This is a genomic window from Leptolyngbya sp. NK1-12 (assembly GCF_032598965.1).
Lineage (GTDB): Bacteria > Cyanobacteriota > Cyanobacteriia > Elainellales > Elainellaceae > Elainella.
On sequence record NZ_CP053586.1, the window covers coordinates 4248119 to 4305545 of the forward strand.

Below are 57427 nucleotides of genomic sequence, written 5' to 3' on the forward strand. Positions count from 1 at the left end.
ATCGACAGGAACACGCAGCCGTTGTGGCAGTTTTCCTAACCAACATAATTTTCCAAATCCCAGCTTAGGGTGTCCACTTAAGCAAAATAACCGCGAAATTACGGGAAATTTCGGAGAGACCTAACTACTAGGGCTTAAAGAAATCTAATAATTCCCGGTTGACGGTTTGAGGCACTTCCTGTTGGATCCAATGACCGCAGTGACGCAAAAGCTTGAGATTGAAGGAAGCAGAGACCAGCCGGTCCATGCGCTCGGTTAATTTTTGGCTAAAGAGAAAATCCTCTTCGCCCCAAAGCACTAAAGTGGGAACAGTAATCGGCGTGGGCGAGTGCCCCCAATTAGCCAACCAGGTTTGAGGTGAAAGGAACTGGCGGTAATAATTCAGCACTGCCGATAGGACACCAGGTTTTTCTAATGCTGCCTGGTAAATCTCCGTATCTTTGGTGGTAAAGGCACCTTTGCGAATAGCCTGCCCCTGAAATAAACCTTTGACAATACCCGGCAGATTTTGGCGAATCAACCATTCGGGCAGGGCAGGAACTTGCAAGGCCAGTAAATACCAGCTGCGGCGCAACTGATCCACATTGCCGATCATCTCCTGCATCAACTGCTGCGGATGGGGAGCATTGAGGATAACAAGGCGATCGAGCAGATGGGGAAATTTGTGAGCGAGGTGCCAAGCAATGGTACCGCCCCAATCGTGCCCAACAATATGGGCCTGAGTATAGCCGAGACGTTCGATTAAACCGCGAATGTCACCGCTGAGGGTATCTAGGTCGTAGCCAGTTGCAGGTTTATCAGAGTCGTTGTAGCCCCGCAAATCAGGCACCACGACTTTAAAGTGCTTTGCCAAGGCCGGAATTTGATGACGCCAGGAATACCAAAACTCAGGGAAGCCATGCAAAAGCACAACCAGTTCACCTTCCCCCTGAGTTACGCAGTGCAAGCGAATGTTGTTCGTTTCAATGAAGTGATGTTGCCAACCAAGACTAGTTGCAGTCATAGAATGATGTGAGAGTTGCCAGAAAATGTAGAGCCTACAGACAGTAATTGCGAAACTAGCAATTTTAGTGAAGCGAGGTCGTTTTGCGGCGCTGCTAAAACTGCATTGCTTAGACTTCGAAGCTTCAACGTCAAGATACCCAGCTACCGGATGCGATTCGTCCTATTGCACCCTAATTAACCAGCATAGCTAGATTTGGTGAACTCTAGCGTAGAGTCATTTTATATCCCTCATTCCTTTAAAATATGTAAAGGTTTTTTAGAATTGGGTTTGGACATGCGCGTTGCGATCGTTGGGGCAGGATTGGCTGGGTTGGCTGCGGCTGTAGAACTGGCAGACGCAGGACATGCGGTTGAAATTTACGAAGCTCGTTCATTTGTGGGCGGCAAAGTAGGAAGCTGGATTGATGCAGATGGGAACCATATCGAGATGGGTCTGCATGTCTTCTTCAACAACTACTACAACCTGTTTGCTCTGCTGAAGAAAGTGGGCGCGTTTGAATTTCTCTTGCCCAAGGAGCATGTACATACCTTTATTAATAAAGGCGGCGACATCGGCAAGCTCGACTTTCGCTTTCTGTTTGGGGCACCGTTCCACGGTTTGAAGGCATTTTTCACCACCGAACAGCTGACGGTTGTAGACAAGCTACAAAATGCGCTGGCGTTAGGGACTAGCCCAATTGTGCCGGGTTTGGTTAACTATGACCTGGCTATGAAATGGATCCGGTCGCTGGATCGAATTAGCTTCGCCGACTGGTTTCGCAGTCACGGTGGCTCTCAGCGCAGCCTAGAGCGGATGTGGGATCCAATTGCCTTGGCGTTGGGCTTCATCGACACTGAGCAGATCTCGGCTCGCTGTATGCTGACTATTTTTATGATGTTTGCTGCTAAAACCGAAGCCTCGCGGCTCAACCTATTGGCCGGTTCACCAAACGAGTATATTCATAAGCCCATCTTGGACTATATTCAGGCTCGCGGTGCTCAAATTCATACCCGTCGCCAAACCCGGCAAATTTTGTTTGAAGAGCAGAACGGACAGGCACAGGTTACCGGCCTCGTGATTGCTAACGGCGACACGGAAGAAACCGTTACGGCCGATGTTTATCTGGCTGCCTGCGATATACCAGGCATTCAACGACTGCTGCCCCAGGAATGGCGTAAATGGCGCGAGTTTGACAATATTTACAAGCTGGAAGCCGTCCCGGTCGTGACGGTGCAACTCCGGTTTGACGGTTGGGTCACCGAAATGCAGGATGCTACCGCACGGCAGCAGCTCGACCATGCTGCCGGGATTGATAACCTGCTCTATAGCGCCGATGCCGATTTTTCCTGCTTTGCCGATCTGGCCCTCACCAGTCCCAAAGATTACTACCGCGAGGGACAGGGGTCGCTGATGCAGGTAGTCCTGACTCCGGGCGATCCGTTTATCAAAATGAGTAACGAAGAAATTGCCCAACATGCCCTGCAGCAGCTTCATGATCTCTTTCCCTCGTCGCGTGAACTCACGATGACCTGGTTCAATGTGGTCAAGTTGGCTCAGTCGCTTTATCGAGAAAACCCCGGTATGGATGTCTATCGTCCACCGCAAAAAACGCCTGTTCCCAACTTCTTCTTGGCAGGCAGCTACACGCAGCAAGACTATATCGATAGCATGGAAGGGGCAACCATCTCCGGTATGCAGGCCGCTGCTGCAATTCTGGAACCGACTGGGTACAAAGTTAAAGGAGCTGGGCTGTTTAAGTACTGAGTTTGAGTGGTCTGCCACCAAGCCTTAGGGATCAGGAGAAATCAATGGGCTTTTACTCCGAAAAAATTCTGCCCTATTTGCTGGACTGGTCGCTCTCTGACCCCAAAATTGCTGCATACCGCCGCTCGTTGCTAGCAGAAGTACAAGGCGAAGTGCTGGAGGTCGGCTTTGGCACAGGTTTGAATCTAGCCTACTATCCAGAGCAGGTTGAGAAAATTATTACGGTTGATCCCAATCCTGGCGTTCATGCTCTGGCTCAGAAGCGAATTCAATCCTCGCCCATTGCCGTCGAGCACTGTTTGTTGGGCAGTGAACATTTGCCGATGGCCGATCACAGCTTTGATAGCATCGTTAGCACCTTTACGCTTTGCAGTATTCCTGGCGTCGAGCAAGCGCTGCAAGAAATTCACCGGGTGCTGAAGCCAGGTGGGCGGTTCTTCTTTGTAGAACATGGCTTGAGCAAGGAACCCAATATTCAGGTTTGGCAAAATCGCCTGACGCCGCTGCAGAAAATCATCGCAGACGGCTGCCACTTCAACCGCAACATCCGTCAACTGGTTGAGAATCAGTTCTCCACAGTGACTATAGAAGAATTCTATGCAGAGGGATTGCCCAAACTCGCTGGTTACCTTTACAGAGGCATTGCAACCAAGGCTGCCTAGGTCTTAACCCTTGACTCAACTCCTGTCTATCGAACGCAGAAGGACGAAAATCGCAACGGTTGAAAAACTCGATACATCACTCACAATAAAGAGAGCGCTCAAATAGAGTAATCTGCTCAAGTTGCCTTCAGCAAAACGACCTGCTATCTGTTCTCCATACCCCTAATCCTCCTTATGTCCGACTGGCTTGAACACACTGTACAAATTGAAGTTGAAACCCCCATCAACGTTGTTTGGGATCTTTGGTCGGATTTAGAACAAATGCCGAAATGGATGAAGTGGATCGAGTCAGTGAAAGTGGTTGAGAACGATCCAGATCTATCGCGGTGGAAGTTGGCATCTGGTGGGTTTGAATTTAGCTGGTTATCGCGGGTTACTCGAGTAGTTACCCATCAAATCATTCAGTGGGAATCGGTCGATGGTTTACCCAACCGGGGCGCAATTCGCTTCTACGACCGAGGCGACCACAGCATTGTGAAGATGACGGTTGCTTATGCAATCCCAGGCATTTTAGGCAAGCTGATGGATAATCTATTTCTGGGCCGGATTGTAGAGTCTACGCTTAATGCCGACTTGCAGCGATTCCGCGAGCTGGCGGTAAAAACGAATCAACCCTGAGGTTGGGGTCAGATGTCAACCGTTGCGTCAGAGGCCGTCACACCAGAACTTCACCTATTTCAGTGCATAACTGCTCTGGTACTCGATCAGCTCTAACTCGTTCCCGTCCGGGTCATATAGGTAGGCCCGGAATCGAGTTTCTGGAGCATCATCCATCAAGCTGTATTCAATGCCATGGTTATCGAGCGCGGCCTGCATCGCTCCACCGTCTTGAATCACAAAGCCAACATGGTTGATGCCAATACTGTAGTAAGACTGGTGGGTTCTGGGCGTTTGGCTTGCCTCCTGCATGAGGGAGAGATAAAACCGGTCGTTGCCCAAGTGGAGCCACCCTGCACCTTCGGCTCGCACGTACCAATCGGGGAATAGAGTTTGGTAAAACTGCCGCGTCACGTTGATATCACGACAGGAAAGGTTGATGTGCTCAAATCGTTGGAAATTCATAAATCCTCCAAAATTGCCATAGCCTGGAACCTAACTCACTGAAGCTAAACTTTCTAAAGTTTTTTCTATCAAAACTCTAGTCAAAATCAGTTGATTTGACCATAGAGATTCATACTCATTACGAGTATGAGTTACTGCAGGTGAGCGAGAGTACCCACAGGGGGAATGTCGAAGCTGGAGCGGTTTTCCAGAATGGTGGCATTGAGTTCCAAATCGTCACCTACAGGAGAAGACAGGAATGGATGCAATTCTTTACTGGAATGATGTCGCCCTAGAAGCCGTTGCCCGCGACCATACTGGCTCACCCGCCCCCTTAGAGCAAGGCGGACCCACTCGCACCGCTCGCGCTCTGGCAATTGTGCATTTGGCAATGTATGACGCGTTTAACAGCATCACCGGCTCCTACACGCCCTATTTGCCCAACTTACCTATGCCCACACCGGGAGCCTCGGTCAATGCTGCGCTTGGAGCCGCTGCTCTCACCACCCTCAGCCAGCTCTACCCCAGTCAATACCCTCGGTTTTTGCAAGCTCATCAAGCGTTCTTGGCAGGATTAACCGATGGAGCTGTGGCTATCACCGAGGGGCGGGAACAGGGGCAGCAAGTCGCAGAAGCTTTGTTGACCTTACGGCAAACGGACGGCTCATCGAACAGCGTGCCTTATGTATCAAGCCCCGATCCCGGCAGGCATCGTCCTGATCCACTCAATCCAGCTCAAGGCTATTTGACACCGCACTGGGGCCAGGTGAAACCATTTGGTATCACCTCTGCTGAAGATTTCGTCGCCGACCCATTCCCGCCGCTAGATAGTGCTCGCTATGCCCAAGACTTTAATGATGTGAAGGAAAAAGGGGCGTTGACTGGCGGTACCCGCACCCCCGAAGAAACGACAATTGGCTTGTTTTGGGCCTATGATGGCGCCCAAAAACTGGGGACACCGCCTCGCCTCTACAACCAAATTGTGCGCGTGATTGCGGAACAACAGCTCAACACGCTAGAGCAAAGTGCTCGTCTCTTTGCGTTGGTGAATATGGCAATGGCCGATGCTGGGATTCAGTGCTGGTACTCCAAGTATTTCTACAACATCTGGCGTCCAGTAGTGGGCGTGCGGGAAGCCGATGCCTATTGGGGTCCTTCTGGCGTGGGGGATGGCAATCTCGAAACCGCAGGCGATCCCTACTGGCTGCCATTAGGAGCACCCCGGACGAACCAAGTGGGCGCTAAGAATTTCACACCAAATTTCCCGGCCTATCCATCTGGACATGCGACCTTTGGGGCTGCCTCGTTAGATATGGTGCGATTGTTCTATAACAATGACAATATTGCGTTTGAGTTTGTCTCGGATGAGCTGAATGGCGAAAGCTTAGATGTAGAAGGCTATGTGCGGACCAAACACAGCCGTCCATTTGCTCGCCTGTCTGACGCAATCGAGGAGAACGGTCGCAGTCGGGTTTACCTAGGCGTCCACTGGCAGTCGGATGCTGTAGCTGGCATCGCTTCGGGTCAACGAATTGCCGAGTATCTCTACACCAACTACCTGCTGCCTACCATTTGACTAACGCGATGTTGTCGCGTTTTGCTAAGAGTCTTTCAACGCAGGCATTGACGAGTCTAGCCTTATCTGAGGCCATTCTAGGGCTAGGTTGGGGTTGTATCTACCGCTCCGAGCATCCCCTCAGGAGTTGAGCGCTTGCCGAACCGCATCTTCTTTAAACCCCACCGCAACCGCTGTACCATCCTTCACAAACAAGGGGCGTTTGAGCAGCATGGCATCTTTACTGAAGGCATCGATCCACTGCTCCTCAGTCCAGCTATCCTTCTGATCGCCCAGTGCCCGATAGGATTGACCAGATGTGTTGCGCATCGGTTTGTAGCCCAGTGTTTTGACCCAGGCTTGAATCATGTTGCGGCTGGGAGGCTGCTCTTTGGTGTTGATGAATTCGTACTCGATGCCGTTAGCTGCCAACCACTGAAATGCTTTTTTGCAGGTGCCGCAGGTGGGAATGCCGTAAACCTGAATCATTGTTGTTGCTGCTGTTAAACCACAAGCTCTAGATCATAGAAGAGGAGGGACATCAGAGGAACGGGTCAAGCCGAGAGTTTCAGCGGTCGTCCCCGCCAAGTCCAGCCCCAGCCAGTTTCGGTTTTAATAATTGAACCAATCGCTACGGCTGCCACGGCCACTCCCCCCAACCCCATCAAATACCAATAGTTAGGTGCAATTCCAGTAACCGGATAGAGCTGCCGCCGCGCATCATACTGCAGGGCTATCACGCTCGCTGCCGACATTAGGATGCCAACCCAAACGCTCGTCCATCCATCCAAAGCAATTTGGCTCAATCCAATCAGTAAGCCCAACCACGGCACGGTGCAGATCAGCAGCAGCAGCCCCACAAACAGGAGTGAGCCGGTTAGATTACGCTGGGTTGCCAGATAAAAGTTTTTTGTCCAACCTTCCCAGAGGGCCGCACCGGAACGATACATTCGCACTGTCGCTAACTCTCTGCCCAAGATAAATTTCAGCCTCAGGCCAGTGAACTTAATCCGACGAGCTAATTCCACATCCTCCACCACCTGATCGGCCACGGCTCGATGACCGCCAATTTTGTCATAAGCGCTGCGACGAAACAGCATGAAGGGACCAGCCGCAAAGGCCGTATCGGTCTTTGGATCGTTCACAGCCTCAAAATTGAAGCCAATCAGGATCGTGCTGATGATCAAAGGCTGCACAAGCCACTCTGCCAAGCAACCACACTCAATGGCTGGGGCACAGCTCAGTAGATCAAGCTGCTCTTGCTGCATTGTCTGCACCGCTGTTTCAATTGCACCGGGCTGTAGCCGTACATCCGCATCCAGGAACAGCAGGAATTCACTGGTCGTTTGTTCAACTGCTTGAGTACAAGCCCAATTTTTACCCATCCATACTTCCCCTGTAGGCCTGGGTTGGCCTTGCAATAGGTGGAGGCGTGGGTCATTGAGCCGCTGTTGCAGAGCTTGCGCAATCGCCCAGGTTGAATCACTCGATTGGTCGTTCACCATCCAGACCTCTAGGGTCTCTGCTGGAAGGGTGGTGCAATTGAGGATGCTGAGCAGGCAGGATTCGATATTTTCAGCTTCGTTGTAGACCGGCACAATTACCACAACGGGGGGGCTGGGCTGGAAGGGAGTTGCTGCAAGGGCAAGGTTGGGTGCTTGCTGGCTAAATCGTCGCAGCTTGGTGCTGTAAAGCACAGCTGTAAGTAGCGATAGAGCCAGTAGAAGCAGTAGAACTAGTGTCACCCCAGTGTCACCCCAACACTTTTTTAAGATTGCGAATCGTAATGGCCCGACTGGCAATTGTGGCCTGCTGATCTTCCAGTTGAACAAAAATGCGGCCCGAAAACCACTTGCTCAGGAACGAGCGCTGATAAATTCGCACGTTTTCTTCTTCGGCCACTAGTTCATAGCCCAACTGGCTCAGGGTCGATTCCAGTTCGTTGAGAAATTTTTTAGGACTTTGCACCGGCACGGCAAAACTAATCGTGCGGTTAAAGTAAGTACCGAGCAGACCCGCTAATAGTCCTCCCAATGCCCCAACTCGCTGCGGTAGGCCAGTATCAATTCCAATACTGAGCGCTCGTGAGGTAACAAATGTTAGAACGACCGCCGTACTCGTGAAATAGTAGAGGAAGGTCGTGGCGATGCCTGGACCAAACTCGATCGAGGATTTCTCGTCACTCATGCCATTCTCATACCACTTGCTTGGTTTGCAGGGGCAGCAATTCTTCGGGCTTCATGGCTCCATGCTCGGTGATGATCGCAGTAATCAAATGAGCTGGCGTGACATCAAACGCGGGATTATAGAATTCTGTCTCAGGAGGGCAAATTAGCGTGTTGCCAATCTGGTAGATCTCTGCCGGATCGCGCTCTTCGATGGGAATTTCTTTGCCGGTCGCCAGCTTAAAGTCAATCGTAGATAGGGGAGCCGCGACGAAAAAGGGAATCTGGTGCGCCTTAGCCACTAACGCCAAGCTGTAGGTGCCAATTTTATTAGCCGTATCGCCATTGGCCGCAATCCGATCCGCTCCCACAATCACCGCGTCGATCATGCCTTGCCTCATGCAATGGGCTGCCATGCTATCGGTAATCAGCGTCACGGGAATACCCTCCTGCACACACTCCCAAGCCGTTAACTTCGCTCCCTGCAGGCGGGGCCGGGTTTCATCGGCATAGAGCCGCTCCAATCGTTCTGCTTGCCAAGCCGAGCGTACCACACCCAACGATGTACCATAGCCAGCGGTTGCCAGTGCGCCTGCATTGCAGTGGGTAAGCAGCCGTAAACGGGCCGGAGACGAGGGCAGCACCTTTAACCCTTCTGCCCCAATCGCTTCGCAAGTCGCAATATCTTCGGCATTGATCGCCTGGGCCGTTTGCAGCAACACTTCTTTGATGTAATCCACGTTGCCAACAGTTTGTCGTGCCGTTTTCAGCATCCGCTCGATCGCCCAGAACAGGTTCACTGCCGTTGGCCGCGTTTCCCGCAGTTTCTGAGCAACGGTTTCGAGCTGGGTTAAGAACTGATCGCGACTGCTGGTTTCAATCTCTCTAGCTCCCAAGTACATGCCATAGGCAGCAGCCACACCAATTGCCGGTGCGCCTCGCACAATCATCGTTTTGATGGCGGTTGCCATATCATCACAGCGGCTAATTTCCACAATTTCGTAGCTGGTGGGTAGCTGGTTCTGGTTGATCAGCCGAACGTGATCTTGGTACCAAAAAACGGGAAAAACCTGAGAAGAAAAAGACATGGTGGGGGTGGGGAATGTTCTACAAACAGCGTTCAGTGTCTACACTATATGCCGCTGACGGACCGCTTGTCACATTCTCTTTGATTTGATCGCGTTCGCTAATTCTCGGCCAGAATTCTGCTCAAAAACTGCCGCCGTAGAAAGGGCGTATGCTAACGTCAGCAGAGCACGTCTTTAATAAGAGTTGTGTCCTTCATCATGTCGAATCCCATCTCCAATTTGCCGCCACTACACACGCAGGAGCCGCTCAGCCGCTTCTCGAATCGGGCTGACGATTATGCCAAATACCGACCCAGCTATCCACCAGCCGCTATTGACGCGATTTTGGCGGGATTGGGTGAGCCAAAAAATTTACGAGTAGCCGACATCGGAGCCGGAACCGGAATTTCCAGCCGTCTCGTGGCCGACCGGGGTGCAAGCGTTTGGGCAATTGAGCCAAATTCGACGATGCGCGAGGCTGCCGCCCGCCATGATCGGGTCCAGTTCCATGCGGGTACTGCCGAGCAAACTGAACTACCATCCCATTCTGTAGCGCTAGTGCTGTGCTGTCAGTCGTTTCATTGGTTTGAGCCAAATGCCGCCCTGGCCGAATTTCATCGCATCCTTCAACCCGGCGGACGAGTTGCCCTAATGTGGAACGACCGCGATCAGAATGATGAATTCACCAATCAGTACACTGAAGCGATTCGCAAAGCCACAGATCCAGACTATTTTGAACGCATCGACCGCAAAGCGTCTGATGCTAAAGAACTCCAGCAGAGCGAGTTATTTGAGAACTTTACGAGCCACAAATTTGCCAATTTCCATACACTCAATCAGGCTGGATTAATCGGTATTGCCCTGAGCGCCTCCTATATTCCTAAATCGGGTCCAGCTCACAGCCAGTTGATTGCTGATTTGCAACAGTTATATGCCACCTGGACACAAGACACCCCAAACAAGCGAGTTCAACTGGCCTACCAAACTGATCTTTTCCTTGCCAATTCCCGCCCTTAGGCAGCTTAGTAGAAAGAGTGATAGAAAGCGGCATGGTGTAGGAGCGATCACGTGGTGAGCAGATACGGCAAAATTCGAGACAGCATAATCATTGGGCTAGGAATCTTAGTGAGTTACTATGCTCCGGTTGTCGCAATCCCACCGCTACCGACGAATCTGGCCGATTCTTCTGGCGACAGAGCAAAATCTAGAGAAGTAGCTAGAGAAGTAGCTAGAGATCCCCAATCTGCCTCTATTGAGCCTGCCTCTGTTGATCTAGATCCAGCCCTGGTTGAAGACAGTCCCGTTCTACAACGCTGGCTCGAAACGGTGCCTGATGTGCTCTCAGAAATTCGTCAGGAGCCTAGCTTCCGGACTCGTTTGCGTCTGGGGTATTCTCAGTTTCCGGCTAATCAGCAGGCCGCTGGCGTGAATCTGGGAATTGAAGACGCATTTTTGGGGCGCACGGGTCTCACGGTCAGTGGAGATTATCAGGGAACTTTCAACGGAGAACGCCAAGCTTACGGAGCCGACCTCCAGTACTACGTATTGCCCCTTGGCAATGCTATTAATGTGGCACCCGTTGTGGGCTATCGTCGAATTGAAACGGATCGCGACACAACCAGCGGGATTCGAGTCGGAGCACGTCTCCGCATCGTCCCGTCACGCAGCGGAGCAGCCGACATTACTCTGACTCAGAGCTGGGTCGCCCCCGGCACCGATGAAGAAGTTGGGATCAGTACCCTTTCCTTTGGCTATGCCCTGACTCACCAGCTACGCATCTCCACCGATCTGGAAAAGCAAAATGCATCTGTTCGCAAGGATAGCCGAGTCGGGATTGTCCTAGAGTGGATGCTGTGAGGAGCAGTTGCTCTCAGTAATCGGTTTGAAGGAGATGCAGTGATGTTGCAGTTCCATCCTCCTGGATTCGGGCAGCAGGTGATTAGAACATCCTTGGGCGTGATGGTCTATTACACGCAAACTAGTTCACCCTGGTTGGATGGTGCTTCTCAACCAGCATCGCCCTTAGTATTTCTGCACAGTTTGGGCGGTGGCTCTTCCGCCTATGAATGGTCCAAAGTCTATCCTGCTTTTGCTACAACCTATCGCATCATTGCTCCCGATCTAATCGGTTGGGGTCAATCAACCCATCCCCAGCGAGACTACCGGGTTGATGACTACCTGCAGATCTTTACAGAACTCCTGGAGTGGATTGGTGAACCGGTCCCCGTGGTTGCCTCTTCACTGACGGCTGGCCTACTGATTCGCTTGGCTACCCAACGCCCCGATCTGTTTAGCCTGTTGTTTCTGGTTGCTCCAGCTGGCTATGCCGATTTCGGTGCTGATTATGGGCAAAACTTGGCTGCCCATATTGCGAGTACTCCAGGTGTGGATCGCTTCATCTACAGTCTGGGAGCTGCCAACGAGTTGGCTGTACAGAACTTTCTGGCGCAATTCTTGTTTGCCGAGCCATCACGGGTAACTCCAGAAATGGTCGCCGCCTACCTGACCTCTGCCCAGCAGCTCAATGCTGAATATGCTGCTCTGGCATCGCTTCGGGGCGATCTCTGCTTTGATCTGGCGCGTTACGTACCGCAACTGCAAGTTCCAACCGTTTTTGTTTGGGGTGAACAATCTCGCTTCAGTAGCCCTGTCACCGGCCAGCGATTAGCCAGCTTGAATTCAACCATCAAACAAGTTCAGCCCATTCAGCAGGCTGGCGTCCTTGCCCATCTTGAGCGCCCCAGTGCAGTAGTCAGTGCTCTCAGACAGGCACTTTGCTAAGCGTTTCTCATCGTTACCTGCCATCTGAGAGAAGAATTAAGAGAAATGTATTATTAACTTTTCTAAATAATTCTATGAGTATTTGCTCAATAAACAAAATTGAGTTTTTAGTTTAGGTTTCCGCTGAAGTTCTCTCATGGAAATAGTTCTGGAAATATAGCCTCTGAAATTATATTAAGTTTTATATATAAAATATTCTGAAATTATATATTTTTATTTCTTTTTGATACGAAATATTTGGATTAAAACCTCTTTTTTAAACAAAATTGTTCAATTTTCTCGCTAAATTGATTAGACAAAAATCGAGGAGAAAACCTTCATGAATCGCAGCTTTAAGTCATATGGGACAAAGCTTACGCGCAATACGTGCTAAATTTAATAGCGGCAGAAGATATTAAGAAAACAATATTTGTTTCGCACCCAAAAATAACTCAATAAAACTTCATTAAGTATGATTAAAAAAATTCGGATTCGCTTAGAAAAATTTGCGGAATTCCCATAAGATATACGACATGCAAGGTTTTACTTGCTTCATACATCTTCTATCGTTTTGTAACGAAAGCAATCATTATGACTACCACTTTCCAAAGACGCGACAGCGTTTCAGCTTGGGAGCGGTTCTGTAACTGGGTTACTAGCACCAACAACCGACTGTACGTCGGCTGGTTCGGCGTGCTAATGATCCCCACCCTCTTGACTGCTACCATCTGCTTCATCATCGCCTTCATCGCCGCCCCTCCGGTAGACATCGATGGCATCCGCGAACCCGTGGCTGGCTCCTTGATGTATGGCAACAACATCATCTCCGGCGCTGTGGTACCCAGCAGCAATGCGATTGGTCTGCACCTGTATCCCATCTGGGAAGCCGCTTCGCTGGATGAGTGGCTCTACAACGGCGGTCCTTACCAGCTCGTCGTGTTCCACTTCCTGATTGGCATCTTTGCCTACATGGGTCGTCAATGGGAGTTGAGCTACCGCTTGGGCATGCGGCCTTGGATCTGCGTGGCCTACTCGGCTCCTTTGGCAGCAGCTACTTCCGTATTCCTGATCTACCCGATTGGACAAGGGTCCTTCTCGGATGGCATGCCTCTGGGCATCAGCGGCACCTTCAACTTCATGTTCGTGTTCCAGGCAGAGCACAACATTCTGATGCACCCGTTCCACATGCTGGGTGTGGCTGGTGTGTTCGGTGGTTCGCTGTTCTCGGCGATGCACGGTAGCTTGGTGACGTCGTCGCTGGTGCGTGAGACGACCGAGACCGAGTCGCAGAACTATGGTTACAAGTTTGGTCAAGAAGAAGAGACCTACAACATCGTGGCAGCGCACGGCTACTTTGGGCGGTTGATCTTCCAATATGCCAGCTTCAACAACAGCCGCAGCTTGCACTTCTTCTTGGGAGCGTGGCCGGTAGTGGGCATCTGGTTCACGGCGCTGGGCATCAGCACGATGGCGTTCAACCTGAATGGGTTCAACTTCAACCAGAGTGTGTTGGACAGCCAGGGGCGAGTGGTGAACACGTGGGCGGATGTGCTGAACCGTGCGAACCTGGGGATGGAAGTGATGCATGAGCGGAATGCGCACAACTTCCCGTTGGATTTGGCAGCAGGTGAAGCGACTCCGGTAGCCCTGACCGCTCCTGCTATCAATGGCTAATTAGCTAAAAACTTGAACTAGGTTTCTTAGCTCTAGTCGAGGCGACCTCAACCATGGGGTCGCTTTTTGTATGACCACAGCAGTGACAGTTCGGAACGAATGCAATGATTGTCTACTGCGGTGTAGACTCCAGGAATTGCTTCCTTGTAAACTTCACACTAGGAATTCATCCGGCTCCCTCTCTGGGATAGCCGTGGATAACTGGCCTGGATGGCGAACAAATTCGAGCAAAATACTAACTACCGAACTTCGCTAGACTCATCACCCAAGATTGATCATGTTTAAACGCAGCCAAGGTCGCACCCTCACCTACCTAAGTGCCACTAGCGAGATTCAGGGCACTCTCAATGTAGAAGGCAATTTGCGCATCGATGGAATTGTGCACGGAACGGTTGAAGTTAGAGGCGATTTAGAGGTCGCTAAAACTGGACTCGTGGAAGGCCCAGAACTGAAAGCTCACAACATTGTGGTGCATGGCGTGATCAAGGCGCGTATCGTGGCAGAAGGGCAGCTGATTTTAACCCGAACGGCTCGGCTAGAAGGGGATATTACGGCTCGCTCAGTAGATATTGAAGCAGGTGCCCATTACGTCGGCCATATTGCTACCCCTGAAGTCAAAGCATTGCCAGCTCCTAGCCCATATCCAGAATTAATCGGTGTTGAGGAACAGCGACTGCCTACTCCGTGATGGCTATCGACAAGGTAAAATAGGTTTCCTTGGCAAGTAGCGCAAGATTATGGGCAATACGTTTGGTCAGCTATTTCGAGTCACGACATTTGGCGAGTCTCATGGCGGTGGAGTCGGTGTAATCATTGATGGCTGTCCTCCACGGTTAGAGATCTCACCGGAAGAGATTCAGTTTGAGCTGGATCGGCGGCGTCCAGGGCAAAGCAAAATTACCACACCTCGCAGAGAAGCTGACCAGTGTGAGATCCTGTCAGGTTTGTTCGAAGGAAAAACCCTGGGAACCCCAATTGCGATCTTGGTACGGAACAAGGATGCCCGGTCGCAAGACTACGATGAAATGGCCCAGAAGTACCGTCCTTCCCATGCAGATGCAACCTACGACGCTAAGTATGGTATCCGCAATTGGCAGGGCGGCGGGCGGTCTTCAGCTCGTGAAACAATTGGTCGGGTTGCCGCAGGTGCGATTGCTAAAAAGATTCTCCAGCAGGCCGCCGGGGTTGAGATTATTGGCTACGTCAAGCGCATTAAAGACCTGGAAGGCGTTGTTGATCCAGATACGGTAACGCTGGAACAGGTCGAGAGCAACATTGTTCGCTGTCCAGATGGAGAATGCGCCGAGCAGATGATCGAGTTGATTGAGCAAATTGGGCGCAGCGGGGATTCGGTTGGAGGTGTGGTGGAATGCGTAGCCCGCCGCCTGCCGAAAGGGTTGGGAATGCCGGTCTTTGACAAACTGGAGGCCGATCTAGCCAAAGGCGTGATGTCCTTGCCCGCTAGCAAAGGGTTTGAGATTGGCTCTGGGTTTGCTGGAACCTTGCTGACCGGCAGCGAGCACAACGACGAGTTTTACATCGACGAGCAAGGGCAGATTCGCACCTCCACCAACCGATCCGGTGGAGTTCAAGGTGGCATTTCAAATGGCGAAAACCTAATCCTGCGGGTGGCCTTCAAACCAACGGCGACTATCCGCAAAGAGCAACGAACCGTCACAAGCACTGGAGAAGAAACTGTCCTAGCGGCGAAAGGCCGTCATGACCCCTGTGTGTTGCCACGAGCCGTGCCAATGGTGGAGGCGATGGTGGCATTGGTGCTTTGCGATCATCTGCTGCGGCATCATGGTCAGTGTGAGTTGTTGTAGCCCGTTCTGGCCTATGCTGACGACCCATCCTAAACTGTACATCTCAAAAAATACATCCCAATTAGCTGCTGGATCCTACCATGATTTTCTTCAGCAGCTTTAGTCCACTTTTAACTCGACGAGACACGGTAACTGCACTGATGCCTAACCGTTCCGCCGTCTCTTTCTGAGTTAGGTCGTATAGAAAAACAAATTCTAGTACTTCTCGCGTTCGTTTCTCTAGCTGCACTAAGGCTTGCTGAAGACGAATTCGATCCTCTTGCGCCAGTTGAAAACTTTGATAGCGATTGTCGGGAACCAAATCGGCCAACGACGCTGAACTGTCATCGTCTTCATGCATGGGGGCATCTAAACTAAGCGGTGCCCGGTTACGAAAGGCCAGTTTAATTTCCTGCCATTCAGCCACTGAGATTTCCAACGCTGCTGCGATTTCCTGATCGGTTGGCTGACGGTTAAGCTGGACTTGTAGCTGGCGAGTCAGCATGGTGGCCTGATGCTGCAACGTTTGCCATCGGCGAGGAATACGAACCGGTGAGCCTTTGTCGCGCAGATAGTGCTGAATCTCACCGCGAATGTAGGGAATGGCAAATGAACTAAAGGCGTGACCCTTAGCAATGTCAAACCGTTCAATCGCCCGAATTAACCCCATGCAGCCTACTTGCAGCAAATCCTCGTAGCTTTCAGTACATTGGTTGACCCAATGGTGAGCTTCTTTTCGTACCAAGCCGAGATTGAGCTGCACTAGTCGATTGCGAAGCTCTGCCGAAGGAAATTGATAATATTCCCGCAACAGTTCCAGGCTTTCGCTTTTGAGTTCATTAGCGGCTGAAGTGTGCATGACGAAATTCGGGTAGATGAAGCAAGATAGAATGGCTCACTAAAATTGCGTAACATTTCAAACGGTGCTGCATCGGTTAGATTGCTTAAATCGAATTTGGGCCGCCCATCAGTAGGCTAGTGGATAAAAAACAAACTGCGGCTTTTATGCCCCCTATCCGACTGACCTGCGTTCGACTTGGAAAGTCAAAGCTAGCAACTCGTGAGACTAACGCAATAAAGCAAAGAGTTCAGGATTTGTATTGCCAACGTATTCCGTCTGCCGAAGTATCAACAACTGCATATTCACTGAATCCCAGATTAGGGCTTCCAAGATTTCTGAGGTAAAGCACGGACTAAAAATTTACCAATATTTCACATCATGTTTGGAAAATATTATATGAGGGTAGAAATTTAGCTAATTGGTAATCAAAATTGACAATTAAAGTTGACAAAATAAAAAAGTTGGCAAGACAAAAAAAGAGGGATGATGAGATCCCTCTCTGCAATGCTTATCTAAGCAGTTTCAAACCAAACATGCCTAGAAAATGGCAATTCTACTGATCATCTCTCAGCAGGTTTGAGTTAGGAAGGCTCAACACGAGCGTAAAACAAACCCCGGATTTTCACGTCAACCGGCGCTTTACTTCCCATGTCGGTATCCGAAGGCTGAATGCTCTCAAACGTACCTGCAAGCTCACCCGTGGTGCTATTGACTTTAGCAACCTGTAGCGAAATCCGCCCTGTGCCTGTATCAAATCGCTTCAAGTTTTCCTTCAGGATTTCCTCGCTATCGGCACGCGACGGTAGAGCAACCGCATTATCATAGCCAGCAGTCAAACCACGCCCCTTCGGATCTAAGAAGTTGGAAGTGCGGTAGGAAGGCACTCTGAATTCACCCTCAAAGTCAGTAGAGGTGTTGATGCCTTCAAAGCCCGGTAGGGTCTTAGCAACTAGATCCTTAACGGTAAACAGGAAAGGCACCAGTTCACCATTGGGCAGCTTCACGGTGATTGGCTGGAAGTCAAACCCTTCTTCTTCAATGAACGTCAAGCTACCATCCGCATTAAACTCCAATTTACCTTTCACTTGATCCAGCGAAGACGTTTTGCGAGTCATAGGCTTCCCAGCAATGAATTCAGCCTCTCGCCGTTTATTGGTCGATTCTTCCTTCACAAAGTAATTGGTTGGCTCCAAGCATAGATCTTTCAGAACATAGGTTTCGCCTCGTTCTAGAGGAATGGAGCCTCGTCGAGTGTCCTCCAATTGAGGGCAAGTGTTAGCTAAGCCTGTTCCCCGCACTTGTTCATAGGTGAGTGCAGTGGTTGCATTTGCTGGGCCTTCACTGCAAGCGGTCAGCAGACCAAAACAAAGAGCTAGAAAGGCAACAATTAAAGCGCGATACCTCATGGTCAACCTCTAGTATCTAATGTAAAAACCCTACCAGTGTCATGTTATAAAGTGTCGATCTGGCAAGCTGGAAAACTAGCGTCCCAACATGCCAGTGGGTCATGCTGCAAGCTTTAGGCCAGCCTTGACGACTAAACTCAGCTACCACAACAATGAGCCTTTTGTTTACTTAGGCGCATTAACCTAGCGAATCTTCAGCCTTCTCGCATCGAACTCGATTAAGCCCTAAGTCAACCTTGCTCCAGTAAACCTTGCTCGAATGTCAGCGCGGCATGGCTCAATGATGACTCCATACTGAATTCTACAAGACCTTGTTGCTCTTTTATCTCGATTCGCCAATTCCATATCCCAGATGACAGTTGACTTGGACGTTACCCTAAAGAATGAGCAATGAACGATCACTTGTGAGGAGCGCAATAGACAGCATGGATGAAGCGGTAGGACTAGACTCGACAAAATTTAAGGCAGACTTGGAAGCAATTGCTACTTTGGTTCAAATGGTTGCCCAGCAGCATCAGGGGCAAAGTACAGAGCTGCTAGCAATTCTGCGATTGTTAGAACAACTGCATCAGGAAATTCGGGACAGTCTTTTTCAGGAGTCATTACCTGATAATCGGCAAGCGCTTTATGCTCTGTTGCGCGATATTGAGACAAGTGGAGGATGGCCTTATATTCATCGAATGAAGCTGCAAGCATTTCTCTCTTATTTGTCTGAGCAGTCTGCTGTCGAATCACCTGCTGTTGAATCAGATTGATGAGGCATCACCGCAATCAGGATGTTCATCCGCAAAACACAAACCAACATCAGGATCGGATATCCCACCAAACCTAAACCCGGAAATCGCTAAAATTGAAGAACTTAAGGGAAATACAGAGAGAAGACTGCATGATTCCTACCGTTATTGAACAATCGGGACGTGGCGAAAGAGCGTTCGACATCTATTCCCGCTTACTGCGCGAACGCATCATCTTTTTATCAGAAGCGGTCGATTTTGATATGGCCAACCGGATTGTGGCGCAGATGCTGTTTTTGGAAGCCGAGGATCCAGAAAAGGATATTTATCTCTACATCAATTCACCCGGTGGCGTGATTACGGCAGGGTTGGGCATTTACGATACGATGAATCACATTCGTCCCGATGTTTGCACCGTCTGCTATGGATTGGCGGCAAGTATGGGAGCCTTTCTGCTCAGTGCGGGGGCCAAGGGCAAACGAATGAGCCTGCCCCATTCTCGCATCATGATTCACCAACCGTCAGGTGGAGCACAGGGTCAAGCAGCCGATATCGAAATTCAAGCGCGGGAGATTCTCTATCTCAAGCGGCAGCTGAATGAAAGTTTAGCCAAACACACAGGTCAACCCTTAGAGCGCATTGAGCGTGACACGGACCGTGACTTTTTCATGTCAGCTCAAGAAGCGATGGAGTACGGTTTGATCGATCAGGTAATTGACCGCAGCTCGGTTGGAAGTCGCCCCGAGATGGCCGCTGCCAAGTAGTTGGCAACTAGCTGGTCGCAAATGGTTCTAGATATGTAGGGGGCAGCATGAGCGGCCCCTTTTTTGTCTTTTGCTGTTATTCCTGAGAATCGAGTGTGTTAGAACAAAACCGACTAGAAGGGAGTCTGCAACGGTGACGGTTGCCCCTCCAGATAGTGCAGAAAATCGAGCAGTTCGGCATCATCTAGTTCTTGGCGTGACCGTTTGCCATAGGTGCGTTTGAGGTATTCCCGGCCTTGCTCCGTGCTCCAACCCAACCGTTTCATTTCAATTCCGATTTTCATGATTTCTTCAGAACGGTCTGAGGTATTCTGCGGCGGTGGCACTGGCGGTAGCTCAAAGGCGTCTGATTTACGCTTGCTCGACTTTTCAGTCTTAGCTGCACGAGGGGTACCTGTAGTTTTGATCTCATCCCCTCCAGTTACGGTATTGGTTGCTTTAGCAGCAAACTGATTTGCATGAATCTCGGCCAGCTCATTGTCAGCCATAGCTGCTGAAGAACGAACTGGGCTGGTAGAAGACATTAGGCTGGCCAGTTCTGAATGGCGAGAGAAGTAGCCTTGGTCACCAGTTGTGATTTCGCCAGAATAAGGCACTTCTTCTGTCAAACTATCTAGCGGTGGGGCGACAGAAGCCGGTTTCGCAACTTTTTCGACTGGCTGAATCTCGTGGCTCGCATCGTGTTCTGCTGATAAAGGTTCTGCCGATAAAGGTTCTGCCGATAAAGATTCTGCCGATAAGGCAAGGTTGGCCTTACCCAACTTAGCCTCCTGAGGTTGGTGAAGCTGATCAACCGACTGGGTTTGAGTAGATGCTGTACTCTTTGGCGAATTAGCATCTAGCGGCAAAGGCAGAAAAGAGCTGGAGACCGGAGGCAATGCACTAGCGCTCGTCCCCAAGCCGATCGCCTCTAAAGCTCTGAGTTTGGCCCGATCCTCGGCTGACTCAATCTCAGGAGCCGCGGCCATGCCAGTTGCCAGCGTCGTACCTGCTAATTGCACTAGGGCGCGAACCACGTAGTGTCCTTCGTGAATGGTCAGCAGTTCAGCGCAGAGACACCCCATCGGGTAGCGCGACTGAAACTGGTTCAAGAGCGTTGAGAGGAGGGATAAGCTTGGCATTGCAGCAAATACCTGTGTAGGAGTCACTTATTCTAGCTTGACAGATTTAAAAAATCTTGTCCTAGACAAAGAATTAGTTGGTTTGCAGCGCCGTCTTAGTAGAGCCAGTTCTTCTACTCTCGGCTACATGACTGGGCAATTTAGGAGCGGTTTGGGCAATATTTTAGAGCAACTCTGTCGTGTAAGAACGGTAACCCCTATCAGCACACCTGAGATTTTAAGCTTGATTAAACGTTAAGCTGAGGTAGAGTGGTAGTCCTTAACCACTTGCTCCTAGTGATTGACTGAGCTAACTGACTTTTCGCCCTCTGAGCTGTTTGACTCGATGGACAAATTGCTTAAAATTGCAGCAATCCAGTTAGAGTCTATCGATTTTTGAATTTGTTGAATTACTACCAAAGTACGGCTAATTGATGCTAGATCAACTACTAGACTACTCCCCCAATGTTGGAACTGACACGCTGATTCTACTGCCGGTCTTGATTGCGCTGGAAGCAATTTTGTCAGCCGACAACGCCATTGCCCTAGCGGCGATTGCTCAAGGACTGGAAGGACAGAAGTTGCAAAGCCGTGCTCTAAACATTGGGTTAATTGCCGCCTTCGCTTTACGAGTGCTGTTGATCTTAACGGCTACTTGGGTGTTACGGTTCTGGCAATTCGAGCTATTGGGTGCTGTTTATTTACTCTGGCTTGTCTTCCAGTACTTCACTTCCAATGATGAAGCAGACGGCGAAGTTCACCATCACGGGCCGCGTTTTGCCTCACTTTGGCAAGCCATTCCGATGATCGCCATTACCGATCTGGCCTTCTCATTAGATAGCGTGACGACAGCAATCGCGGTTTCCAGGGAAACTTGGCTGGTTTTAACCGGTGGTTTAATCGGCGTGATTACGCTGCGATTTATGGCTGGTTTATTTATTCGTTGGCTAGACGAGTTTGTGCATCTAGAGGATGCTGGGTTTCTCACTGTTGCTCTAGTTGGGTTACGTTTACTGGCACGAGTCGTAGTTCCAGATTTTGTGCCACCAGAGTGGTTGATGATTTCGGCAATCGGGCTGTTGTTTGCTTGGGGATTTTCTAAGCGTAAGGAAGAAAAAAACCTGCCGCAGAGCGAAGCTGCAACAGGAGTAGAATCTGAGCCAGTTGAAATTGAAAGCGAACATTCCCTTCAGAAAGACTCCGATCTTTCGTCTGAAACTGTGAAGACGAAGAGTTGAAAAGAGGCAACAAAGCACGGACTGTGGCTCCTATGCGGCTCAACTAGCTTCGCAGCCTGTTGGGAACTTACTCATAAAGCCAAGGAGTAATGGTAGGCTGCCAGCCCACTAATTCCTCGTCTTTAAACCACAGCTTGATTTCCTGCTGGGCAGTTTCTGGAGCATCAGAACCGTGGATTAGATTGCGTCCCACACTGACGCCATAGTCTCCACGAATTGTCCCAGGCTCAGCATTTAGGGGATTGGTTGCTCCGATCAATTTACGGGCAGAAGCAATGACGCCATCCCCTTCCCAGACCATCGCAACCAGCGGGCCTGAAGTAATGAACTCTACTAACCCCGCAAAGAAGGGACGTTCTTTATGCACTGCATAGTGCTGCTCGGCCAATTCACGGTTTGCCTGCATCAGCTTTAGGCCCACCAGGGTAAACCCCTTTGCTTCAAAGCGGCGAATGATTTCGCCAACGATTCCCCGCTGTACACCATCCGGTTTGATTGCAATGAATGTCCGTTCCAAGGGTAACTCCTAGTTGTTGTGACTAATGCGTCCAAACCTCAGATTACCTTAAGCTGGGTTCACCGGAGAAGCTTTGGACTAGAAGCTAGCAGAGAGGCATTGCTGAGACGACGGCTGGTTCTACTTCGACTAACTGAAAATTCCTCTTGTTCATAGATGGGGGGAACTTAAATCTGGATTCCCCCGTTCAGTGACTCTACAAATTGCCCCTAACCTTTCTTAATTTCGCGCGCCATTGCTCGGAACATATCCATACTGGAATCAGCGCTACGCCGTTCCGAATTAGGGGCTGCCGATGGAGTAGGCGATGAGGTGGTGGTTGCTCCAGCCGAATCAGCAGTTGGTTGCGTTGGTGCTGGGCTTACCCCTAAGCGCTCCGCTTCCATGGCCGAAATGTTCCGCACCAGCTCATTATCTTCCCCAACCTTCGCTTTAGGAAAAGTACGGCGCACTGATTTAGAGGAGCGCATGTAATCAAGATTTCCCAGTGTTTTAGCCGAATCCGCATCTAGATAGAAGGCATTGCCAGCATTAGTTCTAGGAGCAGGATTGCGCACAGGTTGCTTAGGTGCCGCCTGCGCTTTTTCAAGATTAGATTCGGCGTTGATTGTTTCCGAACTCGGCTTTGAACCAAATAGCTTACCGATGAATCCCAGCATTCGCTTCTCCAGAGGAAATGTAGTTTTATTTCATTATGCTAAGAATTCTTAAATTTAATCAATCTACTTCGAAAGATAGGTGCGGTCCTGGGTTGCCTGACTAGATTTACTTTCAAGTCTCAAAGAAAAACTCTTCAGCATAGAGCAAGACCAATGTAAGCCATTGAAATTTTAAAGAGTGCAAAAAGATCCGAATTTTATCGGTCTGGAAGGGTAGAACAAGAACAGTGGACTCAGGCGAGCAATCCGTGCATCTACAGTGCTGTTCCGAGTATTGTTCCAGCATGAAGATTGCTCCCAACCTATAGCCAGTCCGTCTGTACAACTTGAGCTGTGCAACTTGAGTAAAGTGAGGTTATCGAGCTGTGGTTAAAGCGATTACAAGCACTACGTTGGTGCCAGAATCCCTGCAAAAGACTCTAGATGAACTAGTGATGCAATTAGGCGACCGGAAGAACGAGGTTGTAGATTTGCTCAGCGATGAACAACCCTCTAAGAGTCGATTGGTGGATCTGTCGTACACCCAATGCATCTGGTGGGAAGGCTGTTACTACTGCCAGGATGAGGCAAAGCAATGGCATCGGATCAAGTGTTTCATCTAGTTCAGCCTCGTCGCTCAGCCCCATAGCTCAGGCCCATCTGACCAGGGCCACTGAGCCAAGAAAACGCTCTAGGGCGCTCTAATTTACGCGCCCTACAACCCACTGCATCAAGCCTTGCCATTCCGGGGAACGGGCTAACGTTTCAGCATCAAACTCGTGGCCCCAGTTTTTTGAAAAGGCCGTGAAGCCGTCAGCCCAATGCACGATGGTTTCTAGGGGCGGATAAGGCGAATACTGCCAAGAGCGCTGCAAGTACTCCACCATTTCAGTGGGGTGATCGGTGTAGTGCAAATACCAGGCAATCCACACCAGCGTGTTGTAGCGCGTTTGATTTTCTAACCAGCGAATATGCTCCGGCAGGTTGGGTTGGGCAAAAAAATGGTCAATGACGGCAGCGAGGGATTTGGCTTGCGGTAGGCCCTTATGCATAGCGCTGGATTCATGCTGCCGGTAGTTCACTGTGACTTGGGGCAACCACGTCGCCTGACAGCCTAATAAGGCTAGCCGCAGCACCAATTCCGTATCTTCAGCCGGAGGAAAACGTGGATCAAACCCACCGGCTTGCTCCAGCCAGTAGCGGCGAAACAGCATGGCGCTTGGCAACACCGGCTTCCATCTAAGCCAACTCTCTAGCGTTAATTCAGGCACCTGATGCCACGGTTCTACAACCATCAGCAGCCGACCTTGACTATCAACTCGCTGCCAGCCGCTGTGAATCATGCCCAACTCTGGGTTAGCGTGGGCTAACTCGAGCTGAGCCTCTAGCTTGTGCGGTAACAGCACATCATCCGCATCTAAAAAGGCAACCCACTCGCCTTGAGCCAGACGAATGCCATGATTACGGGCTAATGCCACGCCTTGATTTTGCTGCTGTACGGCTCGCACTCGGTCTCCATAAGACTGCAGAACCCCAGCCGTATCGTCGGTTGAACCGTCATCAATGACGATAATTTCAAAATCTTGATAGGTCTGAGCCAAAACGCTATCAATCGCTTCTGGCAGGTAACGCGCGCAATTGTAGGTGGGAATGATCACACTCACCTGCGGTTGGCTCATGAACCTATCATCCTTGCATTACAACGTCTTTTTGCTCCTCTGGCAATTCTAGTGATGGCAACTCATCTTTCAATTCCCGGTATTTAGCCCAGTCGGAAACGCCAGCAAACCCACCAGAGAGCTTTTCTGCCGCGTCGCAGAGGTATTCCAAGAACGTATTGGCAACGACAGAAAGTTGTTTGCCAGCTAGATGCACCACATACCACTGCCGGGAAATGGGAAAGCCTTCCACATCTAGAATGGTCAGATCACTGTTGGCGGCTTCTGGCATCAGCGTATGACGAGATAGCACCGATAAACCCAATCCGCCTGCCACGGCCTGCTTGATGGCCTCATTGCTACCCAGTTCTAATCGTACCTTCACACTCAGCTTTTGTGCATCCAAAAGTTTTTGAAACGCACCACGGGTACCCGAACCAGGTTCACGCATAATGAAGGACTCTTCAGCCAATCGCTTCAGGGAAATCTGTTTTTCTCCAGCTAAAGGATGATCAAGTGGGGCCACAACAACCAGAGGGTTTTCCAAGAATGGGCGAGACTTGATGTCCATGTTGTCCGGCAACTGGCTCATCACGTACAGGTCATCCTGGTTGTTATTCAGGCGGTCAATCACCCGCTCGTGGTTCGTGACGGTGAGGGACACATCAATCCCAGGGTAGCGCTGGCAAAACGGCCCCAGCAAACGCGGCATGAAGTATTTTGTGGTTGTAATCACCGCTAGCCGCAGTTTGCCTTGCTTCATCCCTTTGAGATCGGCAACGGTCATTTCAAGCTGGTCTAACCGCTGGAAGATTTCTTGACAGGTTGAATATAGCTCGCGTCCGGCATCGGTCAGATAAAGCCGTTTACCGACTTGCTCAAACAGAGACAGGCCGATGGCTTTTGTCAACTGCTTTACCTGCATCGACACCGTTGGCTGGGTCAAAAACAATTCTTCGGCAGCTCTAGTGAAGCTACCATGACGGGCAGTTGCCTCGAAAACTTTTAGCTGGTGCAAGGTCGCGTGAATCAACGGCCTATTCTCCTTTATTTATTCAATGGACAGGGGATTTAACAAAAACCGGTGAGCCAGATCAGATATTCAGGAACTGGCCCAACTTGAACAAGGTCATTTCAGGCAATGAAATGCAATGAGGTGATCGCAACAATCAGTTGAACAAAATAAGGGAAATCTATATTTTATTAAGCTTATTGAACAAAGTTGCCGGGTTAACCCTCAGCTCTGTATATCTAGCCCTGCCAGTCCTACCCATTTCTCAGATAGGGATTCTCAGCCGGGATGGTTAATTAATAGAATCAAGTCTATCACAGATATCAGAACTAGAGATTTTCATCTATATTATTCGGGGATATGATATGGTTAATGGCAACTACATGAGTTCCCTTCCAGTAAGCGTTGCATAGAATTTAGAGAAGTTGTGTTGGGTTCAGGTAGCACCTAAATTCCCAATTCCTGCATCAGTCGGTAGTAACAACGGCTTGCACCAGCGCAATTTTTCTCTATGCAGCGCTTTTTTTGCAGTTTAGGTAGAGTATCGACTGAAATCTATGGCTGATATTGTAGATATTGCGGTAGGTGCAGGATCCTTCACAACTTTGGTCACGGCTGTTCAAGCAGCTGGGTTGGTAGAAACCCTAAAATGTCCAGGCCCGTTCACTGTTTTTGCTCCCAATGATGAGGCATTTGCCAAGCTACCCCCAGGTACCGTTACCACCCTGGTGCAGAACATTCCTCAGCTGACTCGCATCCTCACTTTTCATGTGGTAGCAGGCAAGTTGATGAAGGAGGATTTGGCCAAGCTAGGTACGGTCACTTCGATTGAAGGGTCGCCTATTCCTATCAACTGCAAAGATAGCTTCGAGGTGAAAAACGCGACGGTAGTGGCAGCCGATATTGAGGCCGACAACGGTGTAATTCATGTGATTGATCGGGTGATTTTGATGGGGTGAAGCGCTCGCGTCTTCTATTGCCACCCTTCTAGTTCTAGCTCCTCAATTACTTGCAGTCCTCGGGTATCACCCACCTTCAGGACTGCTGTTTTAGCATCTTCTCGCACGCCCATTTCCGGATCTTCGGCAAACGCTTCGATCAAGGCATCAATAGCTGTGGCATAAACCACATTAGAAGGCAGTTCCCGGCAGAGTTGACCAATCGACCAGGCACAATTGCTGCGAACCGCCGCCACTGGATCGCGCCTCAGCCCTTCAATCAGGGGTGGAAGCGTTGAAATAATTACGTCGTAGCTAACATCGGCCATTTGTGCCAAGGCACTTGCAGCCCACAACCGCACGGCAGAAATATCGGTCCTGAGAGCATCGGTCAATGGTTCCAAGCAGCGTCGATCGCGACAGTTGCCCAATGCCCAGACAATGCCTTTGCGGACATAGCCGTTCCAATCGCGCTGAAGTTGGGCGATCAGCGGCTCAACTGCCGTTGAACTAGGGTTACGCCCCAGCCCATAGGCCGCACTCACCCGCACGAGGGGACAAGGATCGGTCAATAGAGCAATCAGACGGGGGATGGCCCGGGCATCCTCCAATTCACAAAAGGCTCGAGCAGCTAACATGCGCTGCTGATTCTGGGGAGATTCTAGCCACGCCAGCATCACATCCGGATCGGGCGTAGCGGCTTCGGTTGGATCGTCGTCTAGCCCTACCTGATCTAGCGGATCCAGCTCGATCTCCGCTTCTAGTACTGTTAGGTCGTCGTCATCGTACATATTGTCACTTTACAGCAAAGTATTCGCTTCAGTTGGGATGGGATAAATTGAAGTCGCGCTCATTTTGAACAAAACTATATAGTGGAGAGTGAACCCGATAGATCTAAATCCAGTAATAACTGGCCTCTCGATTGATTTTGAATCTACCCTTTGAGAACAAGGACATGCGACATCACGTCCGGCGGTGATTTAACTATTATTCTTTGGTGCTGAGACAAACCATCGATGAGCATTCAAACTTCCGTACTGGAAGAGTTACTGCAAAGCTCACCCCAGTTGCGACCCCAACTTTATTTCAAATCTTCTCTCACAGCGCTTTCCCATGCGATGGAAGATCAGGTTTTGGCGGGTGGGTCCCAGCCTCCTCTAATTATTGCCAGCTTCCAGCGCGAGCGCTTCTATCGTCAGGAAGCTCATCGCTATGAGCGGATCGCTGCTATTACTCCCCACGTTTATGTCCTAGCAGCACCAGAAACTAGTTTTACCAATGCTTCTCGCGAATACGAGACGATTGCGTTTGAGCCGGACGATCAGCTTAGCCAGGAGTGGCATCTAGTCGTAATTGGCCAGCAGTACTCAACCTGTTTAATTTGTCACGAACGGCAGGCCGCAGACAGCAAGCAAGATGCGGCTCACGTTTTGCCAATGATGGACCAGACTCGTCGCTTTGAGGGTATCTGGACCTTTGATCGGCAGGTGAGTTGTCGGGCGGCGGAAATCTTGCTGGATCGAATCTTCGTTTATCGTCCCGAACTAGCCGCCAAAATTAAGCAAGCTAAGGCGGAGTTTTTATCTGATCAGTCTGGAGGCGTGCGGGACATCGATCCGGATCCGTTTGCCCAGCGGCTGGTCACCTATTTACAAGCCGGACAATACAAGCTGCAAAAAGCTTACCGCTCAATTGCGGCAAAAGAGCAGCAAGAACGTCTGATTAACCTGATCACCTCGGCGATTCGTCAGTCCCTCGACCCGAACGAAATCTTCAAAGTGGCGGTCGAAGAGTTGGGGCAGGCGATGCAGGTATGCCGCTGCTTAATCTATCGCTGCAAAGCTTCGGACCCAGAGACAACGATTATGCACGAGTTTCGCTCGGATGCAGGTCTGCCGTCTTTGCTGGGACAAACTTGGCCATTACAGAATCATGTGTTATTTCAGGCAGTTGCCGAACGACGAGAACCAATTAGCATTCCGGATACGAGTCAATCGGCAGAGATTAACCTCTCGCCGCTCAAAGCTCGGATTGAACAGTGGCAGATTCGTTCTTGGCTAATGGTGCCGGTGATCTACCAAGGGCGATTGCTGGGAGCGGTTGAGCTACATCACTGTCAAGCTGATCCTCACAATTGGTCGCCGGGTGAGATCGATATGGTGGAAGCGGTTGCGACTCAGTTGGGGGTGGCCCTGATTCAAGCCGAGTCCTATGCCAATCTAGAAGACCTAAATCAGCAGCTTGAAGCCCTAGAACGAACCCGCAGTAACCTGATTGCGATTACCGGCCACGAACTCCGCACACCCCTTTCCACGATCCAAGTTTGCCTGGAGAGCCTCTCTAGCGAACCCGACATGCCGCCAGAATTGCGTCAGGTGATGCTAAACACGGCCCTCACCGATGCCGAACGGATGCGAAAACTGATCCAGGACTTTATTACCCTTTCGCGGTTAGAGAGCGGTCGAGTCGAGTGGCATTTAGAGCCAATTGCGCTCGATGAATGTGTAAATCTAGCCGTCAGCAGCATCCGCACCCGTCAAACCGATGGTGCCTTACCTCACATTAGCGCTCAGGTACCGAGTGAACTACCCCCTGTGCGGGCAGACGGTGAGCGAGTAGTAGAAGTATTATCCAAGCTATTGGACAATGCCTGCAAATTCACCCAACCCGAAGGCGAAGTGGTGATTGAAGCAAAACCCAACGGCGGCAAAATGCTAGAAGTGACGATAACTGATACAGGTCGCGGCATTGAACCGAACCGGCTAGAGACAGTCTTTGATCGCTTTTATCAAGAAGAAGGAGCTTTACGACGCACCGCAGGCGGTACCGGCTTGGGGTTGGCCATCTGCCGGCAAATCGTCAAGGGCTTGGGCGGCCAGATTTGGGCTGAGTCAGATGGTCGAGACAAAGGCAGCAAATTCCACTTCACCCTACCAATCGCCCAAGACCCTAATCCTCCCGCCAACAATGGTGCCAAAAAACCACCGCGAGGCCGGTTGAAGCGAGCCACTTTAAGTTGACTCTATTACTCTCGCTATTACTCACTGGCATGTAGACCCCGTTGACGCAGTTGCTGCACAAAGAATTCTTCTAACGAGGGGCGAGCCAAGTTCATGCCGATTAGTTGCGCACCCATGAGTTGCAAACTGGCAAAAAAATCCTGCGGATCGCCTTTGAGATGCCCCTGCCAGTGGTTGTCCTGAAACTCCAGGTCGGGAATCCAGCGGCGCAGGATCTCTGGGTTGCCATTGCGGATTTTTACCTGATATAGGTCAGCCGTGCCCAGCAGTTCCTGAAGTGAACCGATGCACAGCAACTCGCCCCGTGCCAAAATTGCTACCCGATCGCAAATTTTCTCTACATCAGACAGCACATGGCTGTTGAAAAAAATCGTTTTGCCCTGGGATTTGAGCGCCAGAATAATTTCCCGCATTTGGTAGCGCCCCAGCGGATCGAGGCCAGACATCGGCTCATCCAAAAACACAACCTGCGGGTCGTTAATTAACGCCTGGGCCATACCGATTCGTTGCAGCATCCCCTTCGAGTACTGCCGTAGTTGCTTTTTCCGCGCTGCCGACTGCGCCAAGCCAACCAAATCCAACAGTTCGGGAATACGCCGCCGCTGCACTTCTAGCGGAATTTGAAACAACCCAGCAGCATACCTAAGAAACTCCCAGCCGGTCAGGAAATCGTAGAAATAGGGATTTTCAGGTAGATAACCAATCTGGCTCTTGACACTGCGATCCCCCAGTGGCTTGCCCAGCAGCATACCCCGACCCGATGTAGGCCGAATAATCCCCAGCAGGGTTTTCAGCAAGGTAGTTTTACCCGCTCCGTTCTGCCCCAACAGCCCAAACGTCTCGCCTTGGTAAACCTCTAGACTACAATTTTGCAGCGACACCACTTTTTGGTTCAACCAAAAGCCAGTTCGGTAAACCTTACGTAGCCCATAGGTTTGGACAACGGCTAGACGTTCAGTTTTAGCGGGTTCTAGAGGCTGAGACAGCGTACCCATCATAGAATCGCCTGACTGCGAAGATGAACCCCTATATTTTGCCCGTTTTTTGCCCGTCTGATGAATCGATTCCGGCCAGCTTCTGAGATCGATCAGCTTCACAGATCCCGATGGGTAAAGGCTTTAGCAGCGGCTCCGCTGTAGGTGGCTACAACATGCCCATCGCCCATCAGCTTATATTTGTAGGTGACTAACCCTTCCAAACCTACTGGACCACGAGGCGGCATTTTTTGTGTACTGATGCCTACTTCTGCCCCAAAACCGTAGCGGAATCCATCTGCAAACCGAGTCGAGCAGTTGTGAAAAACGCCCGCTGCATCTACTTGGGCCATGAATTCTGCCGCTGCCTGAAGATTTTCCGTGACAATCGCCTCAGTATGGCGAGAGCCGTAGGTATTGATGTGCTCAACGGCCTCGGTCAGCGAGTCCACAAGCTTGATCGACAGAATCAAATCGCTATATTCGGTGGACCAGTCGGCTGCGGTTGCTGCAATCGCATCGATGAGTTCGCAGGTTGATTGGTCGCCGCGTAGCTCGACTTCCTTCGCTTGCAGAGCCGCCGCCACCTGAGGCAAAAAGGCAGCTGCGACAGCCCGATGCACCAGCAGCGTTTCAATCGTATTGCAGGCAGAGGGATACTGGGTTTTGGCATCTACCGCAATCGTGACGGCTTTTTCCAAATCGGCAGCCTGATCAATATAAAGGTGGCAGATTCCATCTGCATGGCCCAACACCGGGATGCGTGTATTCTCCTGCACAAATCGCACAAAGGAATTAGAACCTCGCGGAATAATTAAATCTACATACTGGTCTAGGCGCAATAGCTCTAGGGTTTCTTCACGAGTGGTTAGCAGCCGCACGACTGCCGGATTGATGCCCACTTGCGTCAACCCTTGATGAATTGCCTTGACCAGAGCCTCGCAGGAGCGGACCGCTTCTTTGCCGCCCTTGAGAATCACGCCGTTTCCTGATTTGATTGCCAACGATGCGATCTGCACCACCGCATCCGGACGCGCTTCAAAAATTACGCCCAGCACACCCAATGGACAGGAAACCCGCTGCAGAACCAGGCCATCATCCAGTTCCCGATGAATTTGTACCGCCCCAAGCGGATCGGGCAGGCGGCCCACATCGCGCACGCCAGCAATCGCGCCCTTGAGTTTATCGGCATCCAGCTTCAGCCGCCCGTAAAGCGAGCGAGACAAGCCTTCCTGTAGGGCCATTTCACAGTCGGTCTGGTTGGCCGCCAAAATCTCAGGGGTTGCTGCTTCTAGCGCTTGAGCAATCGCCTCGATCGCCTGATTGCGATCTGCAAGCGACAAAATCGCCAGTTTGCGAGCGGCCTCACGGGTTTGCTGGGCCAGTGTGGTTAGGGCAGAAGAGAGAATCTGGGCTGTCATGGTCAGGAATACGCAAATACAACGGCTGAAGCTAATCTCAATTTTGACGGATTCACGGTTAAAATATGCTACCCAATCCGGCTATTTCTTAAAAAGTTGCTTTTTCGGCGGATGCCAAATCAGCATCCTAGCGGGAGACAACGTTATAGGTAATTCTAAGCAGCGTTGTGGAGATCAAGCTATGGAGACTTCTACTGTATCACCTGTGTCGCTAGAAGCGGGTTTACTGGCCCTATCCCAAGGGCAACACTCGCAGGCCGTTGGCATTCTAGAAGCGTTTTGCCACGACTGTGCTGTGAACGACCAACTCACCTCTAGAGACTACTTACGCGCCCAGATGCATTTAATCGAAATTTACGAGCAGAATGGACAGTCCGAACGAGCACTCAGCCTCTGTCACCATCTGATCAACTGTTCTAACGCCCAAGTTCAAATTTGGGCCATGCAGCGGTTAAAGTCGATTACTCAAGCAACAACTGCGGCGGCTAAACCCCCTGCCCCCTTCGCAGGATTTACAGTTTTGAGCAAATTAGCTCAACGGTTTCGTTTTGCTTAGCACAGATTCATTCGTGCTTTTTCACTACAGATTCAACCGGGTTAAATCTAACTTTAAATCTAGCTGTAGAACAGTAGAGATGTTCAATTCAACTAATAAGTCAGCTTAGTTCAGCAGCTTAGTTCAACAGATCATCTCTACTCAAATTGCCACTAATCGCTAAACCCTAGTTGTCGTAGATCCTGGCTTCCAGAGCATCGGGGTTTTCTTCACAATAGAGTTCAAAGGCCGTTTTGCCAACGAAAACTTGATCTGCCTTTTGATGGGCTGCTTCGGCTTGCAGCTCTTCCACCTCATCCCACGCTACAGCACATTCCGGTGAGGTTGCTCCTTTCTCAGCACAAATGGCACGGGCCTGCTCAATTGCCGCTTCAATTCGCTGCTCTAGTAGAATTTCCTTCGGCTGTTCGACAAAATCGCCCTTGGTTAGGATGTCGCGGATGGTGATGATACCCAACAAGTCGCTCTGAATCACTGGAGCTTGATGGATGCCTGTGTTGGCAAACAATCTCGCCACATACTCCACACCCAAATCGGGATTCACTACGATACAGGGCTTGGTCATAATGTCACAAACGCGGATACGCTTCGTATCTTTACCGTAGGCTGTAACTTTATAGACCACGTCCGTTTCAGTCAGAATGCCATAGGCGTCCTGATCATGACGACGATTCACAATTAAGGCATGCACCCCTTTTTCTCGCATCAGCTTTACGGCATCTGCCACGGTAGCAGACCCTCGGATCGTGATCGCTTCAGACATCACATCCGCTGCTTTTAGCATCACTTACCCCCGCAATAATTTGTAACACCGCTCTACATTGTCGCCCAAATCGGGTCGCACGATCGTCTGAATCAACCGGTCAAATCGTCCGCGATTCTCCCCAGTTAGGCAGCGATCCGGCCAATTTTCTCGGCAGTATTACGGTGAACGGAGTTGCAGAGAACCGTATAAAACCGGACATGAAGCCCCCACTGGTTGAAGCAGGCCCATTTTGCGCCTGGGGCAGCACTGTCAACTCAATTTCATCTATTTGATTAGCTGATCTTCTGTGATCTATGAACACCACCCTGTCCACCCATCGTCACGCTCTACCTAGCCGGTCATCTACTGCTCAAAAGCCGATTTTGGTGATCATTGACCCCCATGTAACTGCTGCTGATCAGTTAGCCGCAGGCGTTACACCAGAAGCAGCCGCAATTGTGCTCGATCCAACTCGCGATGGTGTCCTGCAAATCACAGAAGCGCTGCAAGCTCACACCGATATCATCAGCCTGCATATTATCTGCCACGCTGAACCGGGTTGTTTGCTTCTTGGCAACACCCAACTGAGCTTAGCCACCGTCGAACGCTATGCTTGGGATTTGCAATCCTGGTTCTCCCACCCGTTCTCAACCGCCCAGCCCCCAACGCTGCTGCTCTATGGCTGCCACGTCGCGGCTGGTGCAACTGGAGCCGAATTTCTAGAACAGCTGCATCAATTCACGGGAGCTGGCATTGCCGCATCTAAAACCTTAACCGGAAGCGCAGCCTTAGGAGGAAACTGGGAATTGGAGGAATCGATTGGCCCAGTTGACAAAACTCTGGCCCTACAACCGCAGATTTTGGAGAACTATCCTGCCACCTTAGCAAGCATCACAGGCAAGGTATGGAGTGATTGGGATGGGGACGGAGTTCAAGATGCGATGGAGCCTGAGTTAGAAGGTGTGACCGTTTACCTGGATGCAGATAAAAATGGTCAGCTAGATACGGGTGAGACCTCAACCGTCACTGATGCGAACGGCATCTATATGTTTACCGGCTTAGTTGCTGGAACCTATAGCATTGCCCAAGTGCTTCAGCCTGGCTGGCAGCAAACCTCTCCGCTCACGGCTTCGAGTATTCCAGGTGTTTCAGGGTTCCGTGACGCTGACGCTGATGCAGGCGATCGGCTTGAACCCACTGGTGATGGCATTGCCTTAGCAGGCTATACAGCGGCTAAAACGGCCAACGCAGCAGCGATTGTGCTGGGCAATTCAAAGCGTACTCTGGTGAACGGCTTCTCGGTTGACGCAGCCTTGGTGGATTCAGAAGGCTTGGCTTTAGCAACCCAAGAAATTCAGCTCCTCAGCAGTGGGGTGAGCAGCGTTCTGATCTATCACGCCCTACAAGGAGAGACAGAAACCCTTTTCCAAACTGCTGCCACAAATCTGGGACTCACGCCTCAAATTTATTCCAGTGCAACGATGGCAGGGTTTGAGGCCGCCGTTACCGCAGCAGATCCCAACAGCACTCTGATCATTGTTACGGCTGAAACCGATGCTCCCAATTTCACAGGGCTGATCGACTATGTCAATGCAGGGGGGCGCGCCATCCTGCACTTCTCGAACTTGGATGGCAATGCAGCTCTGGCATCAGCGTTTAAGGTGACAACGGTTGGAGAGCGCTCCTCATCCGAACCGATTTACAGTTGGGCTACGAACACGACAACCGTAGCGGCAGAAGCAACAGCAACCCTGGATTTTGGCACCCTGATTCCCAACACTGCCCCCGCATCTGCGGATAAAACCCTCAGCATCAATGAAGACGAGATCTATACCTTTCAAGCCTCCGACTTTGCCTTTATTGATACTGACAATGGCGACCGCTTGCAGAAGGTACAGATTACCCGCTTGCCCAGTGCCGGGGGGCTGTTTTTTGACAGCGACGAAAACAATATCCTCGATGGCGGTGAGGTCGTTGCCCTGAATCAAGAAATTCTCACGGCTGATCTAGCCAAGCTGAAATTCCGCCCTGCGGCTAACGGTAACGGTACGGGCTACGCCACGTTCAACTTCAAAATTAGCGACGGCAGAGCCTACAGCAGTGCCCAGACCATGAGCATTGATGTAACGGCTCAACCCGATGCGCCCATCATCACAACCGGAGTGACTACAACCGTCAAGATGGACGAGGACAACTCGCCCACAATCTTTGATTTAACCCTCAATGCCACCGATGCTGAGAACGATCCCCTCACCTGGACGATCAAAACCGCAGCAATTCATGGCACAGCCAGCATCGACAGTAATGGTAAAGTCAGCTACATCCCCAATCCCAACTACAACGGTACGGATAGCTTTGAGGTTGAGGTTAGTGACGGCAACGGCGGTAGCGATACGATCACCGTTGAGGTAGAGATTGCACCTCAGCAGGACGCACCCACCGCTCAAGATAGCAAACTCGAAATTGCCGAAAACAGTATTTACACCTTCAAGTCAGGCGACTTCTCCTTTAGCGATGTCGATTCGGAAGACAGCCTGCAAGCCGTTCAGATTACCTCTCTGCCCAGCGCCGGTACGCTGCTTTATGATGGCCAAGTCGTCCAGATCAATCAAACCATTGCGGTGGCAGATCTTGGCAAGCTGACCTTTGCTCCTACTGGGGATGACAACGGCCAAGATTACGCCAGTTTCACATTCAAAGTTAGCGATGGCAAGACCTACAGCGCTCAAGCCTATACACTCAGTTTTGATGTAATTGATGATCCAGACAGCCCGATCATCGCGGAAGGAGATGCCATCACTGTCGTTATGGACGAAGACGGCACCCCAAAAGGATTTGATCTGACCCTAAGCGCCACGGATGCCGATAACGAGCCGCTGTTTTGGACAGTTCAAATGGGTGCAGCCTACGGCACGGTGGGAGTGGCCGATACAGGCAAAGTTAGCTATGTTCCAGTAGCCAACTACAACGGTATCGATCGCTTTGAGATCGCTGTCAGCGACAGTAGTGGCAACAGCGATCTGATTACTGTCGATGTTCAGATCACAGCTCAAAACGACGCACCCACGACCCAGAGCAATACCGTTACCATCCCTGAAAATCAGACCTACACCTTCAAGGCCAGCGATTTTCCCTTTGCCGATGTGGATGGAGACACCCTCAAAACCATCAGAATCACGAAGCTGGAAACGGCAGGGGAACTGTTTTTGGATGCCAACCGCAACAATACAATCGATGCCAACGAGTCCATCAGCCTGAATCAACGCATTGCCGTCGCTGCTCTAGCCACACTCAAGTTTCAACCAGCTCCAGCTAGCAGCGGTATCCCCTATGCCCAGTTCAACTTCCAAGTGGGTGATGGCAAAGCACTCAGCAGCCAGGCCACAATGTTCATCAACGTTACCGCTGCCAACCAACCCCTCCAGCCCCTAATTGTACCGCCTCCGTCTGGACCAGTCGTTCGTGGCGAAACCGGCCAAGCCTTACCAGCAATCCAATTCCGTCAGACCAGAGCAGGAGTGAAGCTTAGAGGCAGCAATCGAGCTGAAATTCTTCAGGGCACACCGTTCCGTGACGTGATTTTTGGCAATGGCGGGGATGACAAAATTTTCCCCGGATTTCGCAAAGAGCGATTCGGCAATGACCGGGTGCTTGGCGGTAAAGGCAATGATTTGATCAACGGTGGCAAAGGCAACGACTGGCTCGAAGGGAACGCTGGCAACGACCGCATCATTGGCAGCAAAGGTCGGGACCAAATTGATGGCGGGGATGGCAACGATACTCTGTTGGGCGGTAAAGGTGATGATGTGATTACAGGCGGTACAGGGAACGATGTCCTGGTTGGCGGCAAAGGACGCGACATGTTTGTCTACAGCGCCGTCAGTCAGGGCAACGATCGGATCAAAGACTTTAACCCAAGCGAAGACCTGTTGGATTTGCGCGGTATTTTTCAGCAGGGCTATCCAGGAGAAACCAGCCTTGCTCGATATCAGCAGTTCGTGCAAGTGGAGCAGGTGGAAACTGGGTTAGCTGTCAAAGTCGATGTAGATGGGACGGGTAACCGCTTTGAGCTACTGGCAACCCTCGAGAATCTGACTCCGGCAGACCTCAACGCCAAAAACTTTGTGATTGCTTAACTGTAATTGCTTGACTGCGATTGCTTAACTCGCAGGACGCTAATTGATCAGTCCCAGGGCTATCCAGTTCCGCCAGCCCATTCTCCTCGGCCATTGACTTGCAATGCTCGATAGTCTCGATATTTCTGCAAAATCTTTTGCGTCGAGTCAGAAATTTTGATCTCATCGCCCGGTCGGTAAAACTGGATGACTTTGATCTCTTGCCTGGGCGTTGGTACTCCCTCGGCCTCGATTAGAAACACCTGATGGTAATTGCGGTTGTATTGAGCGCCCCGCTTACGCACGTCCCCTAGATGGCTAAACAGGTATTTAGCCGAATAGGCACACAGTCCGGTTTCTTCGTGCAGTTCCCGAATCGCGGCCTGGATGTCTAACTCGCTTTTATTGGCAGCCCCACCCGGTAACGAAAAGCGAACTCCATCTTCTGAGACCAGCAGAATGCCCAGATCGGATTCGACCAGGGCTGTCCCTCGACGGCGGGTGTAGATGCGCGACGCCTTAAGTTTCTGACCATCTTCTTCCAGAAACGGTTCTGGTCGATGAAACACAGCCGCCAATCTAGCCCCAAGCCGGTGAAAGTTATCCATCTTTCGGTCGCATCATCACCTGTTCCACAAAGTTGGTGTAAACCTCACCTTCTACAAATTCTGGCGTATCTAAAATGCGCTGATGAAAGCCAATGGTGGTAGGCACTCCTGTAATGGCAAATTCTCGCAGGGCGCGACGCATGCGGTTGATTGCGGTGGGTCGGTCATGGCCCCAAACAATCAGCTTACCGATGAGCGAATCATAGTAGGGAGGAATCTCATAATCAGTATAAACATGAGAATCCATTCGCACACCTGGACCGCCGGGAGGCAGATAGCCACTAATTCGCCCGGGATGGGGTCGAAAGTTATGGTCAGGATCTTCGGCGTTAATCCGGCATTCAATTGCGTGGCCGCGAAACTGCACCTGTTCTTGGGTGAGATGCAGCCGTTCCCCTTGCGCGATCCGGAGTTGCTCTGCGATCAGGTCGAGGCCGGTAATCATCTCGGTGACGGGGTGTTCCACCTGGATGCGGGTATTCATCTCCATGAAATAGAAACTGCCCGATCGATCCAGCAAAAATTCGACGGTTCCCGCTCCGACATAGTTGATGCTCTGGGCCGCTCGCACGGCAGCAGCTCCCATTTTTTGGCGCAATTCTGGCGTCAGCGCTGGGCTGGGTGCTTCTTCTAGCAGTTTTTGATGACGGCGCTGGATCGAACAATCCCGCTCACCTAGGTAGATCACATTCCCGTGGCTATCGGCTAACACCTGCACTTCAATGTGGCGAGGTCGCTCAATAAATTTTTCCAGGTATACGCCCGCATTGCCAAAGGCTGCTTCGGCTTCGCCTTGGGCTGCCAGGAAGGATTTCACCAATTCTTCTTCACTTCGCACCAAGCGCATGCCCCGCCCGCCGCCGCCCGCCGTTGCCTTGATAATCACCGGATAGCCAATTTGCTGTGCGATGGTCAGCGCTTCCTTCTCGTCGGTTAGCAAACCTTCGCTGCCTGGGATCGTCGGCACACCAATGCGCTGCATCGTTTCTTTAGCAGTGGATTTGTCACCCATTGAACGGATCGCGTCAGGGCTGGGACCGATAAACACGATTTGGTGATCGGCACAGATCTCAGCAAAGCGAGCATTTTCTGCTAAGAAGCCGTAACCAGGATGAATAGCCGTTGCATTGCGGGTTAGGGCAGCAGCGATGATGTTGGGAATGTTGAGATAGCTCTTGCTGCTAGGAGGTTCCCCAATGCAAACAGCTTCATCTGCCAACTGAACATGAAGGGCGTGACGATCAATGGTGGAATGGACAGCAACGGTTGCAATCCCCATCTCCTCACAGGTACGGAGGATTCGTAACGCAATTTCCCCTCGATTGGCAATTAAAACTTTGTCGAAACGCATCGTCCAGTTCGGCATTTGAAGGAATGGCGATCGATTACCTGCTTCGAGTTACCCTGAAGGATCCGGATCGAGCAAAACAAGAGCCGTGCCACCGCTCTAGTCGCCTAATAGCCAATGGCCTGAGAGCGAATAGAAGAGCAAGTCGGCAGGTAAAGACCAGGAACTCATCCTATCATGCAGCATGATTACTTCTGCTCGGCCAAAGCTACATAAGCTCCTAAGCCAATCATGGAACAGCCTGAGAAAGTACGCTGCCGCTGTCTAAACCGACGATGGCTTTGAAAGTAACTGCCCAAAGGCCCCGCAAAGGCGGCTACAATTACATCCACCGTAAAGTTAAAGCTGATTGTAATTAGCCCCAACAACAGAAACTGAAGCAGCGTATTGCTAGAGGGGTCAACGAACTGGGGAATAAAGGCCAGGAAAAACAACCCGGTTTTGGGGTTGAGGATTTCGGTGACAATTCCTTGGTACAGGGCACGTTGGTTACCACTGCCACGGGAGTTGATTGAATGCAGCAACTCCCGCCGACTCAGTAACATCCGCATGCCTAAATAAATCAAATAGGCTGCCCCAGCATACTTAACCACGCTGAATGCCACAGCAGAAGCCATCAAAACCGCCGATAGTCCAATCGCCGCTGCCAAAACGTGGAAGAATCCACCGATAAAGGTTCCCAGCGCAGAGACTAGTCCTTCTTGCCGACCACCGTGCAAACTGCGCGTTAGGACATAAAGCATTCCAGGTCCGGGCGTAATGCTGAGAATGAACGCAGCGGTGAGAAACAAACTGAAAGCAGCAAAGTTAGGCATTTGAATTCAGTAACTTGATTCGTTAATTTGATTGTTAGTCTGATCTGAAGAAGCGGGTTTCAAGCCTGGTTGGCTGACAAGTGTTGAGTTTCGACTGTCAGGCAGTCAGATCTGAGGCTAAGTGACCGAATGAAAGCCGATTTTTCAATCATAGCGGCTAAAACAATGGTTTAAAACCATTGAGCTGGTGATCAGAATCAGAAAGCGAGGATGGGTGTCTCCCCAATTTCCAACCCCGACCCCAGCTCTAAGCTAGAGAATCAGCGATGGGTGAAGTGATTATTCAGCCGGTACCAACTCGGTGCTGCCGCGAGTGCGACGACGGGTCAAGCTGTTGTAGAGCATCTGACCAATTGCTTTGATCAAGCTACCTTCTAGCTCTTTGAACATCTTCATGTTCATTCCAAAGGCGTCGATTGCTTCCTGCACAATCTTATCCGCTGTGGCATCATCGATTGGCATTTCATCCAAGTTAGCCCGATACTTAGCCTTGAAGCCTTTCTCATCGGAAATTTGCTCGAACTCGTAGAAAGCCGTTCCCTCGCCTTCGCCCAAATTCATCGCTTTTTGAGCAATTTTCTTCAGGATTTGGCCACCAGACAAATCGCCGATGTAGCGCGTGTAGGAATGAGCCACCAGCAGTTCTGGCGCGGTGTTACCAACTTCTCGAATCCGAGCTACATACTCTTTCGTGGCCGCAGAAGGGGCAATCTGATCGCGCCAATTGTTGCCAAAGTAGTAGTGCAGATCTTGCTCTAGAGTGGCCTTGCGGTGCAGTTCTGGAAAGTAGATTTTAGAAACCACCGGGTGCTCGCGATGGCGTTCCATTTCTTCTTCCATTGCAGAGTAGACATAGTAAAAGTTGGCCGCTAGCTTCCGATAGGAAGCCTTTTCCACAACGCCCTTGAGGAAACACTTGATAAAGCCCATGTTCTCAGCAGCGGTATGAGCTTTTTTGGTTCCTTCGCGCAATTTAGTTGCTAGATTACTGGTCATGCTAAAGGTCCTATCCCAACGTTGATTGATGATTTGTCGATTTGGCGTCTCAGCACTCAAAGGATTTGGTACTTTGGTTATTGTCCTTGAAGCAGCACTGAATCCCATCCAAAATTTTCCTCAGCTTTGGCCTTTACAAACCGCTGACGAATCTTTTAGATAGGTCTTAACAAACAGCAGATGCACCGGAAAAAGTACACCTAAATTGTTACAGTAGACTGATTTGATGAGCGTTTGTGTTAAAAATTCTTACGCGAAAGTATGATCGGCAATGAAGGGCAAGGCTCCCAGAGCTGCTAGGATGTTTGCCAAACCAGGCTTCAGCGCCATAATTGGGCTGACAATTGTATTTATCATTTGAGTCAATTGCAATTCATCTATTTAACATTTAGTTACGCTCGCGCTTAACTGGAATCAGAACCCAAAATCGCAAGCAACCTACAAAAACACGTGAAACGGGCCTTACTCCTGATTAACCCCCATGCGCGACAAGGTGATCTTGCCCGCCAGCAAGCACAGCATGAGCTAACCACCCAAGGCTTTACCCTGCTGGAGGAATCCGCAGAGGTACCTGAACGCTTACCCCAACTCATTTGCCAGTATCGGGAACAGATTGACCTAGTGATTGTGGGAGGCGGTGACGGCACCATTAATGCCGCTATTGAAGGTTTGCTAGAAACTCAGTTGCCGTTAGGCGTGCTGCCACTAGGAACAGCTAACAATTTAGCCCGCTCGCTCAACATCCCCAGTCATTTACCCAGCGCCTGCCGCCTAATTGCTGCGGGCAAGCTGCAACCAATCGATTTGGGTTGGGTGAACGGAGAATATTTTTTCAACGTGGCAGGTATGGGATTGAGTGCCCAAATTAACCGTCAAGTTCCGAAAGGTTTAAAGCGACGTTGGGGGGTCATTGCCTATGGGCTAACAGCTCTGAAGCTGATCCATCAGCAGCCCCGCTTTCAAGCACGAATCCGCTGCAACGGCAAAGTCGTGCCGGTCGAAACGTTTCAAATCACGATCTGCAACGGACGCTATTACGGCAGTGGTCTTCCAGTTGCTCCCGATGCTGCGATTGATGACAGCCGGCTTGATTTGTGCAGCCTAGAAGTTAAACACTGGTGGCAAGCCTTCTCTTTGCTACCGGCCCTCAGCCAAGGCCGTTTTTCTCCAGGAAAGGGCGTTCGCACCTGGCAAGGACAAATCATCGAGATTGATGCCGAGCCGCCCCAACTGATTGATACAGATGGTGAAATTGTGACTCAAACTCCAGCAACGTTTCGGGTAATTCCCCAGGCGATCAAGGTAATTGCAGGCTAAACCTAACAGGTATTCCGTCTGTTCTAGGTTTAATGTTTAATTTTGCCTATTCCGTTGATGATGTATTCTTAGTATATTCATTCAAATCGTTCACAGTAATCTTCAAAAGACTTAGATTTTGTCTTTACTGATAAGTCAGTCAACCAAATTAAACGGTAGATATTGGCATTGGTAGAGTCACTTAGCCTAGGACAAATTCCTATTGCAGCCCGGGATGGAGGACGGCCACGGGATCCCTAGAACTACCTAGAAGCTACATCCGTTTATATTTAAAAAACTTTATACAGGGTTTATTGAAGCAGTTCCTCAGTGAAACTTCGGTGAACTTACACTAAAATCGCAGCATTTCTACCATCTTCTATCCGAAACTCTAGGGAGAAGTTCACCCCCAGTAAAAGCTCAATTTCATACTAAATGAGCTGTTTTGTTATGGATTGCTGAACTTAGCTGTCCAGCCGCTGAGTTGCTGCAATTCTGTTGCTCATTCGAGTAATGCAATCCCCCTAGCGAGCATTTAGCAGTCCTTCATGCCGGAGCCAAGCGCTCTAAATTGATCAACTTTGATACTACAACCTGGCTGAGTAGCGCTGGTTCGCCAACGCTATTTTCACCTTCCAAGCTTGTCCACAGATTCGTACATACAGACTATGGCACAAACCGATATTGTGAAATTGACGGATGCTCAGCCTTTCCAGACGGCATATCTTCCGTTTAACACGATTGTTCCTTCTGCTAACGGACTTTCCATCACCTTTGATTTCTACTCCTACGGTGGCGACGGAGCTGATGGCATCAGTTTTTTCATTGTTGATGGTAGTCAGCCGATTAGAGCAGCAGGTGGTTTTGGTGGATCTCTGGGCTACGCCCCCTACAACGACGGTGCCAGGAGTCAACCGGGTATTGCCGGTGGCTACCTAGGAATTGGCTTCGACGAATTTGGCAGCTTTTCCAACGATTTGGAAGGACGGAATGGTGGTCCTAACAGTGTGCCGGACGCGGTTGTAGTTAGAGGCAGTGCAGCAACTAACTATGTCTATCTGGACGGCAAGACATTACCCAACGGCTTCAGTTTGGATGTACCGGGAGCTGGAGTAACCCGCGAACAGGCCAGACGCACTGCCAAGGTTGACCTCAGCCCTACCGGGGTTTTGTCGGTCAAACTGGACCTAAACGCAAACGGCAACTTTACCGATCCTGGTGAGGAGTTGATTAACCTGGATGCAGTGCAGCGGGGCAATGGTCCCCTACCCTCCACCCTCACTTTTGGTTTTGGGGCTTCTACTGGAGCACTAACCAACATCCACGAAGTTGGTAATTTTAGGATCAAAACGTTTGCTGGCGCAGATATTGCTGGTAACTTTGTCCCCAATCTAGTGTTCGAGGACAATGGCGGCAACAACACTGATCAAAGCGGCGGTGCTGGAGACGATATCATCAGCACTGGCGATGGTAATGACCGGATTACCGGCCAGGCTGGCAACGATATTTTGGTAGGCGGCAACGGAAAAGATACCCTCTCTGGTGGAGCAGGTGGCGATCGCTTCTATTTCCGAGGTGCAAGTCAACGAGCAGCTTTAAGACAATCCACCCTGCGCGTAATGGATAAAATTACCGATTTCGCCTTTAATGCCAACCCTGCTGAGCGCGATCTGTTTGGCCTAGATTTTGATAACAATCTAGCCACCATCGAAAAACCCAGAGGGCTGTTTAATGCCGGTAGAGAAACAGGTGGGCTAGCGAAAGCAGTGCAATCCGCCTTTGCCGATAAGAATCAGAAAAGGCGCGGGAATCAGGCTCTCAGAGCCAACGAAGCCGTATTTTTCCGCTTGGGCAGACGCACCTTTTTGGCTGTGAATGATAACAAAGCTCCCTTCTCCAGAACCAATGACCTACTGGTTGAAGTAACCGGAATTCAGTTTAAACCAGGTGATGCTGGACGGGGTGCGCTCAAAGTAGCGGATTATTTTGTAGTTTGAGCCGCAAGCAGGTAGCGATTATTCGAGCTGCACCTGACGCGGGTAGATTAGCCAACTGCGCTGCCATGGCTGGGTTAGGTTTTTCACAAGCGGTGAAAGTTCACTCATTTCACTTAACCCAGCCTCAGTTTGGATTTTAATGCCTTGGTGATAAAGGGTATAACCACAACTTTGGGCTGTACAGAGTCCAGCATAGTAGTGTGGCTCTAGGCCTTGCTGAGCTAACTGCTGATGCGCTTTTTGCAAAAGGGCATGCTGCTGTTCCAATGCCATTTCTGTGACATCCAGGGTCTTGAACAGATCCCGATCGACAAAGCGGCGGCACAGATCCGCTAGAATCGAGTCGGAATGGTGCTGCCAGCGCTGGAGATGGTAGATAAATACCCCATCGTCAGCACTGAGGTAATCATGCAGCTTGAGTTGGTGACAATCCTGCGTCAGCCAAGCTGTGACCGTATCATCAGCCCATAAATTTCCTGCTGCAAATAGCTCTCTGGCTCGCTGCAAAGCGTGCGATAAAACCCAGGTGGCGGCAATATTTTTGGGATGGTTGTAAACCTGGGCATACATGAAATACCGCACAATCAAATAGTGCTCAATGGAAGTCATCCCCTTACGGATGACGACCAGTTGCTCTGTCGTCGGGTCAAATTCCATCGCCATCAGGATCCGATCGAGGTCAAGCTTGCCGTAGGACGCACCGGTAAAGTAGCTGTCTCGCATCAAATAGTCCAGTCGGTCACAATCCAACTGGCTCGAAACCAACTGCCACACACAGGACACTGGATGCCGTTTCTGATAAACTTGTTCGATTTGGGGCAGCAAATCTGGCTCAAATTGATCGAGTAAACAGCGCAACGGCGATTCTTGCAGAATGCGGATAGTCCAGGTTTCGTGCTGACAGCCAAAAATTTCTTCACAAGTGTGGCTAAACGGTCCATGGCCAATGTCATGCAATAAGGCAGCACAGAGCACCGTAGCTCGATAGGGCTGAAGTTGGGAATAGCGATTGGCCAATCGATCGAAGGCGCGACGAGCCACTGCCATCACGCCAAGCGAATGGGTAAACCGCGACGCTTCCGCTCCATGAAAGGTAAGGCTAGCCGGTCCAAGTTGACGAATCCGCCGCAGCCGTTGGAAGGCAGGTGTGTCGATCAAATGAATCAACAGGGCTTCGACTGGATCGCCCAAGTCTAGCGAAATAGCGCCCTGCAGCGGGTCATGATAGGTTCGTCCCCGTCGTGAAGTCAAAGTCATTGCAGGATTGAAATTGAGGCAACGCCCCTAGCTAGCTCCAGCAGCCAATACCGAGTCTTGAGACAACAGTTCAATGGCAACCTGGTACTGCTGATCGGCGTCGGTGGCGATTTGCTCGCGGGTAATGGGCGGCTCCAGCGACACGACTACATCGGGTGAAATGCCCAGGCGATTGATATCGTGATGGCTCGGCGTCTCGTACTTGGCGATGGTTACGGCCAGCCCCGATCCATCTGCTAAGTTGAACAGGGATTGGATAAGTCCTTTACCAAAGGTGCGCTCTCCCACCAGCTTGGCCCGACCGTTATCTTGCAGTGCTCCGGCTAGAATTTCACTGGCACTTGCTGTCCCCTGATTCACTAGCACAATCAGCGGGTCCTGCGTCAGGGCTTGACCGTTGGCGACAAAGCTATCCTGAATGCCGTTGCGGTTCACAGTGTAGACAATCGTGCCTTCATCCAGCCAAAGGCGGGCCACTTCAATACCAGCCTGCAACAAACCACCTGGATTACTGCGCAAATCGAGAATGTAGGCATCTACATTTTCAGCCTCCATGCGCTTGATCGCATTGGCAACTTCCAAGGCGGCATTGGCATTAAACTGACTGAGGCGGATATAGCCAATTGGTTTACCGTCAGGCTGAGGGCGCAGTTCAGCGTAAACCGGATTAAGAGTAATGCGGTTACGCACAATTTGCACATCCCGTGCTTTCGTTAGGTCCTCATTTTCTTGAGCCACCGTCAATGTCACTGGGCTACCGATTGGTCCGCGCATTCGTTCTGCTGCTTCGTCTAGGCTCAGCGTTGAAGTGGGGACACCGTTGATCTTAAGAATGCGATCGCGGGGTTTGATGCCAGCTTGCTCTGCCGGAGACCCCTCAATCGGAGCGATCACGCGCAGTTCGCCGGAAGGACCGTCTTGAGTGATTTGCAACCCAACGCCCAGCAATTCGCCAGAGGTATTGGTCTGCAAACTGCGATACTGATCTGGCCGCATGAAGCGGGTAAAGGGGTCGTCCAGCGTCGCCAGCATTTTCTGAATCGCCGTATAGGTCTGTTCACGGTCCGTCAGGGGTTGCTGTAGCGCCTTTTGCCGCACTAACCACCAGTTTTGATGATTAAATGTGTCGTCTACATAGGCTCGATCGACAATGCGCCACACTTCGCTGAGTAACCGCTGCTCTTCGGTAAACGCGGTTGCACTGGGAGTTAGAGTACTTAGCATCAAGACGATCGGCAAGACAATCAGAAGGCCGATCTGGAAAATTCGTTTCGCCATGAAACAGATTTTAAACTTGTCTAACAGCTTCTGGCTAGCAAAAAGTCCAATTTGCCTACTAGGGCGGCCCATATAGGGACCTTGGGCTGGATTGCTCAGACCACCATGAGTGAACCTAAGCCTTGGTCAGAAACAATTCGCCTCAAACCTTGACGAGACAACCGTTCCCCCACTGCAAATAAGCTGAGAGCTATGTTACATTTATTGACAGTAATAAACACTCCCGGAACTGTTGTTCATGTTTACTAAACAGGTAACTGACTCAAAAGCTTATCAGTGGTTTCAGGAGCGGTTAGAGATTCAAGCCATTGCTGACGATATCAGCAGCAAGTACGTTCCGCCCCATGTCAATATCTTCTACTGCCTTGGAGGCATCACTCTAACCTGCTTTTTGATCCAGTTTGCCACTGGATTCGCAATGACCTTCTATTACAAACCGACTGTAGCTGAGGCTTTCAGCTCAGTGCAGTATCTAATGAATGAGGTAAATTTTGGCTGGTTGATTCGCTCGATTCACCGTTGGTCGGCCAGCATGATGGTGTTGATGATGATTCTGCATGTCTTCCGGGTTTATCTGACGGGCGGATTTAAGAAGCCCCGTGAGTTAACCTGGGTGACGGGTGTGATTCTAGCGGTGATTACCGTTTCCTTCGGTGTAACCGGCTACTCCCTGCCTTGGGACCAAGTGGGATACTGGGCGGTGAAAATCGTTTCTGGTGTACCTGAAGCTATCCCGATTGTGGGTTCTCAAATGGTGGAATTGCTGCGCGGTGGTGAAAGCGTTGGGCAAGCTACCTTGACTCGCTTCTACAGCCTGCACACCTTCGTTCTGCCCTGGGCCATCGCAGTGTTTATGCTGCTGCACTTCTTGATGATCCGGAAGCAAGGTATTTCTGGTCCCCTGTAAGTCTCACCCTAAGGTAATTCCTGCTGTAAGAAAGTGGTGGGAATGTCAGATTTTGAGGCACGCAATTGCTTAGATTGCCATTAAACTAGCTTCTATATCCGCACCTGACATTTCCGATCTGCATGTTTTGACTCTATCCAAGGAGAGCACTCCGTCATGGCAACAGTTAAGAAGCCGGATCTTGCTGATCCAGTTTTACGCGAAAAGCTCAAGAAAGGCATGGGACACAACTACTACGGTGAACCAGCCTGGCCTAATGATCTTCTCTATATTTTCCCGGTTGTAATTCTGGGTACCATTGCCTGCTGCGTTGGCTTGGCCGTCCTCGACCCAGCCATGGTAGGCGAACCGGGTAACCCCTTTGCCACTCCCCTGGAAATTTTGCCTGAGTGGTACCTCTATCCCGCTTTCCAGATTCTGCGGATTGTGCCTAACAAGCTGCTAGGAGTTGCGTTGCAGACAGCAATTCCCCTGGGCTTGATGTTAGTCCCCTTCATCGAGAGCGTTAACAAGTTCCAGAATCCTTTCCGCCGCCCCGTTGCGATGGCATTCTTCCTGTTCGGAACGGCTGTTACCCTCTGGTTGGGAATTGGCGCTACTTTCCCGATTGACAAGTCTCTGACCTTGGGCTTGTTCTAATCTCTAGGGCATTCTGGGGCCGACTTATGGCACCTGCAATCGATTTTTGTGGCTGAGCTACAAGGATTGGTTGCAGGTGTTGTATTTTAAACGGCGGTAGACACTCCAGTGAAGTGAGAGATGAAGCAAGGGCATTATGCGCTCTATACAGCGTTTTTCACCCATGTGAGGTATAGGGGGGTGTGCAGGCTTCGCCCCCACACAGGGGCACTGCCCCTGCACCCCGTTTTTCGTACTTCACTAGCCTGAAAAAGGCTGTAAGACTTAAAAACACTAAAAATACGATCATTAAGAACCACAGGACACAGCCTGCATCTCAACACAATGCACCCCATGGTAGGAAAGCAGCAGACAGACTAAGAGATGCTATCGAGCAATTTACCCATAGCATCTCTTATCCCAGTTCTGTTGGTTCTATTCATTCTGTAGCTATTCATTCTGTAGCTAGCTCTGTGCTGGCTTGGCTTGAAGAAGTTTTGCTGGAATGCCCACCGCCGTTTGTCCATTCGGTACGTCTGACAGCACTACGGCATTTGCGCCAATGCTAGCATCATCGCCAATTGTCACATCTCCTAAAATTTTTGCCCCTGCTCCCACATTAACCCGTGCTCCGAGCTTGGGAGCCTCATCAGGACGGTCGAGGTAGCGATTGCCCAGGGTAACTCCCTGGCGAATAATGCAATCATCGCCAATCACGCTGAAACCATGGATGATAATACCGTTTTGGTGCTCGATCACGACTCGTCGCCCCAGCTTGACGGTGTAGGGGAGATCAATCCCATAGCCATTGCGGATTTTGCGGTATAGCGAGCGGTATAGAAGACTGAATGGCGCTCTTAGCAGTTTTGGTTTAATCTGCATCCGCCATACGCCAAACCGGTAAACAGCTACAGCCCGAAACCCTGGCTTAGTCCAGTCACGCCCGTGGGCCTGCCAATCCTCTCGGATCTGCTGCCATAGAGACAAAGGAGCTGCAGTTGCGGCATCATTGGCTGGGTTAGTGGCCGCGTTGTCCGCAGAGATCACCGGTTGGGATTGGTTAACAGCGGTTTTCAAAATACTCAAATTTCTGCCCCCTTGAATAGAACGCTGTTGAGCAAGAAGTCGCTGAGCAAATTGGGCGGATCGGTATCCGGTTTGCCCTGTACTGCACGGCGCAAGCGCCAAAGTGCATAACCCGATGCCCACGCTGCCTCAGTTAAGACGGCATACCACCAGCCGTAGTTTTTGACAAAAAAGCGACGACGCGAATCAAACCAGTAGGTTGGGCGGCGTTTGGGTTGACGTTTTGTATCAGTTACACCGGAACTCTGGCCCACGAAGTGCACCACCCGACTTTCGGGAACATACCAACAGGGCCAGCCAGCTCGATGCGCCGCTAAACAAAAATCGACTTCTTCAAAATAGAGGAAATATTTTTCATCCATCAAACCAACGGTTTCAAACACTTGCCGCCGCACCATCATGCTCGCTCCGGCAACCCAATCGGTTTGGCAGGCCACATCAGACACTGGAGGTGCGACCGCCCAGGTTGCCAGGAGTTGGGAAACAATGCCTAACCGCAAGCCGCCGTCCAGCTCACTAAAAATAGACGGAAAGCGAAACGCGGAGCGCTGCGGTGTGCCATCCAGATCTTCTAGACGGCTGCCAGCAATCCCCACATCGGGATGGGTGTCCATAAAATCCACTAACGCCTTCAGTGCGCCTGGACGCACCACTGTGTCAGGGTTGAGCAACAGAATGTATTCTGGCGGGTGAGGCGTATCGAGGGCAGCCCGAATCGCCGCATTGTTGCCAAAGGCGTAGCCGCCATTTTTCTCTTGGGGCATAAACGTAACCCAGTCGCCCCAACCTGATTGAGCAATGGCACTAGAAATTTTTTCAACCGAGCCGTCTCCAGAGGCATTGTCAACCACCGTAACGTGAGTGCCGGGCAGTGCCTTCACTTCGTCTACCAGGGAATGTAAGCAATCTACAGTTAAGTCGGGTGTACGGTAGTTAAGGACAACAAGATGCAGGCGATGCAGTGTCTCTAGCTGGCTTGAATCAGACATAGCAGTAGTTTTTGTGTTTCTCGAGGCTAGTTTCTCAAGGCTAGGTGAGCATAGAAACTCACAGACGAGTAGTCTAAGTTTAAGTTGCTCAAAAAGGCGTAAACACTTTTACCCTCAGCATAAGCCTAGCCAAGTTTGCAGGCAAACTATGTAAATCTACGGCCAGTTCGACAAGGGTTTCTACAAAGATTTTAAAAAGCTACCCACCTAGCGATCCGGTGGAAGAAATCACGCAATTTAGCTAACCCAAATTGCATACATCTGATCCTCAAAACTGCCAGTACGTGCTTATGCTAGGGCATGATTAGAGTGCGATCGGCCCTTCAGCCATCAACTCAAACGATTCGTCAGTTGTTCTAGATAACGTTCAATCAGTAGAATAGCCACAATGTCATCAATTGGGCGGGGAGGCGTGCGCATTCCCTGAGGTAACAAGCGGGACAGACCACGGGGAGGGTACATTTGCCAGTAGCGTTCACGAGCTTCTAGGCTGGTGTAGCGTTCGTCTACAAGCACAACTCGAGGCGGATCGGCAGTTTCAGCGAGGCGTTGTTTCCACTCATTGGCGCTAGTTTGGTTGCCCATCACGATCATGGAAATAGGAAACTGTTGGCGCAGTTCTGCAATAGTTGCAATAGCCGCTTCGGCAGGAATCACCTGATGATAGTAGAGGCTGCGGTCAAGGCCCACCACAGCTAAACCACACTTCTGACGACCAGGATCAAAGCCTAAGACGACTGGCTGATCGGGGGAGTCAAAGGAGGATGTTGCCATGGACGTAAGCAAAGTGAGTGGACGGCTGATGCTGCGCTTGCCCTAGACTTTAGAGCATGGCGAGAAGCCTGTCTAGTGTCTTTTGATGTCTTTTGCTCCAATTTAAAACGTTGGCTAGCGGCAAGTTGGCAAGGGTAAGCGATAAACAGAAACTGCAGAGTAAGAGCGATCAAGAGGTACTAAACAGCACCTGGCCGTCTCGCACAGCGATTAGTTCTAGCTGGGCACCCGCAGTGTAGGCATCTTCGGCAGCCACGACCTGAATTTCTAGCGGCAGCGTGCTTTGCTGCACTTGCTCAATAAAGCTCATGACCGTCTCACGGCGGTTATCGGCAATTCGGACTGTATCATCCAAAATTCCAGCTTGGCGAGAACGAAACTGAGCCGCCGCAATTAGCAGAAAAATGCGTTCGGCCACAACCTGGCTGTTCATGGCAGTGGGATTGACCGTGGTGGTGGCAATCACCTCTCCTTGCTGAAACACCACCTGGTTAGGAACGGCGGTAGCAATGACATCAATGCAGGCTTCTCCAGCCAAAACGCAAGGTTCACCCACTACATAATTGCCAGCAGAAATCACGCGCACCACATAATCCTCCCCACTGGCAATCTGATTAGCCAGCTGCTCAACTTGCGCATTAGTAATTCGAATCACCTGATTATCGACTTTGGTCGTACCAGGTTGAATGATTTGAGCAACCAGTTGATTGGCGCGTTGCAATAGCTGATCTACTGCCTTGGGAGCCGCACTAGGCACATCTACCCGCACCACTCCCCAGGCTAAGGTTTGGTTGCGAAACAGGGTAACATTGCCACGGCGCAGATCTTCGTACTCGCGCTCCAGCGTATCTTTTTGTTGGGCCAGAAACGCGATTTGGCTTTCTAGATCTTTGAGTTTCGTTTCTCGACTGGCAATTGCCTGATCGCGCTGAGCAATTTCCTGATCGCGTTGAGCAATTTGTTCGCGCACAGCATCGCGTTGGCGGATTAGCTCTTGCCGGTCGGTTTGAAGCTGCTCAATTTCTGCCTGTAATGTCGCGGCCTGTTGGGAAACGGTGCTGAGCAACTGCTGCGCTTGCTGAAATTTAGTCTGACTTTCGTTCAAGCGCTGCTGGGTGCTTTTGAGCTGGGCTTGGGTTTGCACCTGTTGCTCAACTGCCTGCTGCAGCGAGCGGTTAATCTGTTCTAGCTGACGCTGAGCAGTATTCTGCTGCCGACGAGCGTTTTTTAACCGCGTTTCGATGCGCTCCTTCTCAGACTGAGCTTCTTTTAGTTCTTCGCGGGTTTCTTTTAGGTCGTCTTGGATATTCTCTAGCTCAAACACACCGGTCCGGAGTTGGTCGCTGACTGCAAATAGCAGCGAAAAGGTAGATGCAGAAATAATCACACCCGTCAAAATTGTGATCAGGGTAGCGGTTCTGCGGGGACGCAGATTAAACAGGGTGAGGCGGGCTTTACCAACGCGTGTACCCAGGCGATCACCCACCGTAGCAATCACCCCACCTAAGACCAACACCGCTGCAATCAAGACCAACCCAGTGGTCATCGTTTCTCTAGAAAAGTTCAGATCCAGCCTACTGTATTCTGAACAAGGGATGCCGGGACAACCTAGTTTGTTTCAGAATTTTCTACAAGAGGGTTGTGGCTCAATTCCTGAAGCTCAGAATTTCACCCATTTTTCATTAAACTAACGCATTTAGCCGGTGGATTCCTCTAAACCAGCAGAAGATTTGTGCCTGATCTCCCTTTCCACCTTTCACTAGCTGCCTGTGGCTGCCTGAAACTCGATTGACTGAACGCCCAAACAGTTGTCAAGGCCTGTAAGCAGTTGATGACATTGCTTGGGAAACAGGTCTGAAGCTATTTCACGTGACCAAGCGGGTTGAGTCAGTGCCCCTAACCTTGTAGGCTGACCAATGGTCAAGTTTCTACCACCCCTTCAACTCACCAGTGCTATGCAGCTACTTTGCCTCAGTAACGGTCATGGAGAAGATTTGATTGCGCTACGAATTTTGCAAGCCTTACAGCGCCGCTCTAAACAGCTCCAGCTGGCAGCCCTACCGATTGTCGGACAAGGAGAATTCTATCGTGCTCACGGGATTCCGATTGTGGGTGCGGTGCAGTCGATGCCTTCTGGAGGCTTTATCTATATGGACGGTCGTCAGCTGGCTCGCGATTTGCAAGGCGGATTGATACAGCTGACTCTGGCTCAACTCAAAACCGTGCGGCAATGGGCGCAGCAGGGCGGTGTCGTGCTGGCCGTCGGCGATATCGTTCCGCTACTGTTTGCCTGGTGGAGTGGAGCAGCCTATGGATTTGTGGGTACGGCCAAGTCGGAGTATTACCTAAGGGATGAGCAAGGCTGGCTACCTAGACAATCCTGGTTTGAGCGGCTAGAGCGCTGGTCTGGCTCGGTGTTTCTGCCCTGGGAGCGCTGGTTGATGGCCCATCCTCGTTGCAAGGCAGTTTTTCCACGAGATCGGCTCACCAGAAGCGTGCTGCAAAAATGGGGCATTCCAGCCTTTGATCTGGGAAATCCTATGATGGATGGCTTGGAACCAACCGGCATGAAGTGGGCAATGGCGGCAGATGGTCCAGATGATCCAGATGGTCTAGAACAGTGCCGTCTTACCTTCGTGCTGCTGCCCGGCTCCAGACCTCCAGAGGCCTATGAAAATTGGCAAATTCTCTTACAGGCCGTATCGGCACTAGTGATGGCCTGGGGCAATCAGCGGCCATTGTTATTTCTGGCTGCCGTTGCTCCCCAGCTTGACCCGGTGCCACTACAAAGAACGTTGGAAGCTTATGGCTGGCGATTGTCTGGCTCGGTGGATAATCCCTCTGACCGCTCTGGCTCCCAGCTTGTGTTTAGCCAGTACCGCACCAGCCTGATCCTCACTAGCGCATTCAACGACTGCTTGCATCAGGCTGATTTTGCCTTAGCTATGGCAGGCACAGCGACTGAACAGTTTGTTGGCCTGGGTAAACCAGCGATTATCTTTCCGGGCAAGGGGCCACAGTTCACCCCCAAGTTTGCCGAAGCTCAGACTCGCCTGCTGGGGCCAAGTGTGACGCTCGTTGAACAACCCAGCCGCATAGTCAGTGTGGTGCAATCCCTATTGCAGGATCCCGATCGGCTCCAGTTGATCCAAGCCAATGGAGCGCGGCGGATGGGCGTCTCTGGGGCAGCTGACCGGATCGCGGCTTGCTTGGTGCAGCAGTTGAAGATGAAGCAGGGATGAAGTATAGATCGATAAGAAAGATTGAGAAATAAAGATTTGGTCTAAAGGACTGCCTAAGCTTGACATAACAAATATCCCTAGCCATTGTCGCCGTTTGATCAATCTTCTCAAGGTGCCTACCAAATCGTTTTGCGTTCTGTAAACATCCTGAAATCATCTGTAGTCGTCATTAAATTGAGCTCATAAGTAGGTAGGTAGTGTGAATAAGCAAGAGCTGTTGAATCTGTACCACCAGGGTGAAAGAAACTTCCGAAAACAAGACCTCAGAGGACAATCTTTCGTTGGCCAAGACCTTTCCGGAGCTGATTTCAGCGGTTCTGATATCCGTGGGACAGACTTCAGTCAGGCCGTTCTGCGGGGGGCAAACTTTACGAATGTACAAGCCGGGTTGCAGCAAAGCGAAGCGATTTTACTGCTCGTGTTTTTGGTGCTAGTTGCTGTGCTGCTGGGTGCAGTAGCGGGCTTTGTCGGAACTCTGCTTAACCTGGAACTGCGCGCCTTTACCAACTCATTTCAAGAGGTAACCGCAGGTTGGGCCATGGTGATGCTGTTGCTGGCTTTTGCCTTCATTTCTGTTTTAGAAGGAATCACAACTGGATTTAGCGTTTTTGCACTGGCCTTCATGGTGACAGTCGGGATTGCCGCCATTGGGCCAATTTTGTCTACGCTGATTAACCCCCTTTCGATTGCCGTTTCTTCCGCCATTGCCCAAGCGCTGACGATTGTTTGTGCCGTATCGGGAGCTACTGTAATGGCAACCATCGCAGCACTTGCAGCCTTCCGGACCTTCAATCTCCAAGCTGGGCTTGGGGTTGCGGGTGCTTACCTGTTGACGTTTGGCTATATAGTAGCTGCAACCGACATTGTGACATCAATCGTTCCAGTGGTGCCGGCCGTGATGGCATTGAGCATCTATCTGGGCTGGCGTGCTCTGCAGGGCGATCCCAAGCAAGTAGTGATTCGGCGGTTGGCAACGACCCTGACCGCACGTTGGGGCACCAGCTTTCGTCAGGCAGACCTCACCAAAGCCAACTTTTCCCACGCTCAGCTTAACCACACCAACTTTGACGATGCCAACCTGACTCGCGTGTGCTGGACAGGAAGCCATCCAGAAGCCGTGGAACTGACCGGATTCTACAATTCTTAGCGCTCTTAAAGAGCCTGCTCATTCTGCCTTGACGAGCACACCAGGCTCTTTCTGAATTGGCAGCACATTCAAACTATCGGTTTGGGCACAGTACTTGAGATCATCATGGCAGTCCAGACGCAGCAACCGCTGCCCGTGGCTCGCATGATGCATCAAGCCCAGTAGGTTGTTTTGCCACTGGGTATACAACGCAACTGCACCAAACACTTCATCGTTGCCGGCCAAGGCTTCGAGGGGATGACCATCGCCTGCCAATCGTGCCGCAAGCTGATGCACAATCGCGCCAGCACAAACCGTATCTTCCAGCGAAAAATTGCCTTCCCAGCCCGACCCCACAATCCAAACCGTAGCCGGACGGTAACGCAACAAGTAGTTCACCACAGCAGAGCGGTTGATCAACGCCGCCGTCAATACTGTTTCAGCTGCCTGAATTCGTTCTAAGCAGCGGGTTCCATTAGTGGTGCTAATAAATAATCGTCGCCCTTCCACTACGTCAGGAGTACAGTCTAGCGGCGAATTTCCCAAGTCGCAGCCCGGCACTTTTGCACCTCCTCGCTCCCCGGCCCGCAGCCGCTTATCGGGCGACCATTGCTCGCTGGTCTGCATCAATTGTTCAATACTGCTGAATACCTGTACCGCTTCGGCGTTAGCTGCAAGAGCTGTGGCGATTGTGGACGTGGCTCGCAGCACATCAACGGCAATCGCACAATCCGGCAGCGACTCGGCGGGAGTCAGTTCAGGCGTATGAAAGGTAAATAATTTCACAAGTGGCAAGGGTGACAAAAGGACGAGGTTAGATAGCAAGGATGCTCAGGCATAGCAAAAGCCAGCTCTCCGCCAATCAGGGGAGATGCCTGCAATGCAACCGAGTCAAGTTTATTCTATCGGCTAATGACCGCTAATTTAGGTAATAATATCGCCGGCCGGGGTAGAGTTTCCTCTATGAAAACATTCAAAAAACTTAACACTCCGTTGTATCCCAGGCGCGTAAAACTTCTGCAACGGTCCAGGCTTGGGCAATGCAGCCCCTAGGGGTTATGGGTGGGTCGCCGTCAAAAATTTCGCTCAAGGTTCCCAAACCGTGGGTGAAGATGTGATCGGCCATTGGCTCTAGGAACTGTCGGGCTTGAACCGGGTTGCCATAGACCCGCAAATGCGCCAGCACAAATGGTCCCATCAACCACCCCCAGACAGTGCCCTGATGGTAAGCGCCATCGCGCCGAAGCGGATCGCCCCCATAGTGTCCGTGATAGTCGGGGTGATCGGAAGCCAGGGAACGCAGTCCGTAAGATGTTAAGAGAGCACGGCTACAGGCATCGACCACTCCTCGCTGTTGCACTGCCGTTAGCGGACTGTTGGGCAACGACACGGCAAAAATTTGGTTAGGCCGCAGAGAAGCATCGTCTCCATCTAGGGTGTCAAGTACGTCATAGCAATAGCCCAAATCAGCATTCCAAAACCGAACAAAGCGAGCCAGTGTGCGGTCAGCAATCGCTTCGTACTCTTGATGGGGCTTGCCCAACAGACGCGCAAATTTGGCCATCGTGCGCAGAGCGTTATACCAGAGGGCATTGACTTCGATGGGCTTGCCAGTGCGTGGCGTTACTACCCAGTCGCCTACTTTAGCATCCATCCAGGTGAGCTGAAGACCGGGACCGCCCGCATACAGCAGACCATCGGCTGGGTCAAGGTGGATGTTGTAGCGGGTGCCGCGACAGTGCCAGTCGATAATCTCAGCCAGAATCGGAAACAGTTCCGCCAGCAGGTCATCATCTTGCGTGGCTTTGTAATATTGCTGAATGGCCTCAAAGTACCAGAGTGTGGCGTCAACGGTGTTGTACTCCGGTTCTTCGCCAGCATCGGGAAAGCGATTCGGCAGCATACCCTGACTGACATATTGGGCAAAGGTGCGCA

At 50.8% G+C, this 57427-nt stretch carries 53 protein-coding genes (1 of these 53 only partly in view); 24 read left to right on the forward strand and 29 right to left on the reverse strand.

Going from position 1 to position 57427, the window contains the following annotated elements; genetic code table 11:
* Positions 1 to 127 precede the first annotated feature (127 nt).
* The gene (locus tag HJG54_RS18050) at positions 128 to 1003 is read right to left on the reverse strand and encodes an alpha/beta fold hydrolase (RefSeq protein ID WP_316430426.1); all 876 of its coding nucleotides are present in this window, start codon (positions 1001 to 1003) and stop codon (positions 128 to 130) included.
* Positions 1004 to 1279: 276 nt separating this feature from the next.
* Between HJG54_RS18050 and zds the strand changes: the two genes are divergently transcribed.
* From zds to HJG54_RS18065, 3 genes are all read left to right on the forward strand, one after another.
* The gene (zds, locus tag HJG54_RS18055; protein WP_316430427.1) at positions 1280 to 2749 is read left to right on the forward strand and encodes a 9,9'-di-cis-zeta-carotene desaturase; all 1470 of its coding nucleotides are present in this window, start codon (positions 1280 to 1282) and stop codon (positions 2747 to 2749) included.
* Positions 2750 to 2793: 44 nt separating this feature from the next.
* Positions 2794 to 3411, forward strand: coding sequence for a class I SAM-dependent methyltransferase (locus HJG54_RS18060; protein WP_316430428.1), 618 nt, complete (start codon positions 2794 to 2796; stop codon positions 3409 to 3411).
* 174 nt (positions 3412 to 3585) lie between these two features.
* On the forward strand, positions 3586 to 4029 hold the full coding sequence (locus HJG54_RS18065) for an SRPBCC family protein (RefSeq protein WP_035997165.1): 444 nt from the start codon (positions 3586 to 3588) through the stop codon (positions 4027 to 4029).
* Positions 4030 to 4083: 54 nt separating this feature from the next.
* On the opposite strand, the gene HJG54_RS18070 is transcribed toward HJG54_RS18065, so the two are convergent.
* The gene (locus HJG54_RS18070) at positions 4084 to 4473 is read right to left on the reverse strand and encodes a VOC family protein (RefSeq protein ID WP_316430429.1); all 390 of its coding nucleotides are present in this window, start codon (positions 4471 to 4473) and stop codon (positions 4084 to 4086) included.
* A 238-nt stretch (positions 4474 to 4711) separates the two neighbouring features.
* Here HJG54_RS18070 and HJG54_RS18075 point away from each other — a divergent pair, with 238 nt between their 5' ends.
* On the forward strand, positions 4712 to 6028 hold the full coding sequence (locus tag HJG54_RS18075; protein ID WP_316430431.1) for a vanadium-dependent haloperoxidase: 1317 nt from the start codon (positions 4712 to 4714) through the stop codon (positions 6026 to 6028).
* 120 nt (positions 6029 to 6148) lie between these two features.
* On the opposite strand, the gene HJG54_RS18080 is transcribed toward HJG54_RS18075, so the two are convergent.
* The 4 genes from HJG54_RS18080 to mtnA form a co-directional block, all read right to left on the reverse strand.
* Positions 6149 to 6496: a Spx/MgsR family RNA polymerase-binding regulatory protein gene (locus HJG54_RS18080; RefSeq protein ID WP_316430433.1), complete on the reverse strand. Its 348-nt coding sequence runs from the start codon at positions 6494 to 6496 to the stop codon at positions 6149 to 6151.
* Between the two features lie 65 nt (positions 6497 to 6561).
* Entirely contained in the window at positions 6562 to 7752 is a 1191-nt protein-coding gene (locus HJG54_RS18085; protein ID WP_316430434.1) for a glycosyltransferase, read from the reverse strand.
* Positions 7753 to 7759: 7 nt separating this feature from the next.
* Positions 7760 to 8194 carry a hypothetical protein gene (locus HJG54_RS18090; RefSeq protein WP_316430436.1) on the reverse strand — a complete coding sequence of 145 codons (435 nt, stop codon included), beginning with the start codon at positions 8192 to 8194 and terminating at the stop codon, positions 7760 to 7762.
* A 7-nt stretch (positions 8195 to 8201) separates the two neighbouring features.
* Positions 8202 to 9260: an S-methyl-5-thioribose-1-phosphate isomerase gene (gene mtnA, locus HJG54_RS18095; RefSeq protein ID WP_316430437.1), complete on the reverse strand. Its 1059-nt coding sequence runs from the start codon at positions 9258 to 9260 to the stop codon at positions 8202 to 8204.
* 198 nt (positions 9261 to 9458) lie between these two features.
* Between mtnA and HJG54_RS18100 the strand changes: the two genes are divergently transcribed.
* From HJG54_RS18100 to aroC, 6 genes are all read left to right on the forward strand, one after another.
* On the forward strand, positions 9459 to 10256 hold the full coding sequence (locus HJG54_RS18100) for a class I SAM-dependent methyltransferase (RefSeq protein WP_316430439.1): 798 nt from the start codon (positions 9459 to 9461) through the stop codon (positions 10254 to 10256).
* Positions 10257 to 10307: 51 nt separating this feature from the next.
* The gene (locus tag HJG54_RS18105; protein ID WP_316430441.1) at positions 10308 to 11096 is read left to right on the forward strand and encodes a hypothetical protein; all 789 of its coding nucleotides are present in this window, start codon (positions 10308 to 10310) and stop codon (positions 11094 to 11096) included.
* A 42-nt stretch (positions 11097 to 11138) separates the two neighbouring features.
* Complete coding sequence (locus HJG54_RS18110) at positions 11139 to 12020, forward strand: alpha/beta fold hydrolase (RefSeq protein WP_316430443.1); 882 nt, start codon at positions 11139 to 11141, stop codon at positions 12018 to 12020.
* A 570-nt stretch (positions 12021 to 12590) separates the two neighbouring features.
* Complete coding sequence (gene psbA, locus HJG54_RS18115) at positions 12591 to 13673, forward strand: photosystem II q(b) protein (protein WP_316430445.1); 1083 nt, start codon at positions 12591 to 12593, stop codon at positions 13671 to 13673.
* 277 nt (positions 13674 to 13950) lie between these two features.
* A complete protein-coding gene (locus HJG54_RS18120) occupies positions 13951 to 14361 on the forward strand; it encodes a bactofilin family protein (protein WP_316430446.1) in 411 nt (136 codons plus the stop codon).
* A gap of 49 nt (positions 14362 to 14410) precedes the next feature.
* Positions 14411 to 15499 carry a chorismate synthase gene (gene aroC, locus HJG54_RS18125; protein ID WP_316430447.1) on the forward strand — a complete coding sequence of 363 codons (1089 nt, stop codon included), beginning with the start codon at positions 14411 to 14413 and terminating at the stop codon, positions 15497 to 15499.
* Positions 15500 to 15560: 61 nt separating this feature from the next.
* On the opposite strand, the gene HJG54_RS18130 is transcribed toward aroC, so the two are convergent.
* Both HJG54_RS18130 and HJG54_RS18135 read right to left on the reverse strand, forming a co-directional pair.
* Positions 15561 to 16337 carry an RNA polymerase sigma factor SigF gene (locus tag HJG54_RS18130; RefSeq protein ID WP_316430448.1) on the reverse strand — a complete coding sequence of 259 codons (777 nt, stop codon included), beginning with the start codon at positions 16335 to 16337 and terminating at the stop codon, positions 15561 to 15563.
* A 563-nt stretch (positions 16338 to 16900) separates the two neighbouring features.
* A complete protein-coding gene (locus tag HJG54_RS18135) occupies positions 16901 to 17725 on the reverse strand; it encodes a photosystem II manganese-stabilizing polypeptide (protein WP_316430450.1) in 825 nt (274 codons plus the stop codon).
* A 425-nt stretch (positions 17726 to 18150) separates the two neighbouring features.
* On the opposite strand from HJG54_RS18135, the gene HJG54_RS18140 reads away from it, so the two are divergent.
* Together HJG54_RS18140 and clpP are read left to right on the forward strand one after the other, a co-directional pair.
* Positions 18151 to 18480: a hypothetical protein gene (locus tag HJG54_RS18140; RefSeq protein ID WP_316430451.1), complete on the forward strand. Its 330-nt coding sequence runs from the start codon at positions 18151 to 18153 to the stop codon at positions 18478 to 18480.
* Between the two features lie 131 nt (positions 18481 to 18611).
* Positions 18612 to 19223: an ATP-dependent Clp endopeptidase proteolytic subunit ClpP gene (clpP, locus tag HJG54_RS18145; protein ID WP_035997205.1), complete on the forward strand. Its 612-nt coding sequence runs from the start codon at positions 18612 to 18614 to the stop codon at positions 19221 to 19223.
* 113 nt (positions 19224 to 19336) lie between these two features.
* Here the strand turns inward: clpP and HJG54_RS18150 are convergent, their stop codons facing one another.
* Positions 19337 to 20344: a hypothetical protein gene (locus HJG54_RS18150; RefSeq protein WP_316430452.1), complete on the reverse strand. Its 1008-nt coding sequence runs from the start codon at positions 20342 to 20344 to the stop codon at positions 19337 to 19339.
* 413 nt (positions 20345 to 20757) lie between these two features.
* On the opposite strand from HJG54_RS18150, the gene HJG54_RS18155 reads away from it, so the two are divergent.
* Positions 20758 to 21561 (forward strand): TerC family protein, encoded by an 804-nt coding sequence (locus HJG54_RS18155; RefSeq protein WP_316430453.1) that lies wholly within the window; start codon positions 20758 to 20760, stop codon positions 21559 to 21561.
* Positions 21562 to 21628: 67 nt separating this feature from the next.
* Here HJG54_RS18155 and ndk read toward each other — a convergent pair whose 3' ends face one another.
* Together ndk and HJG54_RS18165 are read right to left on the reverse strand one after the other, a co-directional pair.
* Positions 21629 to 22078 carry a nucleoside-diphosphate kinase gene (ndk, locus tag HJG54_RS18160; RefSeq protein ID WP_316430454.1) on the reverse strand — a complete coding sequence of 150 codons (450 nt, stop codon included), beginning with the start codon at positions 22076 to 22078 and terminating at the stop codon, positions 21629 to 21631.
* 209 nt (positions 22079 to 22287) lie between these two features.
* The gene (locus HJG54_RS18165) at positions 22288 to 22737 is read right to left on the reverse strand and encodes a hypothetical protein (RefSeq protein WP_316430456.1); all 450 of its coding nucleotides are present in this window, start codon (positions 22735 to 22737) and stop codon (positions 22288 to 22290) included.
* Between the two features lie 365 nt (positions 22738 to 23102).
* Here HJG54_RS18165 and HJG54_RS18170 point away from each other — a divergent pair, with 365 nt between their 5' ends.
* Positions 23103 to 23339 carry a hypothetical protein gene (locus HJG54_RS18170; protein WP_035997218.1) on the forward strand — a complete coding sequence of 79 codons (237 nt, stop codon included), beginning with the start codon at positions 23103 to 23105 and terminating at the stop codon, positions 23337 to 23339.
* A 78-nt stretch (positions 23340 to 23417) separates the two neighbouring features.
* Here HJG54_RS18170 and HJG54_RS18175 read toward each other — a convergent pair whose 3' ends face one another.
* The gene (locus HJG54_RS18175) at positions 23418 to 24395 is read right to left on the reverse strand and encodes a glycosyltransferase family 2 protein (RefSeq protein WP_316430458.1); all 978 of its coding nucleotides are present in this window, start codon (positions 24393 to 24395) and stop codon (positions 23418 to 23420) included.
* A gap of 7 nt (positions 24396 to 24402) precedes the next feature.
* Positions 24403 to 25407, reverse strand: a complete 1005-nt coding sequence (locus HJG54_RS18180) for a LysR family transcriptional regulator (protein WP_051924775.1) — start codon at positions 25405 to 25407, stop codon at positions 24403 to 24405.
* Between the two features lie 536 nt (positions 25408 to 25943).
* On the opposite strand from HJG54_RS18180, the gene HJG54_RS18185 reads away from it, so the two are divergent.
* Positions 25944 to 26345, forward strand: coding sequence for a fasciclin domain-containing protein (locus tag HJG54_RS18185; protein WP_316430460.1), 402 nt, complete (start codon positions 25944 to 25946; stop codon positions 26343 to 26345).
* Between the two features lie 14 nt (positions 26346 to 26359).
* Here the strand turns inward: HJG54_RS18185 and HJG54_RS18190 are convergent, their stop codons facing one another.
* On the reverse strand, positions 26360 to 27115 hold the full coding sequence (locus tag HJG54_RS18190; RefSeq protein ID WP_316430461.1) for a HEAT repeat domain-containing protein: 756 nt from the start codon (positions 27113 to 27115) through the stop codon (positions 26360 to 26362).
* Between the two features lie 225 nt (positions 27116 to 27340).
* Between HJG54_RS18190 and HJG54_RS18195 the strand changes: the two genes are divergently transcribed.
* Positions 27341 to 29344 carry a DICT sensory domain-containing protein gene (locus tag HJG54_RS18195; RefSeq protein WP_316430462.1) on the forward strand — a complete coding sequence of 668 codons (2004 nt, stop codon included), beginning with the start codon at positions 27341 to 27343 and terminating at the stop codon, positions 29342 to 29344.
* 17 nt (positions 29345 to 29361) lie between these two features.
* On the opposite strand, the gene HJG54_RS18200 is transcribed toward HJG54_RS18195, so the two are convergent.
* On the reverse strand, positions 29362 to 30342 hold the full coding sequence (locus HJG54_RS18200) for an ABC transporter ATP-binding protein (protein WP_316430463.1): 981 nt from the start codon (positions 30340 to 30342) through the stop codon (positions 29362 to 29364).
* Between the two features lie 95 nt (positions 30343 to 30437).
* Entirely contained in the window at positions 30438 to 31739 is a 1302-nt protein-coding gene (locus HJG54_RS18205) for a glutamate-5-semialdehyde dehydrogenase (protein ID WP_316430465.1), read from the reverse strand.
* Between the two features lie 181 nt (positions 31740 to 31920).
* Here HJG54_RS18205 and HJG54_RS18210 point away from each other — a divergent pair, with 181 nt between their 5' ends.
* Positions 31921 to 32295, forward strand: a complete 375-nt coding sequence (locus HJG54_RS18210) for a hypothetical protein (RefSeq protein WP_316430466.1) — start codon at positions 31921 to 31923, stop codon at positions 32293 to 32295.
* 166 nt (positions 32296 to 32461) lie between these two features.
* Here the strand turns inward: HJG54_RS18210 and HJG54_RS18215 are convergent, their stop codons facing one another.
* A complete protein-coding gene (locus tag HJG54_RS18215) occupies positions 32462 to 33058 on the reverse strand; it encodes a CP12 domain-containing protein (protein WP_316430468.1) in 597 nt (198 codons plus the stop codon).
* Positions 33059 to 33354: 296 nt separating this feature from the next.
* Here HJG54_RS18215 and HJG54_RS18220 point away from each other — a divergent pair, with 296 nt between their 5' ends.
* The gene (locus tag HJG54_RS18220; RefSeq protein WP_316430470.1) at positions 33355 to 37176 is read left to right on the forward strand and encodes an Ig-like domain-containing protein; all 3822 of its coding nucleotides are present in this window, start codon (positions 33355 to 33357) and stop codon (positions 37174 to 37176) included.
* 59 nt (positions 37177 to 37235) lie between these two features.
* Here the strand turns inward: HJG54_RS18220 and HJG54_RS18225 are convergent, their stop codons facing one another.
* From HJG54_RS18225 to HJG54_RS18240, 4 genes are all read right to left on the reverse strand, one after another.
* Positions 37236 to 37763, reverse strand: a complete 528-nt coding sequence (locus HJG54_RS18225) for an NUDIX domain-containing protein (RefSeq protein WP_316430472.1) — start codon at positions 37761 to 37763, stop codon at positions 37236 to 37238.
* The gene (accC, locus tag HJG54_RS18230; protein WP_036006463.1) at positions 37756 to 39114 is read right to left on the reverse strand and encodes an acetyl-CoA carboxylase biotin carboxylase subunit; all 1359 of its coding nucleotides are present in this window, start codon (positions 39112 to 39114) and stop codon (positions 37756 to 37758) included. Before accC ends, HJG54_RS18225 begins: the two co-directional genes overlap by 8 nt.
* 185 nt (positions 39115 to 39299) lie before the next feature.
* Positions 39300 to 39926 (reverse strand): LysE family translocator, encoded by a 627-nt coding sequence (locus HJG54_RS18235; protein WP_035997243.1) that lies wholly within the window; start codon positions 39924 to 39926, stop codon positions 39300 to 39302.
* Between the two features lie 279 nt (positions 39927 to 40205).
* On the reverse strand, positions 40206 to 40922 hold the full coding sequence (locus HJG54_RS18240; RefSeq protein ID WP_316430473.1) for a heme oxygenase (biliverdin-producing): 717 nt from the start codon (positions 40920 to 40922) through the stop codon (positions 40206 to 40208).
* Between the two features lie 450 nt (positions 40923 to 41372).
* On the opposite strand from HJG54_RS18240, the gene HJG54_RS18245 reads away from it, so the two are divergent.
* Positions 41373 to 42239, forward strand: coding sequence for a lipid kinase (locus HJG54_RS18245; protein WP_316430475.1), 867 nt, complete (start codon positions 41373 to 41375; stop codon positions 42237 to 42239).
* A 647-nt stretch (positions 42240 to 42886) separates the two neighbouring features.
* Positions 42887 to 44215: a bluetail domain-containing putative surface protein gene (locus tag HJG54_RS18250; protein WP_316430477.1), complete on the forward strand. Its 1329-nt coding sequence runs from the start codon at positions 42887 to 42889 to the stop codon at positions 44213 to 44215.
* 18 nt (positions 44216 to 44233) lie between these two features.
* Here the strand turns inward: HJG54_RS18250 and HJG54_RS18255 are convergent, their stop codons facing one another.
* Together HJG54_RS18255 and ctpA are read right to left on the reverse strand one after the other, a co-directional pair.
* Positions 44234 to 45472: an HD domain-containing protein gene (locus HJG54_RS18255; RefSeq protein WP_316430478.1), complete on the reverse strand. Its 1239-nt coding sequence runs from the start codon at positions 45470 to 45472 to the stop codon at positions 44234 to 44236.
* A 27-nt stretch (positions 45473 to 45499) separates the two neighbouring features.
* The gene (gene ctpA / locus HJG54_RS18260; RefSeq protein WP_316430479.1) at positions 45500 to 46750 is read right to left on the reverse strand and encodes a carboxyl-terminal processing protease CtpA; all 1251 of its coding nucleotides are present in this window, start codon (positions 46748 to 46750) and stop codon (positions 45500 to 45502) included.
* A 238-nt stretch (positions 46751 to 46988) separates the two neighbouring features.
* Here ctpA and petB point away from each other — a divergent pair, with 238 nt between their 5' ends.
* Positions 46989 to 47657 carry a cytochrome b6 gene (petB, locus tag HJG54_RS18265; RefSeq protein ID WP_035997257.1) on the forward strand — a complete coding sequence of 223 codons (669 nt, stop codon included), beginning with the start codon at positions 46989 to 46991 and terminating at the stop codon, positions 47655 to 47657.
* Positions 47658 to 47813: 156 nt separating this feature from the next.
* A complete protein-coding gene (petD, locus tag HJG54_RS18270) occupies positions 47814 to 48296 on the forward strand; it encodes a cytochrome b6-f complex subunit IV (protein WP_035997261.1) in 483 nt (160 codons plus the stop codon).
* A gap of 444 nt (positions 48297 to 48740) precedes the next feature.
* Here petD and HJG54_RS18275 read toward each other — a convergent pair whose 3' ends face one another.
* The 4 genes from HJG54_RS18275 to HJG54_RS18290 form a co-directional block, all read right to left on the reverse strand.
* On the reverse strand, positions 48741 to 49361 hold the full coding sequence (locus tag HJG54_RS18275; protein ID WP_316430480.1) for a serine O-acetyltransferase: 621 nt from the start codon (positions 49359 to 49361) through the stop codon (positions 48741 to 48743).
* On the reverse strand, positions 49358 to 50350 hold the full coding sequence (locus HJG54_RS18280; protein ID WP_316430481.1) for a glycosyltransferase family 2 protein: 993 nt from the start codon (positions 50348 to 50350) through the stop codon (positions 49358 to 49360). Before HJG54_RS18280 ends, HJG54_RS18275 begins: the two co-directional genes overlap by 4 nt.
* Positions 50351 to 50680: 330 nt before the next feature.
* On the reverse strand, positions 50681 to 51124 hold the full coding sequence (gene ruvX, locus HJG54_RS18285) for a Holliday junction resolvase RuvX (protein WP_316430482.1): 444 nt from the start codon (positions 51122 to 51124) through the stop codon (positions 50681 to 50683).
* Positions 51125 to 51293: 169 nt separating this feature from the next.
* Positions 51294 to 52670 carry a DUF3084 domain-containing protein gene (locus HJG54_RS18290; protein ID WP_035997270.1) on the reverse strand — a complete coding sequence of 459 codons (1377 nt, stop codon included), beginning with the start codon at positions 52668 to 52670 and terminating at the stop codon, positions 51294 to 51296.
* 370 nt (positions 52671 to 53040) lie between these two features.
* Between HJG54_RS18290 and HJG54_RS18295 the strand changes: the two genes are divergently transcribed.
* The gene (locus tag HJG54_RS18295; RefSeq protein WP_316430484.1) at positions 53041 to 54366 is read left to right on the forward strand and encodes a lipid-A-disaccharide synthase-related protein; all 1326 of its coding nucleotides are present in this window, start codon (positions 53041 to 53043) and stop codon (positions 54364 to 54366) included.
* 199 nt (positions 54367 to 54565) lie between these two features.
* Positions 54566 to 55513 (forward strand): pentapeptide repeat-containing protein, encoded by a 948-nt coding sequence (locus HJG54_RS18300; protein WP_316430486.1) that lies wholly within the window; start codon positions 54566 to 54568, stop codon positions 55511 to 55513.
* A gap of 18 nt (positions 55514 to 55531) precedes the next feature.
* Here the strand turns inward: HJG54_RS18300 and HJG54_RS18305 are convergent, their stop codons facing one another.
* Both HJG54_RS18305 and HJG54_RS18310 read right to left on the reverse strand, forming a co-directional pair.
* On the reverse strand, positions 55532 to 56278 hold the full coding sequence (locus HJG54_RS18305) for a 2-phosphosulfolactate phosphatase family protein (protein ID WP_316430488.1): 747 nt from the start codon (positions 56276 to 56278) through the stop codon (positions 55532 to 55534).
* A 196-nt stretch (positions 56279 to 56474) separates the two neighbouring features.
* Positions 56475 to 57427, reverse strand: the 3' end of a protein-coding gene (locus HJG54_RS18310; protein WP_316430489.1) for an amylo-alpha-1,6-glucosidase. The gene runs 1066 nt beyond the window's last position; only the last 953 of its 2019 coding nucleotides appear in the window; its start codon lies off the right edge, out of view; the stop codon is at positions 56475 to 56477.

Excerpts from the sequence above, each read along its gene's own strand:
- HJG54_RS18050 (WP_316430426.1), bottom strand. The coding sequence starts at position 1,003 with ATGACTGCAACTAGTCTTGGTTGGCAACATCACTTCATTGAAACGAAC.
- zds (WP_316430427.1), top strand. The coding sequence starts at position 1,280 with ATGCGCGTTGCGATCGTTGGGGCAGGATTGGCTGGGTTGGCTGCGGCT.
- HJG54_RS18060 (WP_316430428.1), top strand. The coding sequence starts at position 2,794 with ATGGGCTTTTACTCCGAAAAAATTCTGCCCTATTTGCTGGACTGGTCG.
- HJG54_RS18065 (WP_035997165.1), top strand. The coding sequence starts at position 3,586 with ATGTCCGACTGGCTTGAACACACTGTACAAATTGAAGTTGAAACCCCC.
- HJG54_RS18070 (WP_316430429.1), bottom strand. The coding sequence starts at position 4,473 with ATGAATTTCCAACGATTTGAGCACATCAACCTTTCCTGTCGTGATATC.
- HJG54_RS18075 (WP_316430431.1), top strand. The coding sequence starts at position 4,712 with ATGGATGCAATTCTTTACTGGAATGATGTCGCCCTAGAAGCCGTTGCC.
- HJG54_RS18080 (WP_316430433.1), bottom strand. The coding sequence starts at position 6,496 with ATGATTCAGGTTTACGGCATTCCCACCTGCGGCACCTGCAAAAAAGCA.
- HJG54_RS18090 (WP_316430436.1), bottom strand. The coding sequence starts at position 8,194 with ATGAGTGACGAGAAATCCTCGATCGAGTTTGGTCCAGGCATCGCCACG.
- mtnA (WP_316430437.1), bottom strand. The coding sequence starts at position 9,260 with ATGTCTTTTTCTTCTCAGGTTTTTCCCGTTTTTTGGTACCAAGATCAC.
- HJG54_RS18100 (WP_316430439.1), top strand. The coding sequence starts at position 9,459 with ATGTCGAATCCCATCTCCAATTTGCCGCCACTACACACGCAGGAGCCG.
- HJG54_RS18110 (WP_316430443.1), top strand. The coding sequence starts at position 11,139 with ATGTTGCAGTTCCATCCTCCTGGATTCGGGCAGCAGGTGATTAGAACA.
- psbA (WP_316430445.1), top strand. The coding sequence starts at position 12,591 with ATGACTACCACTTTCCAAAGACGCGACAGCGTTTCAGCTTGGGAGCGG.
- HJG54_RS18120 (WP_316430446.1), top strand. The coding sequence starts at position 13,951 with ATGTTTAAACGCAGCCAAGGTCGCACCCTCACCTACCTAAGTGCCACT.
- aroC (WP_316430447.1), top strand. The coding sequence starts at position 14,411 with ATGGGCAATACGTTTGGTCAGCTATTTCGAGTCACGACATTTGGCGAG.
- HJG54_RS18130 (WP_316430448.1), bottom strand. The coding sequence starts at position 16,337 with ATGCACACTTCAGCCGCTAATGAACTCAAAAGCGAAAGCCTGGAACTG.
- HJG54_RS18135 (WP_316430450.1), bottom strand. The coding sequence starts at position 17,725 with ATGAGGTATCGCGCTTTAATTGTTGCCTTTCTAGCTCTTTGTTTTGGT.
- HJG54_RS18140 (WP_316430451.1), top strand. The coding sequence starts at position 18,151 with ATGGATGAAGCGGTAGGACTAGACTCGACAAAATTTAAGGCAGACTTG.
- clpP (WP_035997205.1), top strand. The coding sequence starts at position 18,612 with ATGATTCCTACCGTTATTGAACAATCGGGACGTGGCGAAAGAGCGTTC.
- HJG54_RS18150 (WP_316430452.1), bottom strand. The coding sequence starts at position 20,344 with ATGCCAAGCTTATCCCTCCTCTCAACGCTCTTGAACCAGTTTCAGTCG.
- HJG54_RS18155 (WP_316430453.1), top strand. The coding sequence starts at position 20,758 with ATGCTAGATCAACTACTAGACTACTCCCCCAATGTTGGAACTGACACG.
- HJG54_RS18165 (WP_316430456.1), bottom strand. The coding sequence starts at position 22,737 with ATGCTGGGATTCATCGGTAAGCTATTTGGTTCAAAGCCGAGTTCGGAA.
- HJG54_RS18175 (WP_316430458.1), bottom strand. The coding sequence starts at position 24,395 with ATGAGCCAACCGCAGGTGAGTGTGATCATTCCCACCTACAATTGCGCG.
- HJG54_RS18185 (WP_316430460.1), top strand. The coding sequence starts at position 25,944 with ATGGCTGATATTGTAGATATTGCGGTAGGTGCAGGATCCTTCACAACT.
- HJG54_RS18190 (WP_316430461.1), bottom strand. The coding sequence starts at position 27,115 with ATGTACGATGACGACGACCTAACAGTACTAGAAGCGGAGATCGAGCTG.
- HJG54_RS18195 (WP_316430462.1), top strand. The coding sequence starts at position 27,341 with ATGAGCATTCAAACTTCCGTACTGGAAGAGTTACTGCAAAGCTCACCC.
- HJG54_RS18200 (WP_316430463.1), bottom strand. The coding sequence starts at position 30,342 with ATGATGGGTACGCTGTCTCAGCCTCTAGAACCCGCTAAAACTGAACGT.
- HJG54_RS18205 (WP_316430465.1), bottom strand. The coding sequence starts at position 31,739 with ATGACAGCCCAGATTCTCTCTTCTGCCCTAACCACACTGGCCCAGCAA.
- HJG54_RS18210 (WP_316430466.1), top strand. The coding sequence starts at position 31,921 with ATGGAGACTTCTACTGTATCACCTGTGTCGCTAGAAGCGGGTTTACTG.
- HJG54_RS18215 (WP_316430468.1), bottom strand. The coding sequence starts at position 33,058 with ATGTCTGAAGCGATCACGATCCGAGGGTCTGCTACCGTGGCAGATGCC.
- HJG54_RS18220 (WP_316430470.1), top strand. The coding sequence starts at position 33,355 with ATGAACACCACCCTGTCCACCCATCGTCACGCTCTACCTAGCCGGTCA.
- HJG54_RS18225 (WP_316430472.1), bottom strand. The coding sequence starts at position 37,763 with ATGGATAACTTTCACCGGCTTGGGGCTAGATTGGCGGCTGTGTTTCAT.
- accC (WP_036006463.1), bottom strand. The coding sequence starts at position 39,114 with ATGCGTTTCGACAAAGTTTTAATTGCCAATCGAGGGGAAATTGCGTTA.
- HJG54_RS18235 (WP_035997243.1), bottom strand. The coding sequence starts at position 39,926 with ATGCCTAACTTTGCTGCTTTCAGTTTGTTTCTCACCGCTGCGTTCATT.
- HJG54_RS18240 (WP_316430473.1), bottom strand. The coding sequence starts at position 40,922 with ATGACCAGTAATCTAGCAACTAAATTGCGCGAAGGAACCAAAAAAGCT.
- HJG54_RS18250 (WP_316430477.1), top strand. The coding sequence starts at position 42,887 with ATGGCACAAACCGATATTGTGAAATTGACGGATGCTCAGCCTTTCCAG.
- HJG54_RS18255 (WP_316430478.1), bottom strand. The coding sequence starts at position 45,472 with ATGACTTTGACTTCACGACGGGGACGAACCTATCATGACCCGCTGCAG.
- ctpA (WP_316430479.1), bottom strand. The coding sequence starts at position 46,750 with ATGGCGAAACGAATTTTCCAGATCGGCCTTCTGATTGTCTTGCCGATC.
- petB (WP_035997257.1), top strand. The coding sequence starts at position 46,989 with ATGTTTACTAAACAGGTAACTGACTCAAAAGCTTATCAGTGGTTTCAG.
- petD (WP_035997261.1), top strand. The coding sequence starts at position 47,814 with ATGGCAACAGTTAAGAAGCCGGATCTTGCTGATCCAGTTTTACGCGAA.
- HJG54_RS18280 (WP_316430481.1), bottom strand. The coding sequence starts at position 50,350 with ATGTCTGATTCAAGCCAGCTAGAGACACTGCATCGCCTGCATCTTGTT.
- ruvX (WP_316430482.1), bottom strand. The coding sequence starts at position 51,124 with ATGGCAACATCCTCCTTTGACTCCCCCGATCAGCCAGTCGTCTTAGGC.
- HJG54_RS18290 (WP_035997270.1), bottom strand. The coding sequence starts at position 52,670 with ATGACCACTGGGTTGGTCTTGATTGCAGCGGTGTTGGTCTTAGGTGGG.
- HJG54_RS18295 (WP_316430484.1), top strand. The coding sequence starts at position 53,041 with ATGGTCAAGTTTCTACCACCCCTTCAACTCACCAGTGCTATGCAGCTA.